Source organism: Enterobacter sp. BNK-13 (assembly GCF_048685015.1).
GTDB lineage: Bacteria > Pseudomonadota > Gammaproteobacteria > Enterobacterales > Enterobacteriaceae > Enterobacter > Enterobacter quasiroggenkampii.
This window is the reverse complement of the sequence record NZ_JBLQTP010000001.1, coordinates 4,088,847-4,146,517: the sequence shown is the minus strand read 5'-3', so window position 1 is coordinate 4,146,517 and position 57,671 is coordinate 4,088,847. Positions and strand designations below refer to the sequence as shown.

At 56.1% G+C, this 57,671-nt stretch carries 45 protein-coding genes, 2 tRNA genes and 3 rRNA genes (2 of these 50 cut by a window edge); 37 read left to right on the top strand and 13 right to left on the bottom strand.

All coding sequences use genetic code 11. The features are described 5' to 3' along the window. A protein-coding gene (locus ACMGGQ_RS20020; RefSeq protein WP_252074202.1) for a dienelactone hydrolase family protein crosses the window boundary here: on the bottom strand, window positions 1–277 show its 5' portion. It extends 530 nt beyond the left edge of the window; only the first 277 of its 807 coding nucleotides appear in the window; its start codon is at window positions 275–277; its stop codon lies beyond the left edge, outside the window. Between the two features lie 255 nt (window positions 278–532). Between ACMGGQ_RS20020 and udp the strand changes: the two genes are divergently transcribed. The 9 genes from udp (at window position 533) to tatD (ending at window position 8,444) form a co-directional block, all read left to right on the top strand. Then, complete coding sequence (gene udp / locus ACMGGQ_RS20015; RefSeq protein ID WP_003860792.1) at window positions 533–1,294, top strand: uridine phosphorylase; 762 nt, start codon at window positions 533–535, stop codon at window positions 1,292–1,294. Between the two features lie 140 nt (window positions 1,295–1,434). Next, window positions 1,435–2,892 carry a DNA recombination protein RmuC gene (gene rmuC, locus ACMGGQ_RS20010; protein WP_024907997.1) on the top strand — a complete coding sequence of 486 codons (1,458 nt, stop codon included), beginning with the start codon at window positions 1,435–1,437 and terminating at the stop codon, window positions 2,890–2,892. Between the two features lie 66 nt (window positions 2,893–2,958). Continuing rightward, window positions 2,959–3,714 carry a bifunctional demethylmenaquinone methyltransferase/2-methoxy-6-polyprenyl-1,4-benzoquinol methylase UbiE gene (gene ubiE, locus ACMGGQ_RS20005; protein ID WP_023309612.1) on the top strand — a complete coding sequence of 252 codons (756 nt, stop codon included), beginning with the start codon at window positions 2,959–2,961 and terminating at the stop codon, window positions 3,712–3,714. A gap of 13 nt (window positions 3,715–3,727) precedes the next feature. Continuing rightward, entirely contained in the window at window positions 3,728–4,333 is a 606-nt protein-coding gene (gene ubiJ / locus ACMGGQ_RS20000) for a ubiquinone biosynthesis protein UbiJ (RefSeq protein ID WP_262752691.1), read from the top strand. After that, window positions 4,330–5,970: a ubiquinone biosynthesis regulatory protein kinase UbiB gene (gene ubiB, locus ACMGGQ_RS19995; RefSeq protein WP_262805968.1), complete on the top strand. Its 1,641-nt coding sequence runs from the start codon at window positions 4,330–4,332 to the stop codon at window positions 5,968–5,970. The genes ubiJ and ubiB overlap by 4 nt, the downstream gene beginning before the upstream one ends. Window positions 5,971–6,046: 76 nt before the next feature. After that, on the top strand, window positions 6,047–6,301 hold the full coding sequence (gene tatA / locus ACMGGQ_RS19990; protein WP_020882874.1) for a Sec-independent protein translocase subunit TatA: 255 nt from the start codon (window positions 6,047–6,049) through the stop codon (window positions 6,299–6,301). Window positions 6,302–6,304: 3 nt separating this feature from the next. Further along, window positions 6,305–6,847, top strand: a complete 543-nt coding sequence (tatB, locus tag ACMGGQ_RS19985; RefSeq protein ID WP_008501521.1) for a Sec-independent protein translocase protein TatB — start codon at window positions 6,305–6,307, stop codon at window positions 6,845–6,847. A gap of 2 nt (window positions 6,848–6,849) precedes the next feature. Then, entirely contained in the window at window positions 6,850–7,620 is a 771-nt protein-coding gene (tatC, locus tag ACMGGQ_RS19980; RefSeq protein WP_045909218.1) for a Sec-independent protein translocase subunit TatC, read from the top strand. A gap of 41 nt (window positions 7,621–7,661) precedes the next feature. Beyond that, window positions 7,662–8,444, top strand: coding sequence for a 3'-5' ssDNA/RNA exonuclease TatD (gene tatD / locus ACMGGQ_RS19975; RefSeq protein ID WP_262805967.1), 783 nt, complete (start codon window positions 7,662–7,664; stop codon window positions 8,442–8,444). Here the strand turns inward: tatD and rfaH are convergent. Then, window positions 8,441–8,932: a transcription/translation regulatory transformer protein RfaH gene (rfaH, locus tag ACMGGQ_RS19970; protein ID WP_028015881.1), complete on the bottom strand. Its 492-nt coding sequence runs from the start codon at window positions 8,930–8,932 to the stop codon at window positions 8,441–8,443. The genes tatD and rfaH overlap by 4 nt on opposite strands. Before the next feature lie 170 nt (window positions 8,933–9,102). On the opposite strand from rfaH, the gene ubiD reads away from it, so the two are divergent. Beyond that, entirely contained in the window at window positions 9,103–10,596 is a 1,494-nt protein-coding gene (ubiD, locus tag ACMGGQ_RS19965; RefSeq protein ID WP_420290425.1) for a 4-hydroxy-3-polyprenylbenzoate decarboxylase, read from the top strand. A gap of 42 nt (window positions 10,597–10,638) precedes the next feature. Continuing rightward, the gene (fre, locus tag ACMGGQ_RS19960; RefSeq protein ID WP_008501516.1) at window positions 10,639–11,340 is read left to right on the top strand and encodes an NAD(P)H-flavin reductase; all 702 of its coding nucleotides are present in this window, start codon (window positions 10,639–10,641) and stop codon (window positions 11,338–11,340) included. A gap of 161 nt (window positions 11,341–11,501) precedes the next feature. Here fre and fadA read toward each other — a convergent pair whose 3' ends face one another. Next, entirely contained in the window at window positions 11,502–12,665 is a 1,164-nt protein-coding gene (gene fadA, locus ACMGGQ_RS19955; protein ID WP_048226879.1) for an acetyl-CoA C-acyltransferase FadA, read from the bottom strand. 9 nt (window positions 12,666–12,674) lie between these two features. Beyond that, complete coding sequence (fadB, locus tag ACMGGQ_RS19950) at window positions 12,675–14,864, bottom strand: fatty acid oxidation complex subunit alpha FadB (protein ID WP_252078035.1); 2,190 nt, start codon at window positions 14,862–14,864, stop codon at window positions 12,675–12,677. A gap of 189 nt (window positions 14,865–15,053) precedes the next feature. On the opposite strand from fadB, the gene pepQ reads away from it, so the two are divergent. The 12 genes from pepQ (at window position 15,054) to ACMGGQ_RS19890 (ending at window position 27,654) form a co-directional block, all read left to right on the top strand. Next, complete coding sequence (pepQ, locus tag ACMGGQ_RS19945) at window positions 15,054–16,385, top strand: Xaa-Pro dipeptidase (RefSeq protein WP_104949907.1); 1,332 nt, start codon at window positions 15,054–15,056, stop codon at window positions 16,383–16,385. Then, window positions 16,385–16,999 (top strand): IMPACT family protein, encoded by a 615-nt coding sequence (locus ACMGGQ_RS19940; RefSeq protein WP_420290424.1) that lies wholly within the window; start codon window positions 16,385–16,387, stop codon window positions 16,997–16,999. The genes pepQ and ACMGGQ_RS19940 overlap by 1 nt, the downstream gene beginning before the upstream one ends. A 39-nt stretch (window positions 17,000–17,038) precedes the next feature. Continuing rightward, the gene (gene trkH / locus ACMGGQ_RS19935) at window positions 17,039–18,490 is read left to right on the top strand and encodes a Trk system potassium transporter TrkH (RefSeq protein ID WP_023309600.1); all 1,452 of its coding nucleotides are present in this window, start codon (window positions 17,039–17,041) and stop codon (window positions 18,488–18,490) included. A 10-nt stretch (window positions 18,491–18,500) separates the two neighbouring features. After that, window positions 18,501–19,046 (top strand): menaquinone-dependent protoporphyrinogen IX dehydrogenase, encoded by a 546-nt coding sequence (hemG, locus tag ACMGGQ_RS19930; RefSeq protein ID WP_045909212.1) that lies wholly within the window; start codon window positions 18,501–18,503, stop codon window positions 19,044–19,046. A gap of 353 nt (window positions 19,047–19,399) precedes the next feature. Further along, window positions 19,400–20,941, top strand: a 16S ribosomal RNA gene (locus tag ACMGGQ_RS19925). A 69-nt stretch (window positions 20,942–21,010) separates the two neighbouring features. Continuing rightward, a tRNA-Ile gene (locus tag ACMGGQ_RS19920) sits at window positions 21,011–21,087 on the top strand. A gap of 107 nt (window positions 21,088–21,194) precedes the next feature. Further along, window positions 21,195–21,270 (top strand) — tRNA-Ala (locus tag ACMGGQ_RS19915). A 171-nt stretch (window positions 21,271–21,441) separates the two neighbouring features. Further along, window positions 21,442–24,345 (top strand): 23S ribosomal RNA (locus tag ACMGGQ_RS19910). A gap of 72 nt (window positions 24,346–24,417) precedes the next feature. Next, window positions 24,418–24,533 (top strand): 5S ribosomal RNA (gene rrf / locus ACMGGQ_RS19905). Together the 16S, 23S and 5S rRNA genes with 2 tRNA genes alongside form the textbook arrangement of a ribosomal RNA operon. 124 nt (window positions 24,534–24,657) lie before the next feature. Beyond that, complete coding sequence (murB, locus tag ACMGGQ_RS19900; protein WP_045909075.1) at window positions 24,658–25,686, top strand: UDP-N-acetylmuramate dehydrogenase; 1,029 nt, start codon at window positions 24,658–24,660, stop codon at window positions 25,684–25,686. Then, on the top strand, window positions 25,683–26,645 hold the full coding sequence (gene birA / locus ACMGGQ_RS19895; protein ID WP_104949911.1) for a bifunctional biotin--[acetyl-CoA-carboxylase] ligase/biotin operon repressor BirA: 963 nt from the start codon (window positions 25,683–25,685) through the stop codon (window positions 26,643–26,645). Before murB ends, birA begins: the two co-directional genes overlap by 4 nt. A 16-nt stretch (window positions 26,646–26,661) precedes the next feature. After that, window positions 26,662–27,654: a glycosyl hydrolase family 8 gene (locus ACMGGQ_RS19890; RefSeq protein WP_234085145.1), complete on the top strand. Its 993-nt coding sequence runs from the start codon at window positions 26,662–26,664 to the stop codon at window positions 27,652–27,654. A 60-nt stretch (window positions 27,655–27,714) separates the two neighbouring features. On the opposite strand, the gene bcsG is transcribed toward ACMGGQ_RS19890, so the two are convergent. The 3 genes from bcsG to bcsE are packed head-to-tail and all read right to left on the bottom strand — an operon-like array spanning window position 27,715 to window position 31,140. Beyond that, a complete protein-coding gene (gene bcsG, locus ACMGGQ_RS19885) occupies window positions 27,715–29,394 on the bottom strand; it encodes a cellulose biosynthesis protein BcsG (RefSeq protein WP_420290423.1) in 1,680 nt (559 codons plus the stop codon). Continuing rightward, entirely contained in the window at window positions 29,387–29,581 is a 195-nt protein-coding gene (gene bcsF, locus ACMGGQ_RS19880) for a cellulose biosynthesis protein BcsF (protein WP_045909071.1), read from the bottom strand. The genes bcsG and bcsF overlap by 8 nt, the downstream gene beginning before the upstream one ends. Continuing rightward, a complete protein-coding gene (bcsE, locus tag ACMGGQ_RS19875) occupies window positions 29,578–31,140 on the bottom strand; it encodes a cellulose biosynthesis c-di-GMP-binding protein BcsE (RefSeq protein ID WP_420290422.1) in 1,563 nt (520 codons plus the stop codon). Before bcsE ends, bcsF begins: the two co-directional genes overlap by 4 nt. A gap of 175 nt (window positions 31,141–31,315) precedes the next feature. Here bcsE and bcsR point away from each other — a divergent pair, with 175 nt between their 5' ends. The 9 genes from bcsR to ACMGGQ_RS19830 all read left to right on the top strand — a co-directional run bounded on the left by bcsR (window position 31,316) and on the right by ACMGGQ_RS19830 (window position 47,181). Further along, window positions 31,316–31,504, top strand: a complete 189-nt coding sequence (gene bcsR, locus ACMGGQ_RS19870) for a cellulose biosynthesis protein BcsR (protein WP_008503237.1) — start codon at window positions 31,316–31,318, stop codon at window positions 31,502–31,504. A gap of 11 nt (window positions 31,505–31,515) precedes the next feature. Further along, entirely contained in the window at window positions 31,516–32,268 is a 753-nt protein-coding gene (gene bcsQ / locus ACMGGQ_RS19865) for a cellulose biosynthesis protein BcsQ (RefSeq protein WP_045909069.1), read from the top strand. Then, a complete protein-coding gene (bcsA, locus tag ACMGGQ_RS19860; protein WP_045909068.1) occupies window positions 32,265–34,880 on the top strand; it encodes a UDP-forming cellulose synthase catalytic subunit in 2,616 nt (871 codons plus the stop codon). The genes bcsQ and bcsA overlap by 4 nt, the downstream gene beginning before the upstream one ends. A 10-nt stretch (window positions 34,881–34,890) precedes the next feature. After that, a complete protein-coding gene (gene bcsB / locus ACMGGQ_RS19855; RefSeq protein WP_420290421.1) occupies window positions 34,891–37,311 on the top strand; it encodes a cellulose biosynthesis cyclic di-GMP-binding regulatory protein BcsB in 2,421 nt (806 codons plus the stop codon). A gap of 6 nt (window positions 37,312–37,317) precedes the next feature. Next, the gene (bcsZ, locus tag ACMGGQ_RS19850) at window positions 37,318–38,424 is read left to right on the top strand and encodes a cellulose synthase complex periplasmic endoglucanase BcsZ (RefSeq protein ID WP_420290584.1); all 1,107 of its coding nucleotides are present in this window, start codon (window positions 37,318–37,320) and stop codon (window positions 38,422–38,424) included. Beyond that, window positions 38,406–41,888, top strand: coding sequence for a cellulose synthase complex outer membrane protein BcsC (gene bcsC / locus ACMGGQ_RS19845; protein WP_420290420.1), 3,483 nt, complete (start codon window positions 38,406–38,408; stop codon window positions 41,886–41,888). Before bcsZ ends, bcsC begins: the two co-directional genes overlap by 19 nt. Window positions 41,889–42,007: 119 nt before the next feature. Beyond that, window positions 42,008–44,014 carry a biofilm formation regulator HmsP gene (gene hmsP / locus ACMGGQ_RS19840; protein ID WP_420290419.1) on the top strand — a complete coding sequence of 669 codons (2,007 nt, stop codon included), beginning with the start codon at window positions 42,008–42,010 and terminating at the stop codon, window positions 44,012–44,014. Between the two features lie 159 nt (window positions 44,015–44,173). Next, window positions 44,174–45,460 (top strand): dicarboxylate/amino acid:cation symporter, encoded by a 1,287-nt coding sequence (locus ACMGGQ_RS19835; RefSeq protein ID WP_045909063.1) that lies wholly within the window; start codon window positions 44,174–44,176, stop codon window positions 45,458–45,460. 227 nt (window positions 45,461–45,687) lie between these two features. Further along, window positions 45,688–47,181: a M16 family metallopeptidase gene (locus ACMGGQ_RS19830; RefSeq protein WP_048027805.1), complete on the top strand. Its 1,494-nt coding sequence runs from the start codon at window positions 45,688–45,690 to the stop codon at window positions 47,179–47,181. A 46-nt stretch (window positions 47,182–47,227) separates the two neighbouring features. Here ACMGGQ_RS19830 and ACMGGQ_RS19825 read toward each other — a convergent pair whose 3' ends face one another. Next, complete coding sequence (locus ACMGGQ_RS19825) at window positions 47,228–48,157, bottom strand: sugar kinase (RefSeq protein ID WP_229226585.1); 930 nt, start codon at window positions 48,155–48,157, stop codon at window positions 47,228–47,230. A gap of 229 nt (window positions 48,158–48,386) precedes the next feature. Here ACMGGQ_RS19825 and pdeH point away from each other — a divergent pair, with 229 nt between their 5' ends. Together pdeH and ACMGGQ_RS19815 are read left to right on the top strand one after the other, a co-directional pair. Next, window positions 48,387–49,160 (top strand): cyclic-guanylate-specific phosphodiesterase, encoded by a 774-nt coding sequence (gene pdeH, locus ACMGGQ_RS19820; protein ID WP_045909060.1) that lies wholly within the window; start codon window positions 48,387–48,389, stop codon window positions 49,158–49,160. A gap of 65 nt (window positions 49,161–49,225) precedes the next feature. Beyond that, a complete protein-coding gene (locus ACMGGQ_RS19815) occupies window positions 49,226–51,268 on the top strand; it encodes an AsmA family protein (RefSeq protein ID WP_045909059.1) in 2,043 nt (680 codons plus the stop codon). 93 nt (window positions 51,269–51,361) lie between these two features. On the opposite strand, the gene ACMGGQ_RS19810 is transcribed toward ACMGGQ_RS19815, so the two are convergent. The 3 genes from ACMGGQ_RS19810 to ACMGGQ_RS19800 form a co-directional block, all read right to left on the bottom strand. Then, the gene (locus ACMGGQ_RS19810) at window positions 51,362–52,684 is read right to left on the bottom strand and encodes an MFS transporter (protein ID WP_023617091.1); all 1,323 of its coding nucleotides are present in this window, start codon (window positions 52,682–52,684) and stop codon (window positions 51,362–51,364) included. 260 nt (window positions 52,685–52,944) lie between these two features. Then, window positions 52,945–53,970 carry an inner membrane protein YhjD gene (gene yhjD, locus ACMGGQ_RS19805; protein ID WP_111967783.1) on the bottom strand — a complete coding sequence of 342 codons (1,026 nt, stop codon included), beginning with the start codon at window positions 53,968–53,970 and terminating at the stop codon, window positions 52,945–52,947. Window positions 53,971–54,020: 50 nt separating this feature from the next. Continuing rightward, complete coding sequence (locus tag ACMGGQ_RS19800) at window positions 54,021–54,920, bottom strand: LysR family transcriptional regulator (RefSeq protein ID WP_045909057.1); 900 nt, start codon at window positions 54,918–54,920, stop codon at window positions 54,021–54,023. A 119-nt stretch (window positions 54,921–55,039) separates the two neighbouring features. Here ACMGGQ_RS19800 and ACMGGQ_RS19795 point away from each other — a divergent pair, with 119 nt between their 5' ends. Both ACMGGQ_RS19795 and ACMGGQ_RS19790 read left to right on the top strand, forming a co-directional pair. Continuing rightward, window positions 55,040–55,798 (top strand): SDR family NAD(P)-dependent oxidoreductase, encoded by a 759-nt coding sequence (locus tag ACMGGQ_RS19795; protein WP_420290583.1) that lies wholly within the window; start codon window positions 55,040–55,042, stop codon window positions 55,796–55,798. A gap of 154 nt (window positions 55,799–55,952) precedes the next feature. Further along, window positions 55,953–56,555, top strand: a complete 603-nt coding sequence (locus ACMGGQ_RS19790; protein ID WP_048027792.1) for a helix-turn-helix transcriptional regulator — start codon at window positions 55,953–55,955, stop codon at window positions 56,553–56,555. On the opposite strand, the gene ACMGGQ_RS19785 is transcribed toward ACMGGQ_RS19790, so the two are convergent. After that, window positions 56,534–56,872, bottom strand: a complete 339-nt coding sequence (locus tag ACMGGQ_RS19785; protein ID WP_048027789.1) for a lysozyme — start codon at window positions 56,870–56,872, stop codon at window positions 56,534–56,536. The two genes, ACMGGQ_RS19790 and ACMGGQ_RS19785, sit on opposite strands and share 22 nt — an antisense overlap. Before the next feature lie 71 nt (window positions 56,873–56,943). After that, window positions 56,944–57,483, bottom strand: coding sequence for a GNAT family N-acetyltransferase (locus ACMGGQ_RS19780; RefSeq protein ID WP_420290418.1), 540 nt, complete (start codon window positions 57,481–57,483; stop codon window positions 56,944–56,946). Between the two features lie 148 nt (window positions 57,484–57,631). Here ACMGGQ_RS19780 and ACMGGQ_RS19775 point away from each other — a divergent pair, with 148 nt between their 5' ends. After that, on the top strand, window positions 57,632–57,671 hold the start of the coding sequence (locus ACMGGQ_RS19775) for an STY4199 family HEPN domain-containing protein (RefSeq protein WP_045909052.1). Its footprint extends 1,550 nt past the window's final position; the window shows 40 of its 1,590 coding nt (coding positions 1–40); it begins with the start codon at window positions 57,632–57,634; the stop codon falls past the right edge of the window.

The following is a 57,671-nucleotide window of genomic DNA, read 5'->3' as shown; positions in this document are numbered from 1 at the left end:
GACGGAAGTAGAGCTCTGGCGCAACGGCCAGATAGCCTTCCAGCGCCAGCCGGCGGCAGAGGTCGCGAATGTGTTCGTGAACACCGAAAATTTCCTGAACCACGATCACGATGGGCAGCGGGCCGTCTGCCGATTTTGGTCGTGCGTGGTAAGCAGGCATGTTCTCTCCCTGCGTGGGAATAGAGGTCTCACCCGCGGCGATGGCATCTTCAGACGTTGAGACGATGGTTGAGGCATGCGGGGCCGCAGCAGGTGCAAAACCGGTTTTTTCAGTCATGGCATTCTCCGTACCAATCAGTTAGCGCAAAGGTAAATATAGACACCAGGTTAACAACTCACAGTGCCTTAAACGGTCTATCTTTTGTGCAGCACCTGACGATATAACTTGTTAATGTGATGTAAATCACTTTTTGATGGAAATTCGATGCAATCATTTTCATTCATGGTGAGATGCGTCACGAAATTATGCTTACTGCTTCTGTAAAGTACCGTTTTACTTCTTCTGACTAACCGACCCACAGAGGAGTCACCTATGTCTAAGTCTGATGTTTTTCATCTCGGCCTCACTAAAAACGATTTACAAGGGGCTACGCTCGCTATCGTCCCTGGCGATCCGGAGCGTGTGGAAAAGATCGCCGCGCTGATGGATAAGCCGGTTAAGCTGGCAGCCCATCGTGAATTCACCACCTGGCGCGCAGAGCTGGATGGTAAAGCCGTGATCGTGTGTTCTACCGGTATCGGTGGCCCGTCTACTTCGATTGCTGTTGAAGAGCTGGCACAGCTGGGCATTCGTACTTTCCTGCGTATCGGTACCACTGGCGCTATTCAGCCGCATATCAACGTCGGCGACGTGCTGGTGACGACCGCGTCCGTGCGTCTGGATGGCGCAAGCCTCCACTTTGCACCGATGGAGTTCCCGGCGGTGGCAGATTTCGAGTGCACCACCGCGCTGGTTGAAGCCGCGAAATCCGTGGGCGCAACCACCCACGTGGGCGTGACCGCTTCGTCCGATACCTTCTATCCAGGTCAGGAGCGTTACGACACCTTCTCTGGCCGCGTGGTAAGCCGCTTCAAAGGCTCCATGGAAGAGTGGCAGTCGATGGGCGTGATGAACTACGAAATGGAATCCGCCACGCTGCTGACCATGTGCGCAAGCCAGGGTCTGCGTGCCGGTATGGTGGCGGGCGTCATCGTCAACCGTACCCAGCAGGAGATCCCGAACGCCGAAACCATGAAGCAGACCGAAAGTCATGCGGTGAAAATCGTGGTGGAAGCGGCGCGTCGCCTGATCTAGTCCTCTCCCTTCGAAATTAAAGGCCGACACGTTCGGCCTTTATTTTTTGCGTAGCGCCTCGCAGGAAAACCCTTTCAAACTGGACGTTTATACAGCACAATTCTATTTTGTGCGGGTAATACGTTGATGCAGGGGGCATTGTGGATATCTCAATCCTGATTTATGCGGTGATTGCGCTGGCGGGCGTGGCGATAGGCTGGCTGATGTCAAGCTATCAGCATGCGCAGCAGAAGGCCGATCAGCTGGCTGAACGCGAAGAGATCGTCGCCGATTTAAGCGCGGCCAGGCAGCAGCTTGCCCTGAGTGAACACTGGCGCGACGAGTGTGAACTGCTCAACAACGAGCTGCGCAATCTCCGCGATATCAACACCTCGCTGGAGGCCGATCTCCGTGAAGTGACCACCCGCCTGGAATCCACTCAGCTGCATGCGGAAGATAAAATCCGCCAGATGATCAACAGCGAGCAGCGCCTCAGCGAACAGTTTGAAAACCTCGCGAACCGCATTTTTGAGCACAGCAACCGCCGCGTTGACGAGCAGAACCGCCAGAGCCTGAACAGCCTGCTGACGCCCCTGCGTGAACAGCTGGACGGCTTCCGCCGTCAGGTACAGGACAGCTTTGGTCAGGAAGCCCGCGAGCGGCATACCCTGGCGCATGAAATTCGCAATCTCCAGCAGCTGAATGCCCAGATGGCGCAGGAGGCGGTCAACCTCACCCGCGCGTTGAAAGGGGATAACAAAACCCAGGGCAACTGGGGAGAAGTGGTGCTGACCCGCGTCCTGGAAGCTTCAGGCCTTCGGGAAGGGTACGAATACGAAACGCAGGTGAGTATTGAAAATGATGCCCGCTCGCGAATGCAGCCGGATGTGATCGTGCGGCTGCCCCAGGGCAAAGATGTGGTGATTGACGCCAAGATGACCCTGGTGGCGTATGAGCGTTACTTCAATGCGGAGGACGACTACACCCGCGAATCGGCGCTGCAGGAGCACATTGCCTCCGTACGCAATCATATTCGCCTGCTTGGCAGAAAAGACTATCAGCAGCTGCCTGGCCTGCGATCGCTAGACTATGTACTGATGTTTATCCCGGTAGAGCCCGCGTTTCTGCTGGCACTCGACAGGCAGCCTGAACTCATCACCGAAGCGCTCAAAAATAACATTATGCTGGTCAGCCCCACCACGCTGCTGGTGGCCTTACGCACCATTGCGAACCTGTGGCGCTATGAGCACCAGAGCCGCAACGCGCAGCAGATTGCTGACCGCGCCAGCAAGCTGTACGACAAAATGCGCCTCTTCGTGGACGACATGTCCTCCGTCGGGCAGAGCCTGGACCGTGCGCAGGATAACTACCGTCAGGCGATGAAAAAACTCGCCTCGGGACGTGGCAATCTGCTGGCGCAGGCCGAATCATTCCGCAGCCTGGGGGTAGAGGTTAAACGCGAGATTAATCCGGAATTGGTGGAACAGGCCACCGCCCAGGACGACGAGTTTCGCCTGCGTGAAGGGGCGGACGAACAAAAGACAAACAGTGAAGACAACACGTTAGCGGTGGATTTATCACCAGACGAGACTCCGGCGCGTTTCTTTCGCGGTGGTTGAAACGTAGGGCAAACGCGCCCAATCTGTTACACTTCACGAACATTTTACTGATAAGCAGGCTCTAAGATGGCTGACGATTCACAAGACACAACGCACTTTGGCTTTCAGACTGTCGCCAAAGCGCAGAAAGCTGACATGGTGGCCCACGTATTTCATTCCGTGGCGGCGAAGTACGATGTGATGAATGACCTGATGTCGTTCGGCATTCATCGCTTGTGGAAGCGCTTCACCATTGACTGTAGCGGCGTGCGTCGCGGACAAACGGTGCTGGATTTAGCCGGTGGTACGGGCGATTTAACCGCGAAATTCTCTCGTCTGGTGGGCGAAACCGGGCGCGTTGTCCTCGCCGATATTAATGACTCCATGCTGAAAATGGGCCGCGAAAAGCTGCGTAACATCGGCGTGGTGGGGAATGTGGAATATGTGCAGGCAAATGCCGAAGCGCTGCCGTTCCCGGACAATACCTTTGACTGCATCACGATCTCCTTCGGTCTGCGTAACGTGACCGACAAAGAAAAAGCGCTGCGCTCCATGTATCGCGTGCTGAAGCCGGGTGGACGCCTGCTGGTGCTCGAATTTTCCAAACCGATTATTGAGCCGCTGAGCAAAGCTTACGACGCCTATTCCTTCCACGTTCTGCCACGCATCGGTGAGCTGGTGGCCAACGACGCGGAAAGCTACCGCTATCTGGCGGAATCTATCCGTATGCACCCGGATCAGGACACATTAAAAGCCATGATGCAGGATGCAGAATTTGAGAACGTTGAATATTTCAACCTGACGGCGGGTGTCGTCGCGCTGCATCGCGGTTACAAGTTCTGAGTGGAGGTGTCCCGTGCCCTTTAAACCCTTAGTCACCGCAGGTATCGAAAACGTACTGAATGCTTTTCTCTATCGTGCTCCGGCGCTTAAAGCAGCGCGTCAGCGGCTAAACGGGAAGGTATTACGTATTGTTTTAAAAGAGTTCTCGACGCCGCTTGTGCTGGTCTTCAGCGAACGCCAGCTTGACGTTCTGGGGGCGTGGGAAGGTGACGCCGACTGCTCGGTCATCACGCACATGAGCGTGCTGCCAAAACTGCGCGATCGCCAGCAATTAACGGCGCTTATCCGCAGTGGTGAACTGGAAGTGGAAGGTGACATTCAGGTCGTGCAGAACTTCGTTGCGCTCACCGATCTGGCGGAGTTCGACCCGGCAGAACTGCTCGCGCCCTTTATCGGCGACATTGCCGCTGAAGGTATCGGGAAAGTCCTTCAGGGTGGCACCTCCTTAGCGCGTAAAAGCCTGCAACGTCAGCAACGCTATGCGGCGGAAGTGCTGACGGAGGAGTGGCGAATGGCGCCCGGTCCACTGGAAGTGGCATGGTTTGCGGAAGAGACCGCGGCTGTTGAACGTGCGGTTGATGCCTTAACCAAACGGCTGGAAAAACTGGAGGGCAAATGACGCCTGGTGAAATTCGGCGCCTCTATTTCATTATTCGCACCTTTTTAAGCTACGGGCTCGACGAGCTTATCCCCAAAATGCGTATCACGCTGCCGCTTCGCATCTGGCGGCGGATGCTCTTCTGGATGCCTAATCGCCATAAAGGTCAACCGCTGGGTGAGCGTCTTCGCCTCGCATTGCAGGAGCTCGGTCCGGTATGGATTAAGTTCGGGCAGATGCTCTCGACCCGCCGCGATCTCTTCCCGCCGCTGATTGCTGATGAACTCGCGATGCTGCAGGACCGCGTCGCACCGTTTGACGGTGCGCGCGCGAAAAAGCAAATTGAAGAGGCCATGGGCAACATTCCCATTGAGACCTGGTTTGACGATTTCGATATTCAGCCACTGGCATCGGCCTCTATCGCTCAGGTACACACCGCGCGCCTGAAAGAAAATGGCAAGGAAGTGGTTATTAAGGTCATTCGTCCGGACATCCTGCCCATCATCAAAGCAGACATGAAGCTGATTTATCGTCTGGCGCGCTGGGTGCCGCGTCTGCTTCCGGACGGACGTCGTTTGCGTCCAATGGAAGTGGTGCGGGAATATGAAAAAACGCTGATTGATGAGCTTAACCTGCTGCGTGAATCGGCAAACGCCATTCAGCTGCGTCGCAACTTTGAAAACAGCCCGATGCTCTATGTCCCTGAAGTCTATTCTGACTACTGCAGCCAGAACATGATGGTGATGGAGCGTATCTACGGTATTCCGGTTTCGGATGTGGTGGCCCTGGATAAGCAGGGAACGAACATGAAGCTGTTGGCCGAGCGTGGCGTGCAGGTCTTCTTCACCCAGGTGTTCCGCGACAGCTTTTTCCATGCGGACATGCACCCGGGCAATATCTTCGTGAGCTATGAGCATCCTGAGGATCCGAAGTATATCGGTATCGACTGCGGGATTGTGGGGTCGCTGAATAAAGAAGATAAACGCTATCTGGCCGAGAATTTCATCGCGTTCTTCAACCGCGACTACCGTAAGGTGGCCGAGCTACACGTCGATTCCGGCTGGGTGCCGCCGGACACCAACGTCGAAGAGTTCGAGTTTGCGATCCGGACCGTTTGCGAACCGATTTTTGAAAAACCGCTGGCGGAAATCTCCTTCGGACATGTGCTGTTGAACCTGTTCAACACGGCTCGCCGCTTTAATATGGAAGTTCAGCCACAGCTAGTTTTACTTCAGAAAACATTACTTTACGTTGAGGGTGTAGGCCGACAGCTCTATCCTCAGTTAGACTTGTGGAAGACCGCGAAACCTTTCCTTGAATCCTGGATTAAGGATCAGGTTGGTATTCCGGCGCTGGTGCGCTCGCTGAAAGAGAAAGGCCCGTTCTGGATAGAAAAAATGCCTGAAATTCCTGAACTGGTTTATGACAGTTTGCGTCAGAGCAAGAACCTTCAGCACAGCATGGATAAAATCGCTCGCGAACTTCAGTCCAGCCGTGTTCGTCAAGGGCAGTCACGCTATCTCTTTGGGATTGGCGCAACGCTGCTGCTGAGCGGTACGCTGCTGCTAATCAACCGCCCGGAGTGGCAGATGATGCCCGCCTGGCTGATGGCCGCCGGGGTGGTTGTCTGGCTTGCCGGATGGCGAAAAACGCGCTGAGTTTGCGTCGCTATCGACGGGTCGCATACGTATAATGCGACCTGACTCATTAATCATCTATCCCTGAGGAACGTGTATGGGTGGTATCAGTATCTGGCAATTGTTGATCATTGCCGTCATCGTCGTGCTGTTGTTTGGCACCAAAAAGCTCGGTTCTATTGGTTCCGATCTGGGCGCGTCTATCAAAGGCTTCAAGAAAGCGATGAGCGATGATGAGAGCAAGCAGGATAAAACCAGCCAGGACGCTGACTTTACTGCTAAATCCATCTCCGACAAGCAAGAAGAAGCCAAAAAGGAAGACGCTAAACGCCACGATAAAGAGCAGGTGTAAGTCGTGTTCGACATTGGTTTTAGTGAGCTCCTGCTGGTCTTTGTGATTGGCCTGATCGTGCTGGGGCCTCAGCGTCTGCCGGTGGCGGTGAAAACCGTTGCGGGCTGGGTTCGTGCGCTGAGATCGCTGGCATCGACCGTTCAGAATGAACTGGCTCAGGAGCTTAAGCTGCAGGAATTTCAGGAAAGCCTGAAAAAGGTTGAGAAGGCGAGCATGGATAACCTGACGCCGGAACTGAAAGCATCAATGGATGAGCTGCGCGAAGCGGCGGAATCCATGAAGCGCTCCTACAGCATTAACGATCCTGAAAAAGCGAGCGATGAAGCGAACACCATCCATAACCCGGTGGTGAAGGGCAGCGAAGAGCAGCGTGAAGGCGTAACGCCTGCCAGCGCTGAACATCAGGCTGCTGCGCCTGAACAGACGCCGCAGGAAACCGAAGTGAAAAAGCAGGTGCAGCCGGAAAAGCCCGTGGTTAATGCTGCCGAGGCAAAACCCGCCGCGCCCGTTTCCGAATCATCCCCCTCGTCGAGTGATAAAGCGTAAACATGGCTGTAGATGATACTCAACCGCTGATTACGCACCTCATAGAGCTGCGTAAGCGCCTGTTAAACTGCATTATTGCGGTTCTCGTTATTTTTCTATGCCTGGTCTATTTCGCCAACGATATCTACCAGGTGGTTTCTGCGCCGCTGATCAAGCAGATGCCGCTGGGCGCAACGATGATTGCAACAGACGTTGCTTCTCCGTTCTTTACCCCCATCAAGCTGACCTTTTGGGTGTCGTTGATTGCCTCTGCGCCCGTGATTCTGTACCAGGTGTGGGCCTTTGTAGCGCCAGCACTGTATAAGCACGAACGTAAGCTGGTCATCCCGCTGCTGGTGTCCAGTTCGCTGCTGTTCTATATCGGCATGGCGTTTGCCTATTTCGTTGTCTTCCCGCTGGCCTTCGGCTTCCTGACGCATACCGCGCCGGAAGGCGTCCAGGTGTCGACAGATATCGCCAGCTACCTCAGCTTTGTGATGGCGCTGTTTATGGCGTTCGGCGTGGCCTTTGAAGTACCGGTGGCCATTGTGCTGCTCTGCTGGGTAGGGGTCACCACGCCGGATGACCTGCGTAAGAAGCGTCCGTATATCCTGGTCGGCGCATTTGTGGTTGGCATGCTGCTGACACCGCCGGATGTGTTCTCCCAGACGCTGCTGGCCATACCGATGTACTGCCTGTTTGAGGTCGGCGTCTTCTTCTCACGGTTCTACGTGGGTAAAGGGCGTCGGTCGGATGACGAAGACGCGACGTCCGACAAGACCACTGAAGAGTAAAACCAGCCGCCCGTCAGGGCGGTTGTTATATGGGGATTCGCATGTTTGATATCGGACTTAACCTGACCAGCTCGCAGTTTGCGAAAGATCGCGATGAGGTGGTTGCGCGCGCGTTTGCCGCCGGGGTGAAAGGACTGCTGCTGACGGGCACCAACCTGCATGAGAGCGAGCAGGCGCAGCAGCTGGCGCAACGCTACGAACGCTGTTGGTCTACCGCGGGCGTACACCCACATGACAGCAGCCAGTGGAACCCGGAAAGCGGTGAAATCCTGCGCAGCCTGGCGAAGACACCGGAAGTGGTGGCGATTGGCGAATGCGGCCTCGATTTCAACCGTAACTTTTCCACGCCTGAAGAGCAGGAAAAGGCGTTCACTGCCCAGCTTGCGCTGGCGGCAGAGCTTGAAATGCCCGTATTTATGCACTGCCGCGACGCGCATGAGCGTTTCCTGACTCTGCTGGATCCGTGGCTCGAGAAACTCCCCGGCGCGGTGCTGCACTGTTTTACCGGCTCACGGCAGGAGGCGCTGGAGTGCCTGGAGCGCGGGCTTTATCTGGGGATTACCGGCTGGGTTTGCGATGAGCGCCGCGGGCTTGAGCTTCGGGAACTGTTGCCAGCGATCCCGGCTGACCGGTTGCTCCTTGAAACGGATGCGCCTTATCTGCTGCCGCGCGATATGAAACCCAAACCGGCATCGCGACGCAATGAGCCCGCTTATCTGGGGCACATTGTTGAGCGCGTCGCGACGTGGCGCGGAGAAGATCCGCACTGGCTTTCCGCGCAGACGGATGACAACGTGCGTAAGCTGTTCGGGATAAACGTTTAAAGCTTACGGAAGTCGGTGTTTTTAACGCTCTGCAGCACCTGCTTGTTCAGCAGATTAAGCAACAGCATGGAGCGCGCTTCCCCGTCCGGCTCGGCAAAAATCGCCTGCAGGCCTTCGAAAGCCCCTTCAGTAATCACGACGCTATCGCCCGTGTAGGGCGTTTCCGGGTCGGTAAGGCCTTCGGGCTGCTGATAAATCGACAGCTGGTGGATCACCGATGAGGGAACCGTCGCAGGGTGAGCGCCAAAGCGAACAAAATGGCTGACGCCGCGCGTGGCGCTGATGGTGGTGGTGTGGATCACCTCAGGGTCGAATTCCACGAACAGGTAGTTCGGGAACAACGGCTCGCTCACGGTTGTGCGCTTCCCGCGCTGCATTTTTTCAAGCGTGATCACGGGCGTCAGGCAATTGACAGACTGACGTTCAAGATGTTCCTGCGCGCGCTGAAGTTGCCCGCGTTTGCAATACAGTAAATACCAGGCCTGCATAATCACTCTTTCCCTTAGTTCGGGGCGCAAGCATATCAAAACCCTGGCGGGATCGCTAAGTTGATTATAATGGGCGAAAATGGGACAGAACGCATAACTTCACGCTAATTTAACAAAATTACAGCATCAAGCAGGCTTACGCCGTATAATGAAGCGCTTAAAGAGAGGCCATGATTAACTGCATGAAATACCACGATCTCCGCGACTTCCTGACGCTGCTGGAAAAGCAGGGTGAACTCAAACGTATTACACTTCCTGTTGATCCTTATCTGGAGATGACAGAAATTGCTGACCGCACCCTGCGTGCCGGTGGCCCCGCGTTACTGTTTGAAAATCCGAAAGGGTACGCCATGCCGGTGCTGTGCAACCTGTTTGGTACACCGCGTCGCGTCGCACTGGGGATGGGGCAGGAAGACGTCACAGCCCTGCGCGAAGTCGGTAAGCTGCTGGCCTTCCTGAAAGAGCCGGAGCCGCCGAAAGGCTTCCGCGATCTCTTCGACAAGCTGCCGCAGTTTAAGCAGGTGCTGAACATGCCCACTAAACGCCTGCGCGGCGCGCCGTGCCAGCAGAAGGTGCTGGAAGGCGATGCAGTTGATTTGACTAAAATCCCTATCATGCAGTGTTGGCCGGAAGATGCCGCGCCGCTGATCACCTGGGGACTGACCGTCACGCGCGGCCCGCACAAAGAGCGCCAGAATCTCGGTATTTACCGCCAGCAGTTGATTGGCAAGAATAAGCTCATTATGCGCTGGCTGTCGCATCGCGGCGGCGCGCTGGATTTCCAGGAGTGGTGTGCTGCGAATCCAGGTGAACGTTTCCCGGTGTCCGTTGCGCTGGGCGCCGATCCGGCCACCATTCTCGGGGCCGTCACGCCCGTACCGGATACGCTCTCGGAGTATGCCTTTGCTGGCCTGCTGCGCGGGACGAAAACCGAAGTCGTGAAGTGTATCTCTAACGATCTTGAAGTCCCGGCCAGTGCAGAAATTGTGCTGGAAGGTTACATTGAATCGGGTGAAATGGCGCCGGAAGGCCCTTACGGCGACCACACCGGCTATTACAACGAAGTGGATAACTTCCCGGTGTTTACCGTGACGCACATTACGCAGCGTGAAGATGCGATTTATCACTCCACGTATACCGGGCGTCCACCGGATGAACCGGCGGTACTGGGCGTGGCGCTGAATGAAGTGTTTGTGCCGATCCTGCAAAAGCAGTTCCCGGAAATTGTTGATTTTTATCTGCCGCCTGAAGGATGCTCGTATCGCATGGCGGTGGTCACGATGAAGAAGCAGTATCCAGGTCATGCTAAACGCGTGATGATGGGCGTGTGGTCTTTCCTGCGCCAGTTTATGTATACCAAATTTGTTATTGTCTGCGATGATGACGTTAACGCCCGCGACTGGAATGACGTAATCTGGGCCATTACCACGCGAATGGACCCGGCGCGCGATACGGTGTTAGTCGAAAACACGCCGATTGATTATCTGGATTTTGCCTCGCCGGTTTCCGGTCTTGGCTCAAAGATGGGACTGGATGCCACAAATAAATGGCCTGGCGAAACCGACCGTGAATGGGGTCGCCCGATCAAAAAAGATCCTGCTGTGACCGCGCGCATTGACGCGATCTGGGACGAGCTGGCCATAATGAATAACGGTAAACCCTGAGCTGACCGTTAAGCCCTATAGACTTCCCGACAGAGAGAGCGAATGACAACCTTAAGCTGTAAAGTGACCTCGGTAGATGCCATCACCGACACCGTATATCGCGTCCGTTTAGTGCCAGAAGCGCCATTCTCTTTCCGCGCGGGTCAGTACCTGATGGTCGTGATGGATGAGCGTGATAAGCGTCCTTTCTCCATGGCCTCCACGCCAGCGGAGCAGGAATTTATTGAGCTTCATATCGGTGCGTCAGAGCTTAACCTGTATGCGATGGCCGTCATGGACCGCATTCTGAAAGAGCGCGAGATCGTAGTGGATATTCCGCACGGTGATGCGTGGCTGCGCGATGACGAAGACCGTCCGCTGATCCTGATTGCTGGTGGTACAGGCTTCTCCTACGTGCGCTCCATTCTGTTGACCGCCCTGGCGCGTAACCCTGACCGTGATATCACGATCTACTGGGGTGGCCGTGAAGAGAAACACCTGTATGACCTGTCTGAACTGGAAGCGTTGAGCGTCACCCATCCTAACCTGCGCATTGAGCCGGTGGTTGAGCAGCCGGAAGAGGGCTGGCGCGGGCGTAGCGGGACGGTGCTGACGGCAGTGCTGCAGGATCACGGTACGCTGGCGGGGCATGATATCTACATTGCAGGGCGTTTCGAGATGGCGAAAATCGCCCGCGATCTGTTCTGTAACGAACGTGATGCGCGTGAAGACCGCCTGTTTGGCGATGCGTTTGCTTTCATTTAAATAAAAAACCCGCCCCTGACAGGCGGGAAGAACGGCAACTAAACTGTTTCTCTTCGCCAGTGACACGACTGGCGGCGAGGTACCTCTCGTAGGCCGGGAAAGCGCAGCGCCTCCCGGCAAAAGCCCGATGGCGCGATGCTTATCGGGCCTACGTTATAGCCTTACACTCTCTCAAACACCGTCGCGATACCCTGACCCAGCCCGATACACATCGTTGCCAGACCAAACTGGGCATCTTTGCGTTCCATCAGGTTGATCAGCGTCGTGCTGATACGCGCCCCGGAGCAGCCCAGCGGGTGACCGAGGGCGATCGCGCCGCCGTTGAGGTTAATCTTCTCGTCGATCTGCTCCAGCAGCCCCAGATCTTTAATGCACGGCAGGATCTGCGCGGCAAACGCTTCGTTCATCTCAAAGAGATCGATGTCGCTGGCGGTTAAGCCCGCTTTTTTCAGCGCCAGCTTTGAAGCCGGAACCGGGCCGTAGCCCATGATCGACGGATCGCAGCCCACGACCGCCATCGAGCGTACCCGAGCGCGAGGCGTTAATCCCAGCTCGCGGGCGCGGCTTTCGCTCATTACCAGCATCGCGGCGGCGCCGTCGGACAACGCCGACGAGGTCCCTGCCGTGACCGTACCGGTGACGGGGTCAAACGCCGGACGCAGCGTGGAAAGCGCTTCGACGGTGGTTTCCGGGCGGATGACTTCGTCGTAGCTGAACTGCTTCAGAACGCCGTCTGCATCGTGGCCGCCGGTAGGGATGATCTCGTTCTTAAAGGCACCAGACTGCGTGGCGGCCCATGCGCGAGCGTGAGAACGCGCGGCAAAGGCATCCTGCATTTCGCGGCTGATGCCGTGCAGGCGGGAGAGCATCTCGGCGGTCAGACCCATCATCCCCGCAGCTTTCGCCACGTTGCGGCTCATCCCTGGGTGGAAATCGACCCCGTGACTCATCGGGACGTGACCCATATGCTCGACGCCACCGACCAGGCAAGCCTGAGCATCGCCGGTCATGATCATGCGGGCAGCGTCGTGCAGCGCCTGCATTGATGAACCACACAGGCGGTTAACGGTGACGGCCGGAACCGAATGCGGGATCTCCGCCAGTAGCGACGCGTTGCGGGCGATGTTGAAGCCCTGCTCCAGGGTCTGCTGCACGCAGCCCCAGTAGATATCGTCGAGCGCAGCCGGATCCAGCGCCGGGTTACGCGCCAGCAGGCTACGCATCAGGTGCGCGGAGAGGTCTTCCGCACGCACGTTACGGAACGCGCCGCCTTTTGAACGGCCCATCGGGGTGCGAATCGCATCAACAATGACAACCTTTTCCATTGTGACTCCTTAAGCCGTTTTCAGCTCGCCAACCGGACGGGCTGGCTCAACTGCGGGATAGTAGGGTTCGTTATGGCGCGCTTTGTTACGCAGCCCTTCCGGCACTTCATACAGCGGGCCGAGGTGCTGATACTGCTGAGCCATATCGAGATAGCGGGCGCTGCCGAGCGTGTCCAGCCAGCGGAACGCGCCGCCGTGGAACGGAGGGAAGCCCAGGCCGTATACCAGCGCCATATCCGCTTCCGCCGGGCTGGCGATAATGCCTTCTTCGAGGCAACGCACCACTTCGTTGATCATCGGAATCATCATGCGGGCGATGATCTCATCGTCGGTGAAGTCGCGTTTCGGCTGACTGACATCGGCCAGCAGGCTATCCACCGCCGCGTCTTCTTCTTTCTTCGGTTTGCCCTTGCTGTCTTCTTTATAGCGCCAGAAGCCCAGACCGTTTTTCTGACCGAAGCGGTTAGCGTCGAACAGCGCGTCAATCGCGTCGCGATAGTCTTTCTGCATGCGCTGCGGGAAGCCTGCCGCCATTACCGCCTGGGCGTGGTGGGCGGTATCAATGCCCACAACGTCCAGCAGATACGCCGGTCCCATCGGCCAGCCGAACTGTTTTTCCATCACTTTGTCGATTTTGCGGAAGTCCGCGCCGTCGCGCAGCAGCTGGCTAAAACCGGCGAAATAAGGGAACAGCACGCGGTTGACGAAGAAGCCCGGACAATCGTTAACGACGATCGGCGTTTTGCCCATCTTGCTGGCCCAGGCCACCACCTTGGCGATGGTGTCGTCAGAGGTTTTTTCCCCACGGATCACTTCGACCAGCGGCATACGGTGTACCGGGTTGAAGAAGTGCATACCGCAGAAGTTTTCCGGACGCTTCAGCACGCTCGCCAGTTCGCTGATTGGAATGGTGGAGGTGTTAGAGGCCAGCACGGTATCCGGGCGAACCTTGTCTTCCGTTTCCGCCAGCACCGCTTTTTTAACCTTCGGGTTCTCGACGACGGCTTCGACCACCACGTCGACACGATCAAAACCGCTGTATTCCAGCACGGGCTGAATGGTGGAAATCACGCCTGCAAGCTTCAGACCGTCAATTTTGCCGCGCTCAAGCTGTTTATTCAGCAGCTTGGCTGCTTCGGTCATGCCCAGCGTCAGGGATTTCTCGTTGATGTCTTTCATCACCACCGGCACGCCTTTCCAGGCTGACTGGTAAGCGATGCCGCCACCCATAATGCCCGCGCCGAGTACCGCCGCATGTTTTGGCGTCTCAACGTTTTTGGTCAACTGTTTGGCTTTGCCTTTCACGAACTGATCGTTCAGGAAGATACCGACCAGCGCGCGAGCTTCATTGGTGTGCGCCAGCGGGACAAAGCTCTGATTTTCGAGCTTCAGAGCTTCATCGCGTCCGAGACGGGCAGCCGCTTCAATGGTTTTCACCGCCGTGATCGGCGCCGGGTAGTGTTTACCCGCCGTCTGCATCACCATGCCTTTGGCGATGGTGAAGCTCATGGTGGCTTCAATCTTGCTGAGTTTTAACGGTTCCAGCTTCGGCTGGCGTTTGGCTTTCCAGTCGAGATCGCCGTTAATCGCCTGACGCAGAATGGCGAGTGCGCCTTCAACAAGCTTCTCAGGTTTTACAACGCCGTCGACCAGGCCAATTTTCTGCGCCTGTTCTGCGCCGACATCTTTACCCGCGGCAATGATCTCCAGCGCGCTGTCGGCACCGAGCATGCGCGGCATACGGACGGAGCCGCCAAAGCCCGGCATAATGCCCAGCTTGGTTTCCGGCAGGCCGATGCGCAGGTCCGGCGTCGCCAGGCGATAGTCGGTCGCCAGCACGCACTCGCAGCCACCGCCCAGCGCATAGCCGTTAACGGCGGAAATAGTCGGGACAGGCAGATCTTCCAGACGATTAAAGACGCTGTTGGCAAAGTGCAGCCACTGGCTCAGCTGTTCTTCCGGGACCAGGAACAGCGAAAGGAACTCGGTGATATCGGCACCGACGATAAAGGCCGCTTTGTTCGAACGCAGCAGCAGCCCTTTTAATTCAGGTTGTTTTTCAAGAACATCCAGCGCCTGGCCAAGACTGGCCACCGTCGCGGTATCAAGCTTGTTCACTGAGCCGGGGGCATCGAACACCAGTTCGGCAATGCCATCTTCCAGCCAGTTGAGGTACAGGGTGTCGCCTTTGTAGAGCATGTCAGTCTCCTGAATCCAGCAATTGGATCTGGTCATACCAGATGAATCGGAGTGTGGGATTTATGTTAATAAAATGCAAATTACTCATTAAGAAATTGCTGCATTGATCACGGTCGGTGGAAATCACGCAGGCGGAGTGAGGTGTGCTAAGATGCGATGACTTGAGGTCAAAAAACGAAAGGAATAATGATGGACTCACTGGCTTCGCTTTATAAAAATCATATCGTTACCCTACAGGAACGTACCCGCGATGTACTGGCCCGCTTTAAGCTGGATGCGCTGCTGATCCACTCCGGCGAGCTGATGAATACCTTTCTGGATGACCACGCTTATCCGTTCAAGGTGAACCCACAATTTAAGGCGTGGGTGCCGGTGACGCAGGTGCCCAACTGCTGGCTGCTGGTGGATGGCGTGAACAAGCCGAAACTGTGGTTCTACCTGCCGGTCGATTACTGGCACAACGTTGAGCCGCTGCCGACCTCTTTCTGGACGGAAGAGATTGAGGTCATTGCGCTGCCAAAAGCGGACGGTATTGGCGGCCAGCTGCCTGCCGCACGTGGCAACATCGCCTATATTGGCCCTGTTCCGGAGCGTGCATTGGGCCTGGATATTGCGGCAGACAAACTCAACCCGAAAGGGGTGCTGGATTACCTCCACTATTACCGCGCGTACAAAACCGACTACGAACTTTACTGCATGCGTGAAGCGCAAAAGACCGCGGTGAACGGTCACCGTGCGGCGCATGAAGCCTTCCAGTCCGGCATGAGCGAGTTCGATATCAACCAGGCGTACCTGACCGCCACCGGTCATCGCGATACCGACGTGCCGTACAGCAACATTGTCGCGCTCAACGAGCACGCGTCCGTCCTGCACTACACCAAACTGGATCACCAGGTTCCGTCGGAAATGCGCAGCTTCCTGCTGGACGCAGGGGCAGAGTACAACGGCTACGCGGCCGACCTGACCCGCACCTGGGCGGCGAATGCGGACACCGAGTTCGCGCAGCTGATCAAAGACGTGAACGATGAACAGCTGGCGCTGATTGCCACCATGAAGGCGGGCACCAGCTATGTGGATTACCACATCCAGTTCCATCAGCGCATCGCCAAACTGCTGCGTAAGCACCAGATTGTGAAAGACATGAGTGAAGAGGCGATGGTCGAGAACGATCTGACCGGGCCCTTCATGCCGCACGGCATTGGTCACCCGCTGGGCCTGCAGGTGCACGACGTTGCGGGCTTTATGCAGGATGATACCGGTACGCACCTGGCGGCACCGTCTAAATATCCTTACCTGCGCTGCACCCGCATTCTGGAACCGCGCATGGTGCTGACGATTGAACCGGGGATCTACTTTATCGAATCCCTGCTGGCGCCGTGGCGTGAAGGCCAGTTCAGCAAGCACTTCAACTGGGAAAAAATTGACGCGCTGAAGCCGTTTGGCGGTATTCGTATCGAAGATAACGTGGTGATTCACGAAAACGGTATCGAGAATATGACGCGAGACCTGAAGCTGGCCTGATGGAAAGCTGGCTAATACCGGCTGAACCGGTCACCTTTGTTGAGGAAATCAAGAAAAGCCGCTTTATTACGCTGCTGGCGCATACCGACGGCGTAGAGGCGGCAAAAGCGTTTGTCGAGTCCGTCCGGGCTGAGCATCCTGACGCCCGTCACCACTGCGTGGCGTGGGTAGCAGGGCCGCCGGACGATTCGCAGCAGCTGGGGTTTTCCGATGACGGTGAACCGGCGGGCACGGCCGGTAAACCCATGCTCTCCCAGCTAATGGGCAGCGGCGTGGGCGAAATAACCTCCGTGGTGGTGCGCTACTACGGCGGCATTTTGTTAGGCACCGGTGGGCTGGTTAAAGCCTATGGCGGGGGCGTGCAGCAGGCGCTTAATATGCTGGTCACTACCCGCAAAACGCCGCTTACCGAATATACTTTATTATGCGATTACGCCCAGCTATCGGGTATTGAAGCGCTGCTGCGGCAGTTTAACGGTGTCATCGCACACAGTGAATATCAGGCAATGGTGCAATTACGCGTGGCGCTTCCTCAGGCGGAACTGGCTGCTTTTTCAGCAAAACTCGCTGATTTTAGTCGTGGTTCGTTGCAATTGCTGCCGATTGAAGAATAATCCCCACCTCACTTTTGAATACCAAAGGAAGCGGCAGAGATGCATTTTCGTGCCATAACCCGAATCGTTGGACTGCTGGTCATACTCTTTTCCGGGACGATGATTCTCCCTGGACTGGTGGCGCTTATCTACCGGGACGGCGCGGGGCGGGCATTTACCCAGACCTTCTTTGTCGCGCTGGCGATCGGCTCCCTGCTGTGGTGGCCGAACCGTCGTCAGAAAGGTGAACTGAAATCTCGCGAAGGCTTTCTGATTGTGGTCCTGTTCTGGACGGTACTGGGGAGCGTCGGTTCGCTGCCCTTTATCTTCTCTGAACAGCCTAACCTGAGCATCACGGATGCCTTCTTTGAATCCTTCTCCGGCTTAACGACGACCGGGGCGACGACGCTGGTAGGACTGGATTCGCTGCCGCATGCGATTCTCTTTTATCGTCAGATGCTGCAGTGGTTCGGCGGTATGGGGATCATCGTCCTGGCGGTAGCTATCCTGCCTATACTGGGCGTCGGCGGGATGCAGCTTTATCGCGCGGAAATGCCCGGGCCGCTGAAAGACAATAAGATGCGGCCGCGTATTGCCGAGACGGCGAAAACCCTGTGGCTGATTTATGTCTTGCTGACTGTCGCCTGTGCGCTGGCGCTATGGTTTGCCGGGATGCCCGCGTTTGATGCTATCGGGCACAGTTTTGCGACGATTGCGATTGGCGGGTTCTCTACCCACGATGCCAGCGTCGGCTACTTCGACAGCCCAACGATTAACACTATCATTGCCATTTTCCTGCTGATCTCTGGCTGTAACTACGGTCTGCATTTCTCTTTACTGAGCGGGCGCAGCCTGAAGGTGTACTGGCGTGACCCTGAGTTCCGCATGTTTATTGGCGTCCAGCTGACGCTGGTAATTATCTGTACCCTGGTGCTCTGGTTCCATGATGTCTATAACTCCGCGTTGACCACGCTAAACCAGGCCTTCTTCCAGGTGGTATCGATGGCGACAACCGCCGGGTTTACCACGGACAGCATCGCCCGTTGGCCGCTGTTCCTGCCGGTGCTTCTGCTCTGTTCCGCGTTTATCGGCGGCTGTGCGGGGTCGACGGGCGGTGGTCTGAAGGTGATCCGTATTCTGCTGCTGTTTAAGCAGGGCAACCGTGAGCTGAAGCGTCTGGTCCACCCGAACGCGGTCTACAGCATCAAGCTGGGGAACCGTGCGCTGCCGGAACGTATCCTCGAAGCGGTGTGGGGATTCTTCTCGGCGTATGCGCTGGTCTTTATCGTCAGTATGCTGGCGATTATCGCGACGGGAGTGGATGATTTCTCCGCCTTTGCGTCCGTCGTCGCAACATTGAATAACCTCGGGCCTGGCCTGGGCGTGGTGGCGGATAACTTTGCCAGTATGAACCCTGTCGCGAAATGGATCCTCATCGCCAATATGCTGTTTGGTCGTCTTGAGGTCTTTACGCTGCTGGTGCTGTTCACCCCTACATTCTGGCGCGAGTAAGGAGCCGTTGATGAAAACACTGATTCTTTTCTCTACGCGAGACGGGCAAACGCGTGAGATTGCCGCCTATCTGGCATCTGAACTCAAAGAGCTGGGGATTTACTCGGATGTGGTAAACCTGAACCGTGCGGATCAGATTACCTGGCAGGATTACGATCGCGTGGTGATTGGTGCATCTATTCGTTACGGGCATTTCCATCCGGCGCTGGATCGCTTTGTAAAAAAGCATACGGCGAAGCTCAATACGTTGCCCGGCGCGTTCTACTCGGTCAATCTGGTCGCGCGTAAACCCGAGAAGCGCACGCCGCAGACCAACAGCTACACGCGCAAGTTTTTACTCAACTCGCCGTGGCAGCCAGAACTGTGCGCCGTCTTTGCTGGCGCGCTGCGCTACCCTCGCTACCGCTGGTATGACCGCTTTATGATCCGTCTTATTATGAAGATGACGGGGGGCGAAACCGACACGCGTAAAGAAGTGGTTTATACCGACTGGTCGCAGGTAGCCAGTTTTGCGCGAGAAATCGCACATTTAACGGGCGATTCGCGACATAAATAAGCGTTAAGTTTGAAAAGTGAGCGAACGAAAAGTTTTTTGTATTTTGTGCTTGTCACTTCAGAATAACTCCCTATAATGCGCCTCCACTGACACGGAACAACGGCACACACGCCGCCGGGTCAGCAGAGAAAAGCGAAAATAAACGCTTGACTCTGAGGCGGGAAAGCGTAATATGCACACCCCGCGCCGCAGCGAAAACGAAGCGGCACTGCTCTTTAACAATTTATCAGACAATCTGTGTGGGCACTCAAAGTGACATGGATTCTTAATGTCTTCGGACAATAAATGAATACCAAGTCTCTGAGTGAACATGCGTAATTCATTACGAAGTTTAATTCACGAGCATCAAACTTAAATTGAAGAGTTTGATCATGGCTCAGATTGAACGCTGGCGGCAGGCCTAACACATGCAAGTCGAGCGGCAGCGGAAAGTAGCTTGCTACTTTGCCGGCGAGCGGCGGACGGGTGAGTAATGTCTGGGAAACTGCCTGATGGAGGGGGATAACTACTGGAAACGGTAGCTAATACCGCATAACGTCGCAAGACCAAAGAGGGGGACCTTCGGGCCTCTTGCCATCAGATGTGCCCAGATGGGATTAGCTAGTAGGTGGGGTAACGGCTCACCTAGGCGACGATCCCTAGCTGGTCTGAGAGGATGACCAGCCACACTGGAACTGAGACACGGTCCAGACTCCTACGGGAGGCAGCAGTGGGGAATATTGCACAATGGGCGCAAGCCTGATGCAGCCATGCCGCGTGTATGAAGAAGGCCTTCGGGTTGTAAAGTACTTTCAGCGGGGAGGAAGGCGGTGAGGTTAATAACCTCATCGATTGACGTTACCCGCAGAAGAAGCACCGGCTAACTCCGTGCCAGCAGCCGCGGTAATACGGAGGGTGCAAGCGTTAATCGGAATTACTGGGCGTAAAGCGCACGCAGGCGGTCTGTCAAGTCGGATGTGAAATCCCCGGGCTCAACCTGGGAACTGCATTCGAAACTGGCAGGCTAGAGTCTTGTAGAGGGGGGTAGAATTCCAGGTGTAGCGGTGAAATGCGTAGAGATCTGGAGGAATACCGGTGGCGAAGGCGGCCCCCTGGACAAAGACTGACGCTCAGGTGCGAAAGCGTGGGGAGCAAACAGGATTAGATACCCTGGTAGTCCACGCCGTAAACGATGTCGACTTGGAGGTTGTGCCCTTGAGGCGTGGCTTCCGGAGCTAACGCGTTAAGTCGACCGCCTGGGGAGTACGGCCGCAAGGTTAAAACTCAAATGAATTGACGGGGGCCCGCACAAGCGGTGGAGCATGTGGTTTAATTCGATGCAACGCGAAGAACCTTACCTACTCTTGACATCCAGAGAACTTAGCAGAGATGCTTTGGTGCCTTCGGGAACTCTGAGACAGGTGCTGCATGGCTGTCGTCAGCTCGTGTTGTGAAATGTTGGGTTAAGTCCCGCAACGAGCGCAACCCTTATCCTTTGTTGCCAGCGGTTAGGCCGGGAACTCAAAGGAGACTGCCAGTGATAAACTGGAGGAAGGTGGGGATGACGTCAAGTCATCATGGCCCTTACGAGTAGGGCTACACACGTGCTACAATGGCGCATACAAAGAGAAGCGACCTCGCGAGAGCAAGCGGACCTCATAAAGTGCGTCGTAGTCCGGATTGGAGTCTGCAACTCGACTCCATGAAGTCGGAATCGCTAGTAATCGTAGATCAGAATGCTACGGTGAATACGTTCCCGGGCCTTGTACACACCGCCCGTCACACCATGGGAGTGGGTTGCAAAAGAAGTAGGTAGCTTAACCTTCGGGAGGGCGCTTACCACTTTGTGATTCATGACTGGGGTGAAGTCGTAACAAGGTAACCGTAGGGGAACCTGCGGTTGGATCACCTCCTTACCTTAAAGAACCTGCCTTTGTAGTGCTCACACAGATTGTCTGATGAAAAACAGCAGTAAAAATCTCTGCAGGCTTGTAGCTCAGGTGGTTAGAGCGCACCCCTGATAAGGGTGAGGTCGGTGGTTCAAGTCCACTCAGGCCTACCAAGTTTTCCCTGATACTGCGTTGCGGCAACGCTCACATACTGATGTATGCTTCGCGTTACCACGCCTTGTCTCAGGAAAAATTACCGGTACAGAGATTGCAAAACGATGGGGCTATAGCTCAGCTGGGAGAGCGCCTGCTTTGCACGCAGGAGGTCTGCGGTTCGATCCCGCATAGCTCCACCATCTTTTACTGCGAACCCAAGAAAACTTCAGAGTGAACCTGAAAAGGTGCACTGCGAAGTTTTGCTCTTTAAAAATCTGGATCAAGCTGAAAATTGAAACGACACATCTTTAATGGTGTGTTCGAGTCTCTCAAATTTTCGCAATCGGAAGTGAAACATCTTCGGGTTGTGAGGTTAAGCGACTAAGCGTACACGGTGGATGCCCTGGCAGTCAGAGGCGATGAAGGACGTGCTAATCTGCGAAAAGCGCCGGCGAGGTGATATGAACCTTTGACCCGGCGATGTCCGAATGGGGAAACCCAGTGTGATTCGTCACACTATCGTTAACTGAATACATAGGTTAACGAGGCGAACCGGGGGAACTGAAACATCTAAGTACCCCGAGGAAAAGAAATCAACCGAGATTCCCCCAGTAGCGGCGAGCGAACGGGGAGCAGCCCAGAGTCTGAATCAGCTTGTGTGTTAGTGGAAGCGTCTGGAAAGTCGCACGGTACAGGGTGACAGTCCCGTACACGAAAATGCACAGGTTGTGAACTCGAAGAGTAGGGCGGGACACGTGGTATCCTGTCTGAATATGGGGGGACCATCCTCCAAGGCTAAATACTCCTGACTGACCGATAGTGAACCAGTACCGTGAGGGAAAGGCGAAAAGAACCCCGGCGAGGGGAGTGAAAAAGAACCTGAAACCGTGTACGTACAAGCAGTGGGAGCACCTTCGTGGTGTGACTGCGTACCTTTTGTATAATGGGTCAGCGACTTATATTCTGTAGCAAGGTTAACCGTATAGGGGAGCCGAAGGGAAACCGAGTCTTAACTGGGCGTTAAGTTGCAGGGTATAGACCCGAAACCCGGTGATCTAGCCATGGGCAGGTTGAAGGTTGGGTAACACTAACTGGAGGACCGAACCGACTAATGTTGAAAAATTAGCGGATGACTTGTGGCTGGGGGTGAAAGGCCAATCAAACCGGGAGATAGCTGGTTCTCCCCGAAAGCTATTTAGGTAGCGCCTCGTGAACTCATCTTCGGGGGTAGAGCACTGTTTCGGCTAGGGGGCCATCCCGGCTTACCAACCCGATGCAAACTACGAATACCGAAGAATGTTATCACGGGAGACACACGGCGGGTGCTAACGTCCGTCGTGAAGAGGGAAACAACCCAGACCGCCAGCTAAGGTCCCAAAGTCATGGTTAAGTGGGAAACGATGTGGGAAGGCACAGACAGCCAGGATGTTGGCTTAGAAGCAGCCATCATTTAAAGAAAGCGTAATAGCTCACTGGTCGAGTCGGCCTGCGCGGAAGATGTAACGGGGCTAAACCATGCACCGAAGCTGCGGCAGCGACACTATGTGTTGTTGGGTAGGGGAGCGTTCTGTAAGCCGTTGAAGGTGTGCTGTGAGGCATGCTGGAGGTATCAGAAGTGCGAATGCTGACATAAGTAACGATAAAGCGGGTGAAAAGCCCGCTCGCCGGAAGACCAAGGGTTCCTGTCCAACGTTAATCGGGGCAGGGTGAGTCGACCCCTAAGGCGAGGCCGAAAGGCGTAGTCGATGGGAAACAGGTTAATATTCCTGTACTTGGTGTTACTGCGAAGGGGGGACGGAGAAGGCTATGTTAGCCGGGCGACGGTTGTCCCGGTTTAAGCATGTAGGCGGAGGTTCCAGGTAAATCCGGTACCTTTTAACGCTGAGGTGTGATGACGAGGCACTACGGTGCTGAAGTAACAAATGCCCTGCTTCCAGGAAAAGCCTCTAAGCATCAGGTAACATTAAATCGTACCCCAAACCGACACAGGTGGTCAGGTAGAGAATACCAAGGCGCTTGAGAGAACTCGGGTGAAGGAACTAGGCAAAATGGTGCCGTAACTTCGGGAGAAGGCACGCTGATATGTAGGTGAAGCCCCTGCGGGTGGAGCTGAAATCAGTCGAAGATACCAGCTGGCTGCAACTGTTTATTAAAAACACAGCACTGTGCAAACACGAAAGTGGACGTATACGGTGTGACGCCTGCCCGGTGCCGGAAGGTTAATTGATGGGGTTAGCGGCAACGCGAAGCTCTTGATCGAAGCCCCGGTAAACGGCGGCCGTAACTATAACGGTCCTAAGGTAGCGAAATTCCTTGTCGGGTAAGTTCCGACCTGCACGAATGGCGTAATGATGGCCAGGCTGTCTCCACCCGAGACTCAGTGAAATTGAACTCGCTGTGAAGATGCAGTGTACCCGCGGCAAGACGGAAAGACCCCGTGAACCTTTACTATAGCTTGACACTGAACACTGGTCCTTGATGTGTAGGATAGGTGGGAGGCTTTGAAGCGTGGACGCCAGTCTGCGTGGAGCCGTCCTTGAAATACCACCCTTTAATGGCTGGTGTTCTAACGTAGACCCGTAATCCGGGTTGCGGACAGTGTCTGGTGGGTAGTTTGACTGGGGCGGTCTCCTCCCAAAGAGTAACGGAGGAGCACGAAGGTTAGCTAATCCTGGTCGGACATCAGGAGGTTAGTGCAATGGCATAAGCTAGCTTGACTGCGAGAGTGACGGCTCGAGCAGGTGCGAAAGCAGGTCATAGTGATCCGGTGGTTCTGAATGGAAGGGCCATCGCTCAACGGATAAAAGGTACTCCGGGGATAACAGGCTGATACCGCCCAAGAGTTCATATCGACGGCGGTGTTTGGCACCTCGATGTCGGCTCATCACATCCTGGGGCTGAAGTAGGTCCCAAGGGTATGGCTGTTCGCCATTTAAAGTGGTACGCGAGCTGGGTTTAGAACGTCGTGAGACAGTTCGGTCCCTATCTGCCGTGGGCGCTGGAGAATTGAGGGGGGCTGCTCCTAGTACGAGAGGACCGGAGTGGACGCATCACTGGTGTTCGGGTTGTCATGCCAATGGCACTGCCCGGTAGCTAAATGCGGAAAAGATAAGTGCTGAAAGCATCTAAGCACGAAACTTGCCCCGAGATGAGTTCTCCCTGAGACTTTAAGTCTCCTGAAGGAACGTTGAAGACGACGACGTTGATAGGTCGGGTGTGTAAGCGCAGCGATGCGTTGAGCTAACCGATACTAATGAACCGTGAGGCTTAACCTTACAACGCCGAAGATGTTTTGGCGACGAGACGAACAATCAAAATTCAGCCTTGATACAGATAAACAGAATTTGCCTGGCGGCTTTAGCGCGGTGGTCCCACCTGACCCCATGCCGAACTCAGAAGTGAAACGCCGTAGCGCCGATGGTAGTGTGGGGTCTCCCCATGTGAGAGTAGGGAACTGCCAGGCATCAAACAAGTGAAGAGGCCATCCGAAAGGATGGCCTTTTTGCGTTTATACGCTGCACAAACTGATCCCCCATCACCCTGCTTATACGGTAAACTACCTGCGTTTTTGCATCAGGATAGCGTCTATGAACCACTCCCTTAAGCCCTGGAATACCTTTGGCATTCAACGCAATGCTAATCAAATTGTACGTGCCGATACTGCACAGCAGCTGCTGGATGCATGGCAAAGCGCAACAGAAAAAAACGAACCCGTACTGATTCTGGGCGAAGGAAGTAATGTCCTGTTTCTCGACGATTTTGCGGGAACGGTGATCGTTAACCGCATCATGGGAATTGATGTGGAAGAGCGTGCCGACAGCTGGCACGTGCACGTGGGGGCTGGTGAAAACTGGCACCACCTGGTGCAGTTTACCCTCGAAAAAGGGATGGCGGGTCTGGAAAACCTTGCGCTTATTCCAGGCTGCGCCGGATCGTCACCCATTCAGAACATCGGCGCCTACGGCATCGAACTGAAACATGTCTGTGAATATGTCGACTGCATCGAGCTGGCGACCGGAACGGCGACGCGTTTAACCGCAGAACAGTGCCGTTTTGGCTATCGTGACAGTATCTTCAAACATGAATATCAGGATCGCTACGTGATTGTCGCCGTGGGTTTGCGTCTGTCGAAGAACTGGCAGCCCGTATTGACCTACGGGGATTTAACGCGTCTCGATCCGGCTACCGTTACCGCACGCGACGTTTTTGACTCTGTTTGCCATATGCGGATGACCAAGCTTCCCGATCCCAAAGTTAACGGAAATGCAGGGAGCTTCTTTAAAAACCCGGTGATCAGCGGCGAAAATGCCCGACGTTTTCTGGAGGAGTGGCCAACCGCGCCACATTACCCTCAGGCGGATGGCAGCGTGAAGCTGGCAGCAGGATGGCTTATCGATCAATGCCAGCTAAAAGGCACTTCAGTCGGTGGGGCAGCCGTTCACCGACAGCAGGCTCTGGTGCTGATTAACCAACACGATGCAACCAGCGACGATGTGGTACAGCTGGCTCACTACGTTCGCCAGCGTGTCGGCGAAAAATTTAACGTCTGGCTGGAGCCAGAAGTCCGCTTCATTGGTCGCACAGGTGAAGTCAACGCTGTGGAGACTATCGCATGAAGGACAATACGGTCCCGTTAACCCTGATTAGTATCCTGGCGGATGGTGAATTTCATTCCGGCGAGCAACTGGGTGAACAGCTGGGCATGAGCCGTGCCGCCATTAACAAGCACATCCAGACGCTCCGTGACTGGGGTGTTGATGTGTTTACGGTTCCCGGAAAAGGCTACAGCCTGCCGGAGCCGATTCAGTTGCTGAATGAAGACGCGATCCGCAGCCAGATTGGACATGGCAACGTGGCGGTGCTGCCGGTGATTGACTCGACGAACCAGTATCTGCTGGATCGTCTGCCTGAGCTCAAATCCGGCGATGCCTGTGTAGCTGAATATCAACAGGCCGGTCGCGGCCGTCGTGGCCGCAAGTGGTTTTCACCCTTTGGCGCCAACCTCTATCTGTCCATGTACTGGCGACTCGATCAGGGCCCAGCCGCTGCCATTGGCCTGAGTCTGGTCATCGGTATCGTCATGGCAGAGGTGCTGCACGATCTGGGTGCAGATCAAGTGCGTGTTAAATGGCCTAACGATCTGTACCTCAACGATCGTAAACTTGCCGGGATTCTGGTCGAACTGACGGGCAAAACGGGCGATGCGGCGCAGATCGTCATTGGCGCGGGCCTCAATATGGTGATGCGCAATGTCCAGAATGACGTGGTAAATCAGGCCTGGACTAACCTCCAGGAGGCGGGGATCGTCATCGATCGTAACACCCTTGCCGTACGTATGATTAAAGAGCTGCGCAGCTCGCTCACGCTTTTTGAGCAGGAAGGGCTGGCACCGTTCCTGTCGCGTTGGGAAAAGCTGGATAACTTTATCAACCGCCCGGTGAAATTGCTGATTGGTGATAAAGAGATCTACGGCACTTCCCGCGGTATTGACGCTCAGGGCGCGCTGCTCCTGGAGCAGGATGGCGTGATCAAACCCTGGGTGGGCGGTGAGATTTCTCTGCGGAGTGCCGAATAACCGGATGGAGTGAATGATGCGAAAACCCGTCTGCGCGACGCTGGCCGTCATGATGAGCTTGTTGTTCTCACCCCTCTCTCAGGCGGGACAGGCCTGGGAGAGTTACAAAGCACGCTTTTTCAAACCGGAAGGCCGCATTGTCGATACCGGCAATGGCGGCGTGTCGCATACGGAAGGTCAGGGCTTTGCCATGCTGATGGCAGTCGCCAACGACGATAAGGCCACGTTCGATAAGCTCTGGCAATGGACAAACCGTGAGCTGAAGAACAAAGAGAACGGTCTGTTTTACTGGCGCTATAACCCCGCAGAGTCCAACCCGGTCGCGGACAAAAACAACGCCGCCGATGGCGATGTGCTGATTGCCTGGGCGCTGCTTAAAGCCGATGCCCGCTGGCATGACAAACGCTACAGCGCCGCATCGGATGCCATTACAAAAGCGCTGGTTGCTCATAGCGTCATCCGCTATGCGGGTTACCGCGTGATGCTGCCCGGCGTCCAGGGATTTAAGCTTGACGGTGAAGTGGTCCTTAATCCTTCCTATTTTGTGTTTCCGGCCTGGCAGGCCTTCGCCGGACGCAGTCATTTGCCGGTCTGGCGCGATTTGATTAAGGACGGGAAACGACTGTTGGGGAAAATGGGCTCGGGTAAAGCGAATCTGCCCGCTGACTGGGTCTCGCTGACATCAGATGGCAAGCTGGAACCGGCCAAAGGCTGGCCGCCGCGAATGAGCTATGACGCGATTCGTATTCCGCTGTACGTTGCCTGGTCTGATAAACAAAGCCCGCTTCTGGCGCCGTGGAAAGCGTGGTTTGGGCAATTCCCCCGGGAGCAAACGCCCGCCTGGGTTAACGTCACCACTAACGAATATGCGCCTTACATGATGGAAGGCGGCCTGTTGGCTGTACGCGATTTAACGATGGGGCAGCCTTCCGGAGAACCCGAAATCACCTCTAAAGACGACTACTATTCGGCAAGTCTGAAAATGCTGGTGTGGATTTCAGCGCAATAATCACGCACTGGCTATCCCCTCTCCCCGATGGGGAGAGGGTTAGGGTGAGGGGGAAATCAGTTACTGCGGATACGGTACCCAATCCCCGCCGTTCAGGCGAACGTACGGTTTGTTCTGATACTGAATCACCACCGCGTTGGCGTTCTCGGAGACTTCTGCCGTTTGCGGCAGTTTGCTGGTGAGCTGATCCCAGTTCACGCTATCTTCCACAAACAGCTTCCCGTCAACGGCACGGGCAACCAGTTCTGAGATTGCCAGATAGCTGGTCGGCTGGGTGATTTCAATCGGTGCGCCCTGATGGGGTGCCTTCATCCCAAAGAACTTGATGCCAGCAGGCACGTTGGTAATCGACGGGCTTGGGATATCACGCAGACCTGACACCTGCATTCTGTCGCCTTTCAGCGCGCCACCGTGCTCAGGTACCACAACCACCATTACTTTACGGCCTGATTTTTCCAGCTCCGTAAAGAACGCGTCCAGCTCGTCGAAGAGTTTCTGCGCACGCACTTTATAATCCGCCGTTTTGCTCACGCCCGGGAAGTGGTTACCGTCGTGGAGCGGCAGGGTGTTAAAGAACGTCGCGCTGCGGGGATTACTGTCTTTTTCGATGGTCTGCAGCCAGCGTTGCAGGACAGCGGAATCGTCATAGACGGGCGAGCCGTCGAAGCCCAGCAGAGAGACAGGAAGACCGGTTTGATCCATCAGCGGTGCCTGCATACCCCCCTGTTCGCGCACCTCTTTCAGGAAGTTGCCGAACTGGCCGTTATGCCCCAGCATCAGATGCTGCGTAAAGCCCAGTTTGGCGAGGTTATCGAACAGATAACACTGGTTGCCGGCGGGTTGATACAGATTCTTATGCGATGCCTGACCGCAGCTTGCACGCAGCAGGCGGATGGCTGCCGGGCCGCTGTAAGAGGTGGCAGAGTTGAAATCTTTAAACTGAATGTCGAAATGAGACCACAGCGGATGAGACGTCAAACCTGCAGCGTCCACGTCTGCCCAGGAGAGCGAGCAGATGTTGATCACCAGCAGTTCAAACGGCTGAGCATCCGCCGGCAGCGCATCCGGGAATTTCGTCTGTCGTTTGTCTTCCGCGGTATAGAAACTGGAGAGCCAGGCGTTCAGGTTCGTGGAGGTCGGCGGTGCGGTCTGGGTTGGGATATCGCCCACCACAGGCGTATCGCCTGCCGTGGTGACGGTGGCCGCCGCGCTTCCCCCGGTGGTGGTCACCGTGGTGGTCGGTTGACCGGCAGGCCACAGCGAAAAGTTTGGCCCAGCCAGCGTCAGCACGTTAAGCCAGATCATAATCGCGACGACAAACACCGTGACGCGGATCCACTGTGACAGGAACAGCCAGGCAACCAGCAGCACAAATACCGCGCCTATCATCTGCCAGTTAATAAACCGCTCGGTCAGATCGAGGATATAGCTGGCGCTAAAGCCTGCCACCTGTGAGCCCTGGCTCATAATGCTGTCCGGCCCCGGTAACCAGGTATCATGCCAGAACAGCGCAAAGCCGAGAGGGATGGCTATCCAGTGACGTAAGCGATGCAGCCTGATATTCGGCAGGGGCATCAGCAGGAAGGCCATAAATACCAGGTTAAGAAGGGGATGGAAATTCAGATAGCCTGCCCACAGCAGACCAAACTTCACCAGAAAGTAGAAGTTCCAGCCGGAAAGGCCGCGCCAGTATTGCCAGAGCGGCGAGGGTGACGAAGCGGTATAGGTAGAATTAGTCATGTTTTCGGTCTGCCTTGACGTGTGATGCCCGTGTCAGTGTTCCGGCTGGTTTTACATAGCGAGGTTTTATAAACAGCACTCTGGCCGTATCACGGATACGACGTATGGAATGGCGTGCATAGTAGCCAAGCGGGAAAAAGATCAGCGCACAGACTATAACCAGTTGAATGATATCGCTGATATTCATGATGGTGCGTTCTCCGCGTTGTCCGTTAATAAGCGAAGGGGCTCCGGAACCCGACGCCAGACATGTCCATCATGTCTGGCATTGAGGATCGGTTTCGCATCGCTCTTGATCGCGAGCGGTTTAGCCCATTGTTCAGGCTGGAGCGCACGCATCTGCACCAGCTCCGCGCTGATCGTATTATCTTCGAACCAAATCATACGGTTCGAGAAAATATCCCCGGTAGGCAGGGGGAAGATATGGTTAAGCGCCGTATCGAGGTCGTTTACCCGGCAGAAGGACAAAAACAGCACCAGGCGATTGTCGCCAATGGTCATGATGTCACCCGTACGATTGGGGCGACACAAGGTGAGTGCCTGTTCAACGCGGATACCGGGTACAGGACGCAGGGCAACCATAACCCCTTTTCCGTCAGCAGGAAGAAGCGTATTGCTCATCATGTTGCCGACGGCGTCGCAGAAGGTATCCCATTTTTGGTATCCACGCAGCTTCATCGGCTGCGTCATAGAGAGCAGCGTAGAAATGTCTTCCGGTACATGGCGGCTAAACTGCTGGCCCTGAACGCTTTCGATCAGCGTCAGGCAGCGTGACAGCGGCGCGTTCCAGGGAATGACCATATTTGCACCACAGCCCAGAAGCAGACGCTCATCGGTGGCGCGCAGGCTGGTATTGTTTTCGCGCACGATGATCTTTAACGCGCTTCCGCGCTGGCGGCGCAAGGTGTGGATCTGCCTTGCCAGCGTCTCAATCTGGTTATTTTGCATCAATGAGAAGATAAGGGTTGCCGCCTGGGTTGTGCGGGCTTCGTGGAAAAGGTCTTCGTTAGATTCAAACAGCGACCAGTTTTCCGACAGGGCGGGCGCCCCTTCTAAAACCGCGATATGGCTCAGGATGCGTTTTTCATCACTGCGCGGCTGCACCACGGTTTCTTCCTGCTGTGCCAGGTGCCACTTACCCTCGATGTGTTTCAGCGTAAGTTGTTGCCTGGCGCTCACGCCTTTTTCATTACACCAGAAGGCAATATCGTAGAGATAGCTGCCCACCTGGTCACGAACACTTGCCAGACCGAACAGGGAACGATATTCACCCATTAAAAGTGAGAACAGCTTGTCATTATTACTGCCGGGATTGACTATCAATAGCGTGCAATTTTGAAATTTTGCCCATTTATTGATTTTTTCCAGCCACGGCAGCAGTTTTTCAGCAGGGATATTTTGCAGGACGTTATTTGCACATTTAAGGATCACCAAATAGTGATCAGGATCAATAGTGCACTGAACGTCGCGGGACAAAAAGTATAGACTATCGGCATCCGATGTCATGGAAAATAATCGCACTGTCTGAGGCCCGCGATCGTTTTCCAGCGTGATAATTTTCTTCGGTTCTTCGCCCATGCTAATGACGGCCACGCGGGAATCCTTATCCTGGGCAGCAATTGTCTGGTTTACCAGACTGATAGCATCTTCATTTCGGTCCGTATTAATCCACCAGACTCCTCCGACTGGCATGTGGCTCAATTCGTCCCATAATGACTGGATGCCAATAGAAAATATGGAGTCCACGGTGTCCCTCTTTTCGTCTAATTTATCTGTATCTCAGTTTACTAGCGAAAGCGTAGAAATAAACCTAACATTGAAATTAAAGAACATCAGATTTAGCATGTAAATGAAATTTGTCAGGGCAGGAAGCCCCGCAACTTCTTTAGCGTGCGATTTTCCTTAAAGGGATGGAAAAAGAATGGATAATAATGAACCCGGTACCCCAGTCGACTCGACCCTGGGTTACACATTCCAAAACGATTTTCTGGCGCTGACGCAGGCCTTTTCTTTACCTGAAATAGATTACACCGATATTTCCCAGCGGGAACAGTTGGCCGCGGCTATTAAACGCTGGCCGTTATTAGCTGAATTCGCCCATCAACAATAAGGGAGCCATTGATGGCCATACTCGGATTACAGGGTGTCCGTGGGGGTGTGGGTACCACATCTGTTACCGCGGCGCTGGCGTGGTCATTACAGCTTTTAGGTGAATCGGTGCTGGTTATTGACGCCTGCGCCGATAATTTACTGCGTATGTCGTTTAACGTCGACTTTACTCGCGAAGAGGGCTGGGCCCGCGCGCTGCTTGACGATAAAGACTGGCAGGATGCAGGTTTGCGCTATACCTCCCTTCTTGACCTGCTGCCGTTTGGTCAACTGACCACCACGGAACGCGAAAATGAAGCCGCATACCAGCGCCTGTTTTCGCAATTTACGCTGGCGCTGCAGAGCCTGAAGGAAAAGGGGCACTACAAGTGGATCCTGCTGGATCTGCCGCACGGTGCCGGCACGCTGACCCGACAGCTTATCGCGCAGTGCGATCATGTCCTCTCGATCGTTAACGTCGATGCGAACTGCCATATCCGCCTGCATCAGCAGGGGCTACCTCAAAATGGCCATATCCTGATTAACGATTTGCGCATAGGCAGCCAGATCCAGGACGATCTGTATCAGGTCTGGCTGCAGAGCCAGCGCCGCCTGCTTCCCATTGTCATCCATCGTGATGAGGGCATGGCGGAATGCCTTGCGTCGAAGCAACCGCTCGGCGAATACCGCAGCGATTCACTGGCGGCAGAAGAGATCCTGACGCTGGCTAACTGGTGTCTGCTGAACTTCGCCAATCGGGCGGAGCATGCAGGGAGTGATGTATGAGTCGTCTCGCCAGCTGGTTACTCATCCCACCGGTCAGTTCGCGTTTGAGCGAACATTACCGGCATTTTCGCCGTCACGGCGCGTCGGCATTCAGCGCCGCGCTCGGCTGTTTCTGGATGATTCTGGCCTGGATGTTTATTCCACTCGAACACCCGCGCTGGCAGCGCATACGTGCCCGGCACAGTGAACTGTATCCGCACATTAATCCTGACCGGCCGCGTCCACTGGATCCGGCGCGTTATCTCATTCAGGCCATCTGGCTGGTGGCGACCTCATCCCGCGCGGAGATAAAAACGCCGCACTGGCGGAGCTTCTCCCGCGTGCAGCAGTTACGTGAACGCTACCATCAGTGGCTGGACAGGCTCCCCAACAGCGTCAGCGATAAGACCAGCCATCTGGATAACCACAAAGAGCTCGGGCATCTCCACCCGGGCTTGCGGCGTTTTATCCTCGGCGTGATCGTTGTGTTCTCGCTCATTCTGGCGCTGGTCTGTATTACGCAGCCTTTCAACCCTCTGGCGCAGTTCACTTTCCTGATCCTGCTGTGGGGCGTGGCGCTACTGGTGCGCCGAATTCCGGGCCGCTTCTCGGCGCTGATGCTGATCGTGTTGTCGCTGACCGTCTCCTGCCGCTACATCTGGTGGCGTTATACCTCGACGCTGAACTGGGACGACCCGGTGAGTCTGGTGTGCGGCCTGGTGCTGCTGTTTGCTGAAACCTATGCCTGGATTGTGCTGGTGCTGGGCTATTTCCAGGTGATTTGGCCGCTCAACCGCCAGCCGGTTCCGCTGCCAAAGGACACGACCCAGTGGCCAACCGTCGATCTCTTCGTGCCGACCTACAACGAAGACCTGAGCGTGGTGAAGAACACCATCTATGCCGCGCTGGGCATCGACTGGCCGAAAGATAAGCTTAAGGTCTGGATCCTGGATGACGGCAACCGTCCGGCGTTCCGCCAGTTCGCGGAGGAGGTCGGCGTCGAATACATCGCCCGTCCGACGCATGAACACGCTAAGGCGGGGAACATCAACAACGCGTTGAAGTATGCCACCGGGGAGTTTGTTTCGATCTTTGACTGCGACCACGTGCCGACGCGCTCGTTCCTGCAGATGACCATGGGCTGGTTCCTGAAGGAAAAAGAGCTGGCGATGATGCAGACGCCGCACCACTTCTTCTCGCCGGACCCGTTTGAACGTAACCTTGGCCGTTTCCGTAAGACCCCGAACGAAGGCACGCTGTTCTATGGCCTGGTTCAGGACGGAAACGACATGTGGGACGCCACCTTCTTCTGCGGCTCATGCGCGGTTATCCGCCGTAAACCGCTGGATGAAATTGGTGGTATCGCCGTCGAGACGGTCACCGAAGATGCGCACACCTCGCTGCGCCTGCACCGTCGTGGCTATACCTCAGCCTATATGCGCATTCCGCAGGCTGCTGGCCTCGCAACGGAGTCACTGTCGGCGCACATTGGCCAGCGTATTCGCTGGGCGCGCGGCATGGTGCAGATTTTCCGTCTCGATAACCCCCTGATCGGGAAAGGACTCAAGCTGGCGCAGCGTCTCTGCTACGTCAACGCCATGTTCCACTTCTTGTCCGGTATCCCGCGACTGATCTTCCTGACCGCGCCGCTGGCGTTCCTGCTCCTTCACGCTTATATCATCTACGCTCCCGCGCTGATGATTGCGCTGTTTGTTCTGCCGCACATGATCCACGCGAGCCTGACGAACTCGAAGATACAGGGTAAATACCGCCACTCCTTCTGGAGTGAAATCTACGAAACGGTGCTGGCCTGGTACATCGCGCCGCCGACGATGGTGGCGCTGATTAACCCGCACAAAGGTAAATTCAACGTCACCGCGAAGGGCGGGCTGGTGGAGGAGGAGTACGTCGACTGGGTGATCTCCCGGCCGTATATCTTCCTGGTGCTGCTGAATATCGTGGGCGTCATTGCGGGTATCTGGCGCTACTTCTACGGTCCGGAAAACGAAATCCTGACCGTCTTCGTCAGTATGGCCTGGGTCTTCTACAACCTGATTATCCTCGGCGGCGCGGTGGCGGTGTCGGTGGAGAGCAAACAGGTTCGTCGCGCACATCGCGTGGAAATCTGCATGCCTGCGGCGATTGCCCGTGAAGATGGCCATCTCTTCTCCTGTACCGTGCACGACTTCTCTGACGGCGGTCTGGGGATCAAAATCAACGGCCAGGCGAAGGTGCTGGAAGGGCAGAAAGTTAACCTGCTGCTTAAGCGCGGTCAGCAGGAGTATGTCTTCCCCACGCAGGTCGTTCGCGTGGTGGGCAATGAAGTCGGCCTGCAGCTGATGCCGTTGACCAAAAAGCAACATATCGATTTTGTGCAGTGTACGTTTGCCCGCGCGGATACGTGGGCTCTCTGGCAGGACAGCTTCCCGGAAGATAAACCTCTGGAAAGCCTGCTGGATATTCTGAAGCTGGGGTTCCGTGGCTATCGTCACCTTGCAGAATTTGCCCCGTCGTCGGTGAAATTAATTTTCCGGTCACTTACTTCGCTGGTTTCCTGGGTCGTGTCGTTCATTCCTCGTCGTCCTGAGCGGGATGAGGCGAAGCAGGCGGACCCGGTTATGGCTCAACAATGATGATAACGCGATGAAAACAAAACTTTCCTGGTTATGTGCAGTGGCAATGGGGATGAATGCGCTCCCCGCAACAATGGCTAACGCGGCCCCGGGTAACGCAGCGGCAACGCCTGCGCCAACCGTACCTGTCGTCGCGCAAGCAACCGATCCGGTTGTCACCGCGGCACCCGGTCAAACGGAAAACATCCTGCCGAACCAGCCAACGGAGGGGAATACCCTGCCGGCAGACGGCCAGGTCATCGGGCAGGTCATGCCGGGCGTTCGCGGGGCGAATGCGCCCGTCGTTGCGGACAATGCGCCGTCGCGTGACGTGAAACTGACCTTCGCGCAAATTGCGCCGCCTCCGGGCAGCATGGTGCTGCGCGGCATCAACCCTAACGGCGGCATTGAATTTGGCATGCGCAGCGATGAGGTTGTCTCTAATGCGGTGCTGAATCTTGAATACACGCCGTCACCGTCGCTGCTGCCGACCCAGTCTCAGCTGAAGGTCTATCTGAATGACGAACTGATGGACGTTCTGCCGGTCACGAAAGAGCAGCTCGGCAAGAAAACGCAGGCTCAGGTGCCGATCAACCCGCTGTTCATCACCGACTTTAACCGTATTCGCCTGGAATTTGTCGGTCACTACCGCGATGTCTGCGAAAACCCGGCCAGCAACACGCTGTGGATGGACGTCGGGCGTAACTCCTCGCTGCAGATGACCTACCAGTCGCTGGCGCTGAAAAACGATCTCTCAGCCTTCCCGGTTCCGTTCTTCGATCCGCGTGATAACCGTCCGCTCACGCTGCCGATGGTGTTTGCCTCTTCCCCGGACGTGACCGAGCAGCTGGCGGCCACCATTGTGGCGTCCTGGTTTGGTTCACGCGCGGGCTGGCGCGGCCAGAGCTTCCCGGCGATGTATGACAAGCTGCCGGACAGAAATGCCATTGTGTTTGCCACCAACACGAAACGCCCGGCTTTCCTGCGCGATCATCCGGACGTCAACGCGCCGACCGTTGAGATGATAAGCCACCCGGAAAACCCGTACGTGAAGCTGCTGGTGGTCTTTGGTCGTGATGATAAAGATCTGGTGCAGGCAGCAAAAGCGATTGCCCAGGGCAACGTCCTGTTCCGTGGCAACAGCGTGGTGATAGATGAGGTCAAGCCGCTGCTGGCGCGTAAACCGTATGATGCGCCAAACTGGGTGCGTACCGACCGTGCGGTCACCTTTGGCGAGCTGAAAACCTATGAAGAACAGCTGCAGGCGACGGGGCTTGAGCCCGCGCCGATTAGCCTGTCGCTGAATCTGCCGCCGGATCTGTACCTGCTGCGCACCAACGGCATTGATATCAATCTGAACTACCGCTATACCGCGCCAGCCACCAAAGACAGCTCGCGCATGGATATCAGCCTGAACAACCAGTTCCTGCAATCCTTCAGCCTGCAAAGCACGCAGGATACGAACCGCCTGATGCTTCGCCTGCCGGTGCTGCAGGGGCTGCTGGACGGTAAAACGGATGTCTCCATCCCGGCACTGAAGCTGGGCGCGATAAACCAGCTGCGCTTTGATTTCCAGTACATGAACCCAATGCCTGGCGGCTCGGCGGAAAACTGCATCACCTTCCAGCCGGTGCAGAACCACGTGGTGATTGGCGATGAGTCGACCATCGACTTCTCGAAGTACTATCACTTCCTGGCGATGCCGGACCTGCGCGCGTTTGCTAACGCGGGCTTCCCGTTCAGCCGCATGGCCGATCTCTCTGAGTCCATTGTGGTGATGCCAAAATCGCCAAGCGAAGGGCAGGTCACGACCCTGCTGGACGCCATGGCGACCGTTGGCGGACAAACAGGATTGCCGGCAATTAACGTCACGTTGACGGATGATGGCAGCCAGATTCAGAACAAAGACGCTGACATCATGGTAATCGGAACCATTCCGGATAAGCTGAAGGATGACAAACGTATCGATCTGCTGGTGAAAGCGGCCCAGTCCTGGGTTAACACGCCGCTGCGCCAGACCGAATTCCCGAGCATTATGCCGGATGTGAACGACCGTCAGGCCAGCGCGCAGACGACGATAACGTCTCAGGGGGCAATGGCTGCGGTGGTGGGCTTCCAGTCACCTTACAACGAACAGCGAAGCGTGGTGGCTCTCCTCGCGGACAGCCCGCGTGGGTATGAACTGCTCAATACGGCCATGAACGACAGCGGTAAACGTGCCGCGATGTTTGGTTCCGTGTCGGTGATCCGTGAGTCCGGCGTCAACAGCCTGCGCGTGGGCGATGTGTACTACGTAGGCCATCTGCCGTGGTTTGAACGCCTGTGGTATGCGCTGGCTAACCATCCGGTTCTGCTCGCTATCCTGGCTGCGGTTAGCGTGGTCTTGCTGGCATGGGTGCTGTGGCGTCTGCTGCGAATCATCAGCCGTCGTCGTCTGAACCCGGATGAGTAAGATGTGATGAAAGCCTTTCGCTGGTGTGTATTAGCAGCGGTGATGCTGGCGGCGCTTCCTCTTCGCGCCGCCTGTACCTGGCCTGCCTGGGAGCAGTTTAAAAAGGACTACATCAGTGAGGGCGGGCGTGTCATTGACCCCAGTGACACGCGCAAAATTACGACCTCGGAAGGGCAAAGTTACGCCCTGTTCTTTGCCCTGGCGGCGAACGATCGCCAGGCCTTTGACCAGCTGCTGACGTGGACGCGCGATAATCTTGCCAGCGGCGATCTCAACGACCATCTGCCAGCCTGGCTATGGGGGCAGAAAGATAAAGAGACGTGGGCGGTGATTGATACCAACTCCGCCTCTGACGCCGATATCTGGATCGCCTGGTCACTGCTCGAAGCGGGTCGGCTGTGGAAGCATCCGGACTATACCCGCACGGGTAAAGCGCTGCTGAAACGCATTGTCAGCGAGGAGGTGGTGAAAGTCCCGGGGCTTGGCGCAATGCTGCTTCCCGGCAAAGTCGGCTTTGCCGATGAACACGCCTGGCGCTTTAACCCCAGCTATCTTCCTCCGCAGCTAGCGGCTTATTTCACGCGGTTTGGCTCCCCGTGGCCCCAGCTTCGTGAAACCAATCTGCGCCTGCTGCTGGAGAGCGCGCCGAAAGGCTTTTCGCCGGACTGGGTGCAGTATCAGAAAAACAGAGGCTGGCGGTTACAGCAGGAGAAAGCGCTGGTGGGCGGCTACGACGCCATCCGCGTGTATCTCTGGGTGGGCATGATGAGTGATAACGATCCTCAGAAAGCCCGGCTGCTGACGCGCTTCCAGCCGATGGCGGCAAAGACCATGAAACGGGGTGTGCCGCCGGAGAAAGTGGATGTGGCGACGGGGAAACGCACCGGCGACGGCCCGGTCGGGTTCTCTGCCGCTATGCTGCCGTTTTTACAACAACGTGATGCCCAGGCGATTCAGCGCCAGCGCGTTGCGGACCATTTTCCCGATAACAATGCCTATTACAGCTACGTGCTGACTCTTTTTGGGCAAGGATGGGATCAGCATCGTTTTCGCTTCACCGCAAAAGGTGAATTAATACCGGATTGGGGCCAGGAATGCGCAAGTTCACAGTAAATCTACTCAGTTTATCGCTTGGCCTGGCGCTTATGCCGTGGGCCCAGGCCGCTAACTCTCCGCAGCAAAAACAGCTGCTGGAGCAGGTGAGGCTGGGCGAATCGACACAGCGTGAGGATTTGGTTCGTCAGTCGCTCTATCGCCTTGAGCTGATTGACCCGAACAACCCTGACGTGATTGCCGCACGCTTTCGCTACCTGCTGCGTCAGGGCGATAACGCCGGCGCGCAAAAAGAGCTGGATCGTCTGAAAGGGATTGCGCCGGGTTCGAGTGCGTACCAGTCATCACGCAACACGATGCTGCTTTCTACTCCGGATGGCCGCCAGCAGCTCCAGCAGGCGCGACTGCTCGCCACTACGGGGCACACGCAGGAGGCGATTGCCGCCTATGACAAGCTGTTTGACGGCAACCCGCCGGGTGGCGACGTGGCGACGGAATACTGGAACGTCGTGGCAAAAGATCCCGCTCGCCGCGGCGCGGCCATTAACCAGCTCAAGAAAATAAACAGCAGCAGTCCCGGAAATACGCAGCTGCAGGCGACGCTGTCCCAGCTTCTGTTCCAGAGCGGACGTCGTGATGAAGCCTTTGCGGTATTGCAGGAGATGGCCAAATCCACCAATGGCCGCAGCCAGGCGTCTGATATGTGGTATGACCAAATCAAAGACCAGCCTGCCAGCAGCGCCAGCGTCAGTGCGCTGCAAAAATATCTGAGCGTATTCAGCGACGGGGATAGCGTCGCGGCGGCGCGTGCCCAGCTTGAAGCGCAGCAAAAACAGCTCGCCGATCCGGCGTTCCGCGCGAAAGCCGAAGGGCTGGCGGCGGTGGATGCCGGGCAGGGAAGTAAGGCGGTGGCAGAGCTGCAAAAAGCCGTCAGCGCCAACCATGCCGACAGTGAAGCGGTGGGCGCCCTTGGACAGGCGTATTCACAGAAGGGCGACCGCGCCCGCGCGGTGGCACAGTTTGAAAAGGCGATTGCCCTCGATCCCCAGAGCGATAACCGGGGTAAATGGGACAGTCTTCTGAAGGTTAACCGCTACTGGCTGCTGATCCAGCAGGGCGATGCGGCGCTGAAGGCGAATAATCCGGCGCAGGCAGAGCGTTACTATCAGCAGGCACGCAATATCGACAATACCGACAGCTATGCCGTGCTGGGGCTGGGCGACGCCGCCGCGGCGCGTAAAGATAACGACGCGGCGGAGCGTTACTATCGCCAGGCGCTGCGGATGGACAGTGGCAACAGCAATGCGGTTCGCGGCCTGGCCAATATTTACCGCGCGCAGTCGCCGGAGAAGGCTTCGCAGTTTATCCAGTCTCTCTCCGCCAGCCAGCGCCGTAGCATAGACGACATTGAACGTAGCCTGACCAACGAACAGCTCTCCGCCCAGGCCGAACAGCTTGAGAACCAGGGGAAATACGCGCAGGCAGCAGACATTCAGCGTCGTCGTCTGGCGCTCTCTCCCGGCGACGTGTGGATAACCTATCGTCTTTCGCGCGATCTCTACAGCGCGGGTCAGCGCAGCCAGGCGGACACCCTGATGCGTCAGCTTGCCCACCAGAAACCGTCCGACCCGGATCAGGTGTATGCCAACGGGCTCTACCTTTCCGGAAACGATCAGGACCGGGCCGCGCTGGCGCATCTGGAGACGCTACCGCGCAGCCAGTGGAACGGCAATATTCAGGAGCTTGCCGACCGCCTGCAAAGCAACCAGGTGCTGGAAACCGCCAACCGCCTGCGCGACAGCGGCAAAGAGCAGGACGCAGAGAATCTACTTCGCCAGCAGCCGACCTCCACCCGTATCGACCTCACTCTGGCGGACTGGGCACAGCAGCGTGGCGATCTGGACTCGGCGAAAACGACGTACAACGCCGTCCTGCAGCGTGAGCCGCAGAATGAAGACGCGCTCCTCGGCCTGACCGAGATTTACAGCACGCAGGGTAACAAAGATGCCGCGCGCGCGGAGCTGGCGAAGCTGCCCGCCGCGCAAAACGGCCAGCCGCTGTCGCTCAATATGCAGCGCCGCATCGCGATGGCGCAGGCGGGTCTGGGCGATGCCGCTGCCGCAGAGCAGACCTTCAATAAAATTATTCCGCAGGCTAAATCGCAGCCTGGCTCCATGGAAAACGCGCTGGTGCTGCGTGATGCCGCACGTTTCCAGGCGCAGAACGGCCATCCTCAGCAGGCGCTGGAAACCTACAAAGATGCGATGGTATCGACGGGTATCACCACGACGCGTCCGGCTGACAACGACAGTTTCACTCGTCTGACGCGTAACGATGAAAAAGACGACTGGCTGAAGCGCGGCGTGCGCAGTGATGCCGGTGAGTTGTACCGTCAGCAGGATGTTAACGTCACGCTGCAGCACGATTACTGGGGCTCCAGCGGTACGGGCGGTTATTCCGATCTGAAAGCGCATACCACCATGCTGCAGGTGGATGCGCCGCTCTCTGATGGACGCATGTTCTTCAGAAGTGATCTGGTCAATATGGATGCCGGGTCATTTGATACCAGGAACGGGACTTATGATCCTAAATGGGGAACCTGCTACGAAACACCGTGTAGCGGCAACACCCATCAGTCAGACAATGGCGCGAGCGTTGCCGTCGGCTGGCAGAATAAAACCTGGGCGATGGATATTGGCACCACGCCAATGGGCTTTGACGTCGTCGACGTGGTGGGCGGCATCAGCTACAGCAGCGATTTGGGGCCCATCGGCTATACCGTTAACGCCCATCGTCGGCCAATCTCCAGCTCTCTGCTGGCCTTCGGCGGGCAAAAAGATACCAATACCGGCACCACCTGGGGCGGCGTACGCGCCACCGGTGGCGGCGTAAGTATGAGCTATGACAAAGGGGAAGCGAACGGCGTCTGGTCAAGCCTGAACGCGGAAACGCTGACGGGTAAAAATGTGGAGGATAACTGGCGCGTCCGCTGGATGACGGGTTACTACTACAAGCTCATTAATAAAAACAACGAGCGCCTGACGGTCGGCGTGTCCAACATGCTCTGGCACTACGACAAAGACCTGAGCGGTTATACCCTGGGTCAGGGCGGCTATTACAGCCCGCAGGAGTATGTCTCCTTCGCCTTGCCGGTGACATGGCGTAAGCGCACGGAAAACTGGTCCTGGGAGCTGGGGGGCTCGGTCTCCTGGTCCCACTCCAAAACCAAAGACGAGCTGCGCTACCCGATCCAGAATCTGATCCCGACCGATGAGCCAGACCGCTATACCGACCGGGGCGCGATGGAAACCGGCAGCAGTTCTTCCGGTACGGGTTATACCGCACGGGCCATAATCGAGCGGCGGGTCACGTCCAACTGGTTTGTCGGCATGGGCGTGGATATCCAGCAAGCGAAAGACTATACCCCAAGCCACGCGCTAATCTATGTGCGCTACTCTGCTGCAGGCTGGCAGGGCGATATGGACTTACCGCCGCAGCCGCTTATCCCTTACGCGGACTGGTAATCGGATTTTCCTTAATCCATTTGTAAGTCTCTCTTAATAGCGCGGCAATCGGGTATACTCAGGCGCGCCAGGTTTACACCCTGGCGCGCCCTGCGCTTCGAGTTTTGTGGAGAGTCATTTTGCGTGTCAGCCGTTCCTTAACAATCAAACAGATGGCGATGGTCTCTGCCGTCACCATGCTGTTTGTCCTGCTCTTCTGCGTCATTTTGCTGTTTCATTCCGTACAGCAGAATCGCTATAACACGGCTTCACAATTAGAAAGTATCGCCCGCTCGGTACGCGGCCCGCTGTCTGCCTCCATCCTGAAAGGGGATATCCCCGAGGCGGAAACCATACTGAAACGCATTCAGCCGGCTGGTGTTGTGAGCCGGGCGGACGTCGTGCTGCCCAACCAGTTTCAGGCGCTGCGGATGAGCTTCATCCCGGAACGTCCCGTCCCGATGATGGTGATGCGCCTGTTTGAACTGCCGGTGCAAATTTCGCTTCCCGTCTATTCGCTTGAACGCCCTGCGAATCCGCAGCCGTTGGCCTACCTGGTGTTACAGGCAGACTCCTACCGCATGTATAAATTCGTCATGAGTTGGGTGGTTACGTTAGTGACCACTTGCTTACTTATGACGCTTATTCTCAGCGTGGCGCTCACCTGGTGCATCAACCGGCTGATTGTCCATCCCCTGCGCCGTATCGCCCGCGAGCTGAACACGCTCGCCCCGCAGGATCAGATGGGACACCAGCTTGAGCTGCCGCGTCTGCATCATGACGATGAGATCGGCATGCTGGTGCGCAGCTATAACCTCAACCAGCAGCGCATCCAGCGTCAGCAGGATGAACTGAACAGTAGCGCCACCCGTTTTCCGGTATCGGAGCTCCCCAATAAAGCCTTCCTGATGGCGATGCTGGAGCAAACCGTTGAGCGCCAGCAAACCACCGCGCTGATGGTCATTGCCTGCGAAACCCTGCAGGACACGGCTGGCGTGCTTCAGGAGAGCCAGCGCGAAATGCTGCTGCTCACCCTGGTGGAAAAGATCAAATCTGTCCTTGCCCCGCGCATGGTGCTGACTCAGGTCAGCGGTTATGACCTGGTGGTGATTGCCAACGGCGTAAAAGAACCCTGGCATGCGATTACGTTAGGTCAGCAAGTACTCACTGTCATTAATGAGCGGCTGCCGATTCAGGGTATCCAGCTTCGCCCGAGCGCCAGTATCGGGATTGCCATGTTCTATGGCGATCTGACCGCGGAACAGCTTTATCGCCGCGCCTTCTCGGCGGCCTTTACCGCCCGGCGCAAAGGCAAAAACCAGATCCAGTTCTTCGACCCGGCGCAGATGGAAAAGGCGCAGCAGCGCCTGACGGAAGAGAGCGACATCCTGACCGCGCTGGATAACCGCCAGTTTGCCCTCTGGCTGCAGCCGCAGGTGGACCTGCAGACGGGAGAGGTGAAAAGTGCCGAGGCCCTGCTGCGTCTGCAGCAGCCGGATGGCTCATGGGAGCTGCCGGGAGGGCTGATTGAGCGCATCGAGTCCTGTGGCCTGATGGTTACCGTCGGCTACTGGGTGCTGGAGGAGTGCTGTCGTCAGCTTGCTGCCTGGCAGGAGCGTGGCGTGACGCTGCCGCTGTCGGTCAACCTGTCTGCCCTGCAGCTTATGCACCCGACCATGGTTTCAGAGATGCTGGAGCTGATCCATCGTTACCGCATCAAGCCTGATACGTTAACCCTGGAAGTGACGGAGAGCCGACACATCGACGATCCCAATGAGGCGGTCGCGATTCTCAAGCCGCTGCGTAATGCCGGTATTCGCATTGCCCTGGACGATTTTGGCATGGGGTACGCCGGGCTGCGTCAGCTTCAGCACATGAAGACCCTTCCGGTGGATGTGCTCAAAATTGACAAAGCGTTTGTCGACGGACTGCCGGGCGACAGCAGCATGGTGCAGGCGATTATCCAGATGGCGCGTAGCCTCAACCTGCACCTTATTGCCGAGGGGATTGAAACCGACGCGCAACGCGCCTGGCTGGCAGAGGCGGGCGTGGAGAGCGGGCAAGGCTTCCTGTTTGCCCCTGCAGTCCCTTCGGATGTCTTTGAAGAACGATACCTTTCTGGCGCCGATCACCACGCAAAAGCGTAATTTTGTTGCTGGCTTGTGCGAGCCAGCTCAAAGTTCTTAACATTTGTGTTTCAAATTTGAACTGAGTTTATTTCTGTCCTGTTATGTGGGTGTTATTTTAAAGCCGCAGGTTAACCATAACCTTACAAAGCCTGTGGTTTTTCTTCCCAAGGACACCTTATGAAAACCTCACTCTTCAAAAGTCTTTATTTCCAGGTCCTGACAGCCATCGCCATCGGTATTCTGCTGGGTCACTATTACCCTGAACTGGGCGCGCAAATGAAACCGCTTGGCGACGCGTTCGTTAAGCTCATTAAAATGGTCATCGCGCCGGTGATCTTCTGTACGGTCGTCACGGGCATCGCTGGCATGGAAAGCATGAAGGCGGTCGGTCGTACCGGTGCAGTGGCGCTTCTCTATTTTGAAGTGGTCAGTACCCTTGCGCTGATTATCGGTCTGATCATCGTCAACGTGGTGCAGCCAGGCGCGGGGATGAACGTCGATCCGGCGACGCTGGATGCCAAAGCGGTTGCGGTCTATGCCGAGCAGGCGAAGGATCAGGGCGTGGTCGCCTTCCTGCTGGACGTCATTCCTGGCAGCGTCATAGGCGCGTTCGCCAGCGGAAACATCCTCCAGGTGCTGCTGTTCGCCGTGATGTTTGGCTTTGCCCTGCACCGTCTGGGCAGCAAAGGTCAGCTTATCTTTAACGTGATCGAAAGCTTCTCGCAGGTCATCTTCGGCATCATCAATATGATCATGCGCCTGGCGCCCATCGGTGCCTTCGGTGCGATGGCCTTCACCATCGGTAAGTATGGCGTCGGTACGCTGGTCCAGCTGGGTCAGCTGATTATCTGCTTCTATATCACCTGTATTCTTTTCGTGGTGGTGGTGCTGGGCTCCATCGCCCGCGCGACCGGTTTCAGCATCTTCAAATTTATCCGTTACATCCGCGAAGAGCTGCTGATTGTTCTGGGAACCTCCTCGTCAGAATCGGCGCTGCCGCGCATGCTCGATAAGATGGAGAAACTCGGGTGTCGCAAATCGGTGGTCGGGCTGGTGATCCCGACGGGCTACTCCTTCAACCTGGATGGCACCTCGATATACCTGACGATGGCGGCGGTGTTTATCGCGCAGGCGACCAACAGCCATATGGATATTTTCCATCAGATTACCCTGCTGGTGGTGCTCCTGCTCTCCTCTAAAGGCGCGGCAGGCGTGACGGGCAGCGGCTTTATCGTGCTGGCAGCCACCATTTCTGCTGTGGGTCACCTGCCGGTGGCGGGTCTGGCGTTGATTCTGGGGATTGACCGCTTCATGTCTGAGGCCCGTGCGCTAACCAACCTGGTGGGTAACGGCGTGGCAACGGTGGTGGTGGCGAAATGGGTGAAAGAGCTGGATCACAAAAAGCTCGACGATACTCTGAATAATCGTTCAACTGACAGCAAAAATCCTGGCTTATCCTCTTAATCTTGTCACAAATGCCCGTATTCCCTTGTGGGGATGCGGGCTCCTGCGCATAATAACTGTTCATACCTGTCATAATTCGACAAGATTTTTTTTGGGTATATTTCACTTCGGACCGTGACGTTTTGCCGAACGCGCGGTCTAATCGACGTGTTTTCATCGTCATCTTTAAGAGTGAAGCGCGTCGCGAGGCACTCTTTTTTAACCAGGAATGTTGATCAGGGGTTCACATGCAGGGCACAAAAATTCGACTCTTAACCGGCGGTTTGCTGATGATGGCAGCAGCCAGTTATGTGCAGGCAGATGCGCTCCAGCCAGACCCGGCCTGGCAACAAGGGACATTAGCGAACGGTTTTCAGTGGCAGGTGTTAGCCACGCCGCAACGTCCCAGTGACCGTATTGAAATCCGTCTGTCTGTTAATACCGGTTCCCTCACGGAAAGCACCCAGCAAACCGGTTTCAGCCACTTTATTCCCCGGCTGGCGCTCACTCAGAGCGGCAGCCTGCAAGCGGTTCAGGTGCGTTCGCTCTGGCAACAGGCCATCGATCCAAAACGCCCACTCCCGCCGGCGGTGGTCTCGTATGACTACACCATGTTTAACCTGAGCCTGCCTAATAACCGCAACGATCTGCTTAAAGAAGCCCTGACGTATCTCTCCGATGCCTCTGGCAATCTGGCGATTACGCCGGATACCGTCAACTATGCGTTGAGCAACAGCGACATGGTGGCGACCTGGCCAGGAGATACCAAAGAGGGCTGGTGGCGTTACCGCCTGAAAGGCTCGACGTTACTCGGACATGACCCGGCCGAACCGCTGAAACAGCCGGTGGATGCTGAGCAGGTGAAAACGTTCTATCAGAAATGGTACACCCCGGACGCGATGACGCTGATCGTGGTGGGTAACGTGGACAGCCGCGCGGTGGTAGAGCAGATCAACAAAGCGTTTGGCGATCTGAAAGGCAAGCGTGAATCGCCAGCTCCTGTTCCAACACTCTCCCCGCTGCGGGCAGAGCCTGTCAGCATTATGACGGACACCGTTCGTCAGGACCGACTCTCCGTGATGTGGGATAACGCCTGGCAGCCCATCCGTGAGTCCGCAGCGCTGTTGCGCTACTGGCGTGCCGACCTGGCGCGTGAAGCGCTGTTCTGGCACGTTCAGCAGACGCTCAGTAAGAACAACGTGAAGAATATCGGCCTTGGCTTTGACTGCCGCGTGCTGTTCCAGCGTGCGCAATGCGCCATTAACGTTGAATCACCGGGCGATAAGCTGAATGCCAATCTGGGCGTCGTGGCGAAAGAGCTGGCAAAAGTGCGTAAAGAGGGGCTCTCTGAAGAGGAGTTCAACGCGCTTGTGGCCCAGAAAAAACTCGAGCTGCAGAAGCTGTTCGCGACCTACGCGCGCGCCGATACCGACATTCTGATCAGCCAGCGTATTCGCTCCCTGCAGAACCAGGTGGTGGACATTGCGCCGGAACAGTACCAGAAGCTTCGTCAGGACTTCCTGAGCGGTCTGACCGTCGATATGCTCAACCAGGAGCTCCGCCAGCAGCTGTCGCAGGAGATGGCGTTGATTCTCCTGCAACCGAAGGGCGAGCCGGAGTATGACATGAAGGAACTTCAGACGACCTGGGATTCCATCATGGCCACCGCGCCGCAGCCGACGCAGTCCGCGACGGCTGATGATTTACATCAGGACGCGACGGATATCCCGCAAGGGCAGTAATGGGTAGACATTCCCTCTCCCTGTGGGAGAGGGTAAAGGTGAGGGCTTAAACAGGCATCGCTTCGCGCGGAATAATCGCCCCGCGATACTGAATGACGGTGCTGGCCGTCAGGTGCCCACGCTGTGCCGCGGCTTCCGGTGTTCCACCCGTCAGGCGTACCGCCAGATAGCCCGCGCTGAATGAATCACCCGCCGCCGTGGTATCAATCACTTTCTCTTTGGCAAGCTTCACCGCCGGGACCTCAACCACTGCTTCACCCGCAATCGCGACCAGGCATGAATCCGCACCGCGCTTAATCACCACTTCACGCACGCCAGCCGCCTGCGTACGTGCAATCACGTCTTCTGCCGGTTTCTCACCCCACAGGGCGTCTTCATCGTCGAGCGTCAGGAAGGCGATGTCGGTGCATTGCAGCATCTGCTGATAGACCTGCTGCGTCTCTTCACGGCTGGACCACAGGCGCGGGCGGTAGTTGTTATCGAAAATAACCTTACCGCCGTTGGCACGACACGCGCGCAGCAGCGAGAGCAGCTTTTCACGGCTGGCCGGGCTGAGGATAGCCAGGCTGATCCCGCTCAGATAGAGATAGTCGAAGGTCGCCAGCTCCTGGCAGATGGCCGCGGCGGCCTCGCTCTCCAGCCAGAATTTGGCCGCGGCTTCGTTACGCCAGTAATAAAACGTGCGTTCGCCAGTGCTGTCGGTTTCGATGTAATAAAGCCCCGGCAGGCGGTTTTCCATACGCTGAATCAGCGACGTTTCAACCTGTTCACTCTGCCAGGCCTCCAGCATTTGCTGGCTGAAGCTGTCCGTGCCCAGAGCGGTAACATAGTTCACGGTGAGCGCCTCAGGCGCAACCTGACGGGCAATATACACCGACGTGTTTAACGTATCGCCACCAAATCCGCGGCTCACTTCCGCGCCTTTTTGTGACAGCTCAATCATGCATTCGCCAATCACGGCAATTTTTTTAGACATAATCGTGAACCTGAACAGAAGAATTAACAGCAGTGTGCGCTGAGTGAATTAACCGGTCAACTATATTAAAACAACGTTCCATTATTTTATTTGAGCCAACGCGTGTTCCTGCGCATTTCTGTCATCTTAATTTCATTTTCCCGGTGAATTGAACATAAAGTTCTCAATTGTCGCGCCGATAATCCTGTGACGAGTCCAGAAAGGCCATCCCAACAACAGGACATCTGAAATGAAGTCAGAGCAGGTTATCCAGCGGCTGAGCACCACGCCTGAGGCAAGTATTGAGAACTTGCAGGAGCATCGCTACTGGCTGCAATGTGAGCGTGCGTACACTTATCAGCCGATATACCGAACAGACGGTCGACTGATGGCCATTGAAATTTTGACCGTCGTAACGCACCCCTCAAACCCTACCCAGCGCATCGCACCGGATCGCTATTTTGCCGAAGTTGCCGTTCGCCAGCGTCTGGACGTGCTGGAAGAGCAGCTCCATATGCTGGCAACGAAGCAGCCCTTTTTCGAACAGCACGATATCCTCGCCTCCGTGAATGTTGATGGTCCCACTCTGCTGGCGCTGCGTCAGAACGCGAAATTGCAGGAGCTGATTGCCACCCTGCCGTGGGTGCGTTTTGAGCTGGTGGAGCATGTCCGCCTGCCGCAGGACTCCTCGTTTGCCTCCATATGCGAATACGGCCCGCTGTGGCTGGATGACTTTGGCACCGGCATGGCGAACTTTTCGGCCCTGAGTGAAGTGCGTTACGACTACATTAAAGTGGCCCGCGATCTGTTCATTATGCTGCGTCAGACCCCGGAAGGGCGGAACCTGTTTACGCTGCTATTGCAGCTGATGAACCGCTATTGCCAGGGCGTGATTGTTGAAGGTGTGGAAACGCTGGAAGAGTGGCGTGATGTGCAAAGCTCGCCTGCCGCGGCGGCGCAAGGCTATTTCCTCTCCCGTCCGGTACCCATGGATCGCCTCGATAGCGTGATAACTACCCTCTGATAAGCCCGCTTCCCTTTGTCTGGACTATAGTTTTACAGGACAGGTCATCAGGAAAGGGGATAAAAATGACAAGAACAACCAGGGTAATCTCCTGGACAGCAGGGATTTTCTTGTTGTTGATCGTGGTCGTCGCCATCATTATCGCGACGTTTGACTGGAACCGTCTTAAGCCGACCATCAACCAGAAAGTCTCAACCGAACTGAACCGCCCCTTCGCCATACGCGGTGATTTAGGGGTCGTGTGGGAGCGTCAGAAAGAGGAGCCCGGCTGGCGAAGCTGGATCCCGTGGCCACACGTCCACGCCGACGACATCATTCTCGGCAACCCGCCGGATATCCCGGCGGTCACCATGATCCACCTGCCGCGCGTTGAGGCCACGCTGGCCCCGCTCGCGCTGTTCACCAAAACTGTTTATTTGCCGTGGATCAAACTTCAACAGCCCGACGCGCGCCTGATCCGCCTCTCAGAAAAAAATAACAACTGGACCTTTAACCTTGCCAGCGACGGCGAAAAGGATCCGAACGCCCAGCCTTCTTCCTGGTCATTCCGTCTCGACAATATTCTCTTCGATCGCGGGCGGATCGCCATCGACGACAAAGTCAGCAAGGCCGACGTGGAGATCCTGGTCGATCCGCTGGGCAAGCCGCTGCCGTTTAGCGAGGTCACGGGGACGAAAGCCAAAGGTGACACGGCAAGCGTGGGCGACTATGTCTTCGGCCTGACGGCAAAAGGACGCTACAACGATCAGCCGCTCAGCGGTAAAGGGAAAATAGGCGGCATGCTGGCGCTCCGGAGCGAAGGCACGCCGTTCCCGGTGCAGGCGGACTTCCGCTCCGGTAACACCCGCGTGGCGTTTGTGGGGACGGTCAACGACCCGATGAACATGGGCGGCGTCGATCTTCAGCTTAAATTTGCCGGTGATTCGCTGGGAGAGCTGTATGAGCTGACCGGCGTGCTGCTGCCGGATACGCCGCCGTTCGAAACAGACGGGCATCTGGTCGCCAAAATCGATACCGAAAAAGCGTCTGTTTTTGACTACCGTGATTTTAACGGCCGCATCGGCGACAGCGATATCCACGGCTCGCTGACCTACACCACCGGAAAACCGAGGCCGAAGCTGGAAGGGGACGTTGAGTCCCGACAGCTGCGTCTGGCCGATCTCGGCCCGCTGATCGGCGTGGATTCCGGTAAAGGCACAAAATCAAAAGAGGTGAAAAAGGACATTCAGCCTGCGGGAAAAGTGCTGCCTTACGATCGCTTTGAAACCGATAAGTGGAACGTGATGGATGCGGACGTCCGCTTCAAAGGGCGTAAAATTGAGCATGGCAGCACGTTGCCGTTGAGCGATCTCTCGACGCATATCATCCTCAAAAACGCCGACCTGCGCCTGCAGCCGCTGAAGTTTGGCATGGCAGGCGGGACGATTTCCTCAAACATTCACCTTGAAGGCGATAAAAAGCCGATGCAGGGCCGGGCGGAGATTCAGGCGCGCAGGCTTAAGCTGAAAGCGCTGATGCCGAACGTCGAGCTGATGCAGAAAACCCTCGGCGAGATGAACGGCGATGCCGACATTCGCGGCGTGGGTAACTCCGTGGCGGCGCTGCTGGGCAGCGGTAATGGCAACCTGAAGCTGCTGATGAACGACGGGCTGGTGAGCCGCAACCTGATGGAGATCCTGGGGCTGAACGTCGGGAACTACATCATCGGGCAAATCTTCGGCGATGATGAGGTACGGGTGAACTGTGCGGCGGCCAATCTGGATCTGGTGAACGGCGTGGCGCGTCCGCAGATTTTTGCCTTCGACACGGAAAACGCGGTGATTAACGTGACCGGAACCGCCAGCATGGCCTCCGAGCAGCTTGATCTGACGATTGACCCGGAGAGTAAGGGGATCCGTATTATCACGCTGCGCTCGCCGCTGTACGTGCGAGGGACCTTCAAAAATCCGCAGGCGGGCGTGAAGCCCGGACCGCTGATTGCGCGTGGCGCGGTGGCTGCGGCGCTTGCGACGCTGGTTACCCCAGCCGCAGCGCTGCTGGCGTTGATATCGCCGTCAGAGGGCGAGGCGAATCAGTGCCGGACCATTTTGTCACAGATGAAGAAGTAAGGTGCGGCCTGTTTTTGCCGGGTGGCGCTGCGCTTACCCGGCCTACATTTGAATCGTAGGCCGGGTAAGGCGTAGCCGCCACCCGGCATTAGCTTACAGAGCCTGGTGCTTCGTCTCGTGCGTCAGCAGCAGCGCAATCAGCGTCAGCGCCGCCATGGCCGCCAGATAGACGCCCACATAGAACAGACCATAGTTTGCCTGCAGCCAGGTGGCGATATACGGCGCAACGGAGGCGCCCAGAATAGACGAGACGTTATACGAGAACGACGCGCCGGTATAACGCACTTCAGTCGGGAACAGCTCTGGCAGCAGCGCACCCATCGGGCCGAAGGTCAGCCCCATCAGGCTCAGGCCAATCAGCAGATAGGCCATCACCAGCGCCGGGCTGCCTGAACCCAGCAGCGGCGGGAAGACGAACAGAGCAAAAAGAATGATCAGCGTGGTGATGGTAATCATGCTCGCGCGACGACCAAACTTATCCGCCAGCAGCCCCGCAATCGGAACCATCACGCCAAACCCGATCACCGCCATCATCAGCATCCACAACACTTCGTTACGCGGCAGACCAAGCCCAACCGGCGCGGCGGCGGTACTGAAGGTCATGGAGTAAACGGTCATGATGTAGAACAGCGTGTAGGTGGCGAGCATGATAAACGTGCCCAGCACGGTCACGCGCACGTGTTTGGTCAGCAGCGTGCCCAGCGGCACTTTCACCTGCTTGTTCGCCGCGGCCACTTTCGCGAAAACCGGGGTCTCATGCAGAGAAACACGCACGTACAGGCCAATCAGCACCAGCACGGCTGAGAAGACAAACGGGATACGCCAGCCCCAGCTCATGAACTGTTCATCCGTCAGCAGCCAGGAGAGCAGCAGGAACGTCCCGTTGGCAAAGAAGAAGCCAATCGGTGCGCCAAGCTGCGGGAAAGAACCGTACAGCGCGCGCTTGCGCGCCGGGGCGTTCTCGGTGGCCAGCAGCGCCGCGCCACCCCATTCACCACCCAGGCCCAGACCCTGACCAAAACGCGCCAGCGCCAGCAGGACCGGCGCCAGAATGCCGATGGTCTCATACGTCGGCAGCAGGCCGATGGCCACGGTGGAGATCCCCATCGTCAGCAGCGAGGCCACCAGCGTCACTTTACGCCCAATGCGATCGCCAAAGTGTCCAAACAGCGCGGAGCCAATCGGACGCGCAACAAACGCGATAGCAAAGGTCGCCAGGGACTGCAGCGTGGCCGCCGTCGGATCGCCCTGCGGGAAGAAAATGTGCGGGAAGACGATGACCGCCGCGGTGGCGTAAATATAAAAGTCGAAGAACTCGATGGCGGTGCCAATCAGCGAGGCGACGACAACTTTATTGCGCGAATTTACCGGAACGTTTTCCGTTTCTGAGTCGAGTGTGGTGGCGGTTGCTTGCATAATATTTTCTTATTTTTGTCGAACGAAAGGCCATATTACGCACAGCAAAAGCGACATTTCAATCTGTAACAAAGCCGCGACCTGGTGATAAAAGCAACAAAAAGCGGATAATTTTCAGGCCAGCCAAAACACGTCTATGAAATGCTTCACAGATTTTAAATATCAGTCAATAAAACTGGTTTTCGGTTAAATAAAAGTTAAGGACTGGATTTATATGCTGAAATGATGAATCGGGCTGAAATTTCAGCCCGGGAGTGGCGTTACCGGTGTGTTTTACCCGGCATTCTCGGGTCGTCTTTGTACTCGGCAGTGGCAATCCATGCTGCGCAGAACAGGGTTAAACGTGCGAAGAAATAGAAGAACGCCATTAACCCCAGTACCGAGCCGAACGCCGCGCCGGAAGGGGATTTCACCAGTGACGGCAGGGTGTACGTCATCACGATTTTGATCACCTCAAAGCCGATCGCTGCAATCAACGTGCCGCGGATCAGCGCCTTCTTGCGCGGACGATGACGGGGCAAGCGCCAGAAGATCCAGAAGAACAGCAGGTAGTTGGCAAAGATAGAAATCGCCAGCCCAATGCTGCGCCAGGCGGGCTTCAGCCATTCGATGTAATCAAGATAGAGCGCGGAGATGATCATCTGCTGCGCGGAGCCCGCCACGGAGGTAATGGAAAGCGTCACGATGAGCGCGACGAGCAGGCCAATCAGCGAAACAAAATCACGGAGATACTTAACCCAGATTTTCTCCTGGTCCTGCGGCTTACGCTCCCAGACGTCGCGCGACTGGGCGCGAATGGCCTCGCGCAGGTTGCCCATCCAGTTAACGCCGGAGTAAAGGGCAATCAGTAAGCCGACGATACCGACGGTGGTACGCTGCTGCACGGCGGTATTGATGGTGCTTTTGAGCGTGCTGGCAAGGGTTGGGTCACTGACGTTATTCAGGATCTTATTAAAGATATCCTGCAGCAGCGTCGGGTGTGAGGCGAGCACAAAACCGGCCGCCGCAAACGACACCATCAGGATCGGGATCATCGACAGGAAGGAAAAATAGGTGATGGCGGCACCAAACTGGTTTCCCATGCGGTCATTAAAGCGTTCGGTCGCGCGTATCAGATGCGCAATCATGGGAAACTGCTGAATTCTGGCGACAATGCCGGTGACGGTCCCCAGCGCTTTGCTGGCGGTACCAGGGGACCTGGCCTCTTCAGGCCCGGTTTCCATCTTTTTGACGGGCTCATACTCTAAATGTTGGGTGGGTCGTTGCGGGTTGTTTTCCGGCGTCACGCGACTTTTCCTTTTCGTTTGGCTGGATGTTATTGAATTATAGCTTGCGACTAGTCCACGTAAGCTTTTGTGAGTTCGGTCAGCCACTCCATGAACAGATGTACCCGGCGGGAGAGGTTGCGCCGGTGGGGATAAATCAGGGAAACAGGCATCGGTTCGGCCCGGTATTGCGGGAGGATCTCAACCAGCTTCTTCGCGCGCAGCAAATCTCGTACCCCAACCCGTGGAACCTGAATGATGCCCAGCCCGGCGAGGCAGGCCGCCTGGTAGGTTTCGGTGCTGTTAACGGTCAATACCCCGCCCGTTTTTATCCACTGCGTCGCACTGCCGTTATAAAACTCAAAGCCCTGCGGGCGAGTTCCCAGCATAGCGGTGTAGTGAATGACGGCGTGCGAGCCTAAATCGTCCAGCGTGTCCGGGTAGCCAAACCGCGCCAGATAGTCCGGACTGGCGCAGTTAATCACCGACAGCTTGCCCAACGGTCGGGCGATAAGCCCTGAATCTTTCAGCGTGCCGACGCGTACCACGCAATCAAACCCTTCGCGGATCACATCCACCAGACGATCGCTGCTGCTGAGTTCCAGCTCAATGCCCGGATAATGCTGCAGAAACGCAGGGAGTTTGGGGATGACTAAATTTCGAGCAACGGCGACGGGCATATCCACGCGAAGCCGTCCGCTGATGCTGGAGGGATCGTGCTGAAACATCCCGTCGAGTTCATCAAGGTTTGCCAGCAGATCTTTTGCCCGTTCGTAATAGACCATGCCGTCCTGCGTCAGGCTGACGCGACGCGTGGTGCGGTGCAATAGCTGGGTGCCAAGCCGGTTTTCCAGGGCCTGAATTTGCCGTGACACGCTGCCTTTTGGCAACGTTAAAGTTTCTGCCGCGCGGGAAAAACTCTCCAGTTCCGCGACGCGGACAAACAGCTGCATTGCGTGAATTTTATCCATAGATGAAGCTCATTGTTGTTTCCGATGAAACAGTGAAGCGTTTTAACCCACCTTTATTGATCTTCTATCACCTAATAAGCTCTTACTCAATCTCCATAACAGCCAAAACGAGGTTTATGATGACTGAACGTATCGCATTAGTGACGGGTGGTAGCCGTGGTTTGGGTAAAAACGCGGCCTTAAAGCTGGCGGCAGACGGCACGGGAATTGTGCTGACCTACAACCGTAGCCAGCAGGAAGCGCTGGCGGTTGTGAATGAAATTCAGCAAAAAGGGGTTAACGCGGCGGCAATACAGCTTAACGTCGGAGAAGTCACAAGTTTTGATCATTTTGCCCAACAGCTTCAGGAAACCCTCCGAACCGTCTGGCAGCGTGAAACCTTTGACTATTTATTGAACAATGCCGGAACGGGTTTATATGCGCCCTACACCGACACGACGGAAGCCCAGTTTGATGAGGCGCTGAACATTCATTTCAAAGGACCTTTCTTCCTCACCCAGCGCCTGCTGCCGTTGCTTAACGACGGCGGACGGATCCTTAACGTCTCCAGCGGACTGGCCCGTTTTACCCAGCCGGGCTCGGGAACCTACGCGGCGATGAAGGGGGCGATGGAAGTGCTGACGCGTTATCAGGCGAAAGAGCTGGGGGCGCGCGGTATTTCCGTCAATATCATTGCGCCTGGCGCGATCGAAACCGACTTTGGCGGCGGACGCGTGCGCGACAACGCAGAGCTGAACCAGATGCTGGCATCCCAGACGGCGCTGGGACGGGTGGGGCTGCCGGACGATATTGGCGATGCCATTGCGGCACTGCTCAGCGACAAACTGGGCTGGATGACTGCGCAACGTATTGAAGTCTCAGGCGGCATGTTCCTGTGATATCTGCGCTTAAGGAAATCCTTAAGGCGAATGTGTCCAGATACTGACAGATATAAAGAACACGGGGGATTTGTAACGGCTCCATTCGTTGAGTTTTTTCTTAAATAGCGCCTCTGTAGAATCCCCCTTCGCTATTCTCAGAGGGGAAAAAACGATGCGAGTAATCATGTTTGACAGGCAGTCACTCTTTATTCACGGAGCGATACACAGTCTTCAGGCGCTAATCCCGGAAATAACTATAACAGGGACCTGTCAGGCACAAGATTTATGGGCTCAGGCTTCTGCTTCGCCGTCAGCTATCGTCATGATTGATGGGAATTTAATTCAGGACGAAGGGAGCGCTTTGCTGGAAGCGATCGTGCATCGCTTTCCGGCGATACGCGTGATTCTGGTTTTGGCGAAAAAAGAGGCCAGATGGGTGGAGCAACTGCGACAGCGAAACGTCATGGCCATTATTCCCCGCAATGCCAGTCCCGAACGGTTTTCCGCCGTGCTGGATTCGGTAGCCCGAGGGATGGTCTGCTTTCCCGGAGAGTGGGTCCGAGAGCCGACGTCGCCTCAGGCGTTATTATCCTTAAGCGAGCGCCAGCGCGAAGTGTTGAAACTGCTGGCGGCGGGGGAGTCAAATAAAGAGATTGGCCGCAATCTCAACATCAGTGCGGCCACGGTAAAAGCGCACCTTGAGGCACTTTTCCGGCGGCTGGACGTGAAAAACAGAACGCAGGCAGCCATGTACTATACCCGGGCGACGGCCTGAATAAGCGCGTCGGGGAGCGACGTTATCTCTCCGAAACTGAATATCATCATGACCAGCGCATCATGCTGCTGTTGGGTTAATGGACGTGTCAGATTTTCCCGCAGCAGCGTCTCACACAGCCGTATATCTTCATGCAGCAAATGGTCTGCCTCCAGCGGTGTGACAGGACCGTGAAAATGTTCCTGGTCACGGATAACGTGGCCATAGCCGATAACCCATAATCCGTTTTCGTCACGATATTTTTCCAGAGAAAGACCCTGATGTTTTTTTATTAACGCGATGGCGGCAGATGATATTTTCAGCCCATGCTCTTTCATATTCGTTTCCTCTTAATGGCGACACTGTAGAGGAAACGGCTTACGAGAAATATCCGCCAAATGGCTGTTGATCACGCCTTGTTATTCAGATATTCATGCCGCAATAAACCAAATAACCAGTCATTATACCAATGCCCCGCAAGGAAATAGCTCTCGCGTAATTCGCCCTCCAGGCGAAAGCGGACTTTTTCCAGCAGGCGTCGTGAGGCGATATTGCCCGCCGTGACGGTGGCGGTAAGTCGGCGTATATCGCCTTCTTCAAAGGCATAGCGGCAAAGCGCTTGCAGGGATTCGAAGCCGTAGCCTTTTCCCTGCGCCTCGGGGGCGAAAAGGAAACCCACTTCGGCGCAATCCGCCTCCCGATGAATATACCCGGTGACGCCCAGCGGGGCCCGGGAGGCGGCGTCACGCACGACGAGGCACAGCCAGTGCGCGCTGCCTGGCGTCCAGGGCGTCAGACGGGCATCGAACGCCTCGCGAATAACTGCGACGGGGCGGTCTTCCGCCACAAAGCGCATGACGTCGGGATGTTGCTGTAACGCCAGAAAAAAGGGCCAGTCTTCTTCCTGCAAAGGTGAGCAGTTCAGGCGAGGGGTAATTAAAACGGGCATTCAGATTCTCCTGACACTTTTTAAATGATTTTAGGGTTGTCACTTTATTTCAACAGAAAGTCAGGTATGGTTAACCGCGTATAAATAAAAAGAAAAAAGGCCGTCTCGTGCCCATTCCGGATGTCTTCGTTGTCGCTTAAGGAAAACAATGACTCTCAGCACATCACATCATATTCGCGAACAGTTCG

Coding starts and splice junctions, on each gene's coding strand:
- bcsA (WP_045909068.1), top strand. CDS start 32,265: ATGAGTCGTCTCGCCAGCTGGTTACTCATCCCACCGGTCAGTTCGCGT.
- tatA (WP_020882874.1), top strand. CDS start 6,047: ATGGGTGGTATCAGTATCTGGCAATTGTTGATCATTGCCGTCATCGTC.
- ACMGGQ_RS19940 (WP_420290424.1), top strand. CDS start 16,385: ATGGAAAGCTGGCTAATACCGGCTGAACCGGTCACCTTTGTTGAGGAA.
- pdeH (WP_045909060.1), top strand. CDS start 48,387: ATGAAGTCAGAGCAGGTTATCCAGCGGCTGAGCACCACGCCTGAGGCA.
- ACMGGQ_RS19800 (WP_045909057.1), bottom strand. CDS start 54,920: ATGGATAAAATTCACGCAATGCAGCTGTTTGTCCGCGTCGCGGAACTG.
- ACMGGQ_RS19810 (WP_023617091.1), bottom strand. CDS start 52,684: ATGCAAGCAACCGCCACCACACTCGACTCAGAAACGGAAAACGTTCCG.
- pepQ (WP_104949907.1), top strand. CDS start 15,054: ATGGACTCACTGGCTTCGCTTTATAAAAATCATATCGTTACCCTACAG.
- bcsF (WP_045909071.1), bottom strand. CDS start 29,581: ATGAATATCAGCGATATCATTCAACTGGTTATAGTCTGTGCGCTGATC.
- ubiB (WP_262805968.1), top strand. CDS start 4,330: ATGACGCCTGGTGAAATTCGGCGCCTCTATTTCATTATTCGCACCTTT.
- trkH (WP_023309600.1), top strand. CDS start 17,039: ATGCATTTTCGTGCCATAACCCGAATCGTTGGACTGCTGGTCATACTC.
- ACMGGQ_RS19830 (WP_048027805.1), top strand. CDS start 45,688: ATGCAGGGCACAAAAATTCGACTCTTAACCGGCGGTTTGCTGATGATG.
- bcsR (WP_008503237.1), top strand. CDS start 31,316: ATGGATAATAATGAACCCGGTACCCCAGTCGACTCGACCCTGGGTTAC.
- ubiE (WP_023309612.1), top strand. CDS start 2,959: ATGGCTGACGATTCACAAGACACAACGCACTTTGGCTTTCAGACTGTC.
- rfaH (WP_028015881.1), bottom strand. CDS start 8,932: ATGCAGGCCTGGTATTTACTGTATTGCAAACGCGGGCAACTTCAGCGC.
- ACMGGQ_RS19790 (WP_048027792.1), top strand. CDS start 55,953: ATGCGAGTAATCATGTTTGACAGGCAGTCACTCTTTATTCACGGAGCG.
- ACMGGQ_RS19795 (WP_420290583.1), top strand. CDS start 55,040: ATGACTGAACGTATCGCATTAGTGACGGGTGGTAGCCGTGGTTTGGGT.
- ubiD (WP_420290425.1), top strand. CDS start 9,103: ATGATTAACTGCATGAAATACCACGATCTCCGCGACTTCCTGACGCTG.
- bcsC (WP_420290420.1), top strand. CDS start 38,406: ATGCGCAAGTTCACAGTAAATCTACTCAGTTTATCGCTTGGCCTGGCG.
- bcsB (WP_420290421.1), top strand. CDS start 34,891: ATGAAAACAAAACTTTCCTGGTTATGTGCAGTGGCAATGGGGATGAAT.
- udp (WP_003860792.1), top strand. CDS start 533: ATGTCTAAGTCTGATGTTTTTCATCTCGGCCTCACTAAAAACGATTTA.
- ACMGGQ_RS19785 (WP_048027789.1), bottom strand. CDS start 56,872: ATGAAAGAGCATGGGCTGAAAATATCATCTGCCGCCATCGCGTTAATA.
- bcsQ (WP_045909069.1), top strand. CDS start 31,516: ATGGCCATACTCGGATTACAGGGTGTCCGTGGGGGTGTGGGTACCACA.
- fadA (WP_048226879.1), bottom strand. CDS start 12,665: ATGGAAAAGGTTGTCATTGTTGATGCGATTCGCACCCCGATGGGCCGT.
- hemG (WP_045909212.1), top strand. CDS start 18,501: ATGAAAACACTGATTCTTTTCTCTACGCGAGACGGGCAAACGCGTGAG.
- bcsZ (WP_420290584.1), top strand. CDS start 37,318: ATGAAAGCCTTTCGCTGGTGTGTATTAGCAGCGGTGATGCTGGCGGCG.
- fre (WP_008501516.1), top strand. CDS start 10,639: ATGACAACCTTAAGCTGTAAAGTGACCTCGGTAGATGCCATCACCGAC.
- ACMGGQ_RS19835 (WP_045909063.1), top strand. CDS start 44,174: ATGAAAACCTCACTCTTCAAAAGTCTTTATTTCCAGGTCCTGACAGCC.
- murB (WP_045909075.1), top strand. CDS start 24,658: ATGAACCACTCCCTTAAGCCCTGGAATACCTTTGGCATTCAACGCAAT.
- ACMGGQ_RS19815 (WP_045909059.1), top strand. CDS start 49,226: ATGACAAGAACAACCAGGGTAATCTCCTGGACAGCAGGGATTTTCTTG.
- ACMGGQ_RS19890 (WP_234085145.1), top strand. CDS start 26,662: ATGCGAAAACCCGTCTGCGCGACGCTGGCCGTCATGATGAGCTTGTTG.
- birA (WP_104949911.1), top strand. CDS start 25,683: ATGAAGGACAATACGGTCCCGTTAACCCTGATTAGTATCCTGGCGGAT.
- fadB (WP_252078035.1), bottom strand. CDS start 14,864: ATGCTCTACAAAGGCGACACCCTGTACCTCAACTGGCTGGAAGATGGC.
- tatD (WP_262805967.1), top strand. CDS start 7,662: ATGTTTGATATCGGACTTAACCTGACCAGCTCGCAGTTTGCGAAAGAT.
- ACMGGQ_RS19825 (WP_229226585.1), bottom strand. CDS start 48,157: ATGTCTAAAAAAATTGCCGTGATTGGCGAATGCATGATTGAGCTGTCA.
- tatC (WP_045909218.1), top strand. CDS start 6,850: ATGGCTGTAGATGATACTCAACCGCTGATTACGCACCTCATAGAGCTG.
- bcsG (WP_420290423.1), bottom strand. CDS start 29,394: ATGACTAATTCTACCTATACCGCTTCGTCACCCTCGCCGCTCTGGCAA.
- ACMGGQ_RS19780 (WP_420290418.1), bottom strand. CDS start 57,483: ATGCCCGTTTTAATTACCCCTCGCCTGAACTGCTCACCTTTGCAGGAA.